General features: G+C 66.4%; 57 protein-coding genes and 1 pseudogene (1 of these 58 only partly in view). 40 read left to right on the top strand and 18 right to left on the bottom strand.

The features are described from left to right. Nucleotides 1-461 carry the final stretch of a hypothetical protein gene (locus ACSQ9E_RS14015; protein ID WP_436218154.1) on the top strand. Its footprint begins 1222 nt before the window's first position, so 461 of the gene's 1683 nt are visible here — the last part of the coding sequence; its start codon lies beyond the left edge, outside the window; it ends in the stop codon at nucleotides 459-461. Nucleotides 462-771: 310 nt separating this feature from the next. Here ACSQ9E_RS14015 and ACSQ9E_RS14010 read toward each other — a convergent pair whose 3' ends face one another. The 3 genes from ACSQ9E_RS14010 to ACSQ9E_RS14000 all read right to left on the bottom strand — a co-directional run bounded on the left by ACSQ9E_RS14010 (nucleotide 772) and on the right by ACSQ9E_RS14000 (nucleotide 4504). Then, nucleotides 772-1299 carry a hypothetical protein gene (locus ACSQ9E_RS14010; protein ID WP_157412638.1) on the bottom strand — a complete coding sequence of 176 codons (528 nt, stop codon included), beginning with the start codon at nucleotides 1297-1299 and terminating at the stop codon, nucleotides 772-774. A 1355-nt stretch (nucleotides 1300-2654) separates the two neighbouring features. Then, the gene (locus ACSQ9E_RS14005) at nucleotides 2655-3023 is read right to left on the bottom strand and encodes a DUF1428 domain-containing protein (protein ID WP_057204488.1); all 369 of its coding nucleotides are present in this window, start codon (nucleotides 3021-3023) and stop codon (nucleotides 2655-2657) included. Nucleotides 3024-3280: 257 nt separating this feature from the next. Continuing rightward, a complete protein-coding gene (locus tag ACSQ9E_RS14000; RefSeq protein ID WP_436218153.1) occupies nucleotides 3281-4504 on the bottom strand; it encodes a hypothetical protein in 1224 nt (407 codons plus the stop codon). Between the two features lie 100 nt (nucleotides 4505-4604). Here ACSQ9E_RS14000 and ACSQ9E_RS13995 point away from each other — a divergent pair, with 100 nt between their 5' ends. Then, the gene (locus tag ACSQ9E_RS13995) at nucleotides 4605-5201 is read left to right on the top strand and encodes a hypothetical protein (RefSeq protein ID WP_436218152.1); all 597 of its coding nucleotides are present in this window, start codon (nucleotides 4605-4607) and stop codon (nucleotides 5199-5201) included. A gap of 137 nt (nucleotides 5202-5338) precedes the next feature. On the opposite strand, the gene ACSQ9E_RS13990 is transcribed toward ACSQ9E_RS13995, so the two are convergent. Further along, nucleotides 5339-5797, bottom strand: coding sequence for an Rrf2 family transcriptional regulator (locus tag ACSQ9E_RS13990; protein ID WP_436218151.1), 459 nt, complete (start codon nucleotides 5795-5797; stop codon nucleotides 5339-5341). A 225-nt stretch (nucleotides 5798-6022) separates the two neighbouring features. On the opposite strand from ACSQ9E_RS13990, the gene ACSQ9E_RS13985 reads away from it, so the two are divergent. The 10 genes from ACSQ9E_RS13985 to ACSQ9E_RS13940 all read left to right on the top strand — a co-directional run bounded on the left by ACSQ9E_RS13985 (nucleotide 6023) and on the right by ACSQ9E_RS13940 (nucleotide 14972). Then, nucleotides 6023-6925 (top strand): NAD(P)/FAD-dependent oxidoreductase, encoded by a 903-nt coding sequence (locus ACSQ9E_RS13985; protein WP_436218150.1) that lies wholly within the window; start codon nucleotides 6023-6025, stop codon nucleotides 6923-6925. Nucleotides 6926-7060: 135 nt separating this feature from the next. Next, a complete protein-coding gene (locus tag ACSQ9E_RS13980; RefSeq protein WP_057265383.1) occupies nucleotides 7061-7516 on the top strand; it encodes a fasciclin domain-containing protein in 456 nt (151 codons plus the stop codon). 119 nt (nucleotides 7517-7635) lie between these two features. Then, nucleotides 7636-8574, top strand: a complete 939-nt coding sequence (locus tag ACSQ9E_RS13975; protein ID WP_057265382.1) for a fasciclin domain-containing protein — start codon at nucleotides 7636-7638, stop codon at nucleotides 8572-8574. An 85-nt stretch (nucleotides 8575-8659) separates the two neighbouring features. Further along, nucleotides 8660-9241, top strand: a complete 582-nt coding sequence (locus tag ACSQ9E_RS13970; protein ID WP_436218149.1) for a lipocalin family protein — start codon at nucleotides 8660-8662, stop codon at nucleotides 9239-9241. Next, nucleotides 9238-10263, top strand: a complete 1026-nt coding sequence (locus ACSQ9E_RS13965) for an NAD(P)/FAD-dependent oxidoreductase (RefSeq protein WP_436218148.1) — start codon at nucleotides 9238-9240, stop codon at nucleotides 10261-10263. Before ACSQ9E_RS13970 ends, ACSQ9E_RS13965 begins: the two co-directional genes overlap by 4 nt. A gap of 26 nt (nucleotides 10264-10289) precedes the next feature. Further along, nucleotides 10290-10463 (top strand): DUF2256 domain-containing protein, encoded by a 174-nt coding sequence (locus tag ACSQ9E_RS13960; protein WP_436218147.1) that lies wholly within the window; start codon nucleotides 10290-10292, stop codon nucleotides 10461-10463. Further along, nucleotides 10460-11812 (top strand): DASH family cryptochrome, encoded by a 1353-nt coding sequence (locus tag ACSQ9E_RS13955; protein WP_436218146.1) that lies wholly within the window; start codon nucleotides 10460-10462, stop codon nucleotides 11810-11812. The genes ACSQ9E_RS13960 and ACSQ9E_RS13955 overlap by 4 nt, the downstream gene beginning before the upstream one ends. Further along, on the top strand, nucleotides 11809-13368 hold the full coding sequence (locus tag ACSQ9E_RS13950; protein WP_436218145.1) for a cryptochrome/photolyase family protein: 1560 nt from the start codon (nucleotides 11809-11811) through the stop codon (nucleotides 13366-13368). The genes ACSQ9E_RS13955 and ACSQ9E_RS13950 overlap by 4 nt, the downstream gene beginning before the upstream one ends. 676 nt (nucleotides 13369-14044) lie before the next feature. Then, nucleotides 14045-14527, top strand: a complete 483-nt coding sequence (locus ACSQ9E_RS13945; RefSeq protein WP_436218144.1) for a GreA/GreB family elongation factor — start codon at nucleotides 14045-14047, stop codon at nucleotides 14525-14527. A gap of 61 nt (nucleotides 14528-14588) precedes the next feature. After that, nucleotides 14589-14972, top strand: a complete 384-nt coding sequence (locus ACSQ9E_RS13940) for a RidA family protein (protein WP_436218143.1) — start codon at nucleotides 14589-14591, stop codon at nucleotides 14970-14972. Between the two features lie 85 nt (nucleotides 14973-15057). On the opposite strand, the gene ACSQ9E_RS13935 is transcribed toward ACSQ9E_RS13940, so the two are convergent. Then, nucleotides 15058-15183 (bottom strand): hypothetical protein, encoded by a 126-nt coding sequence (locus ACSQ9E_RS13935; RefSeq protein ID WP_436218142.1) that lies wholly within the window; start codon nucleotides 15181-15183, stop codon nucleotides 15058-15060. A 106-nt stretch (nucleotides 15184-15289) separates the two neighbouring features. Continuing rightward, entirely contained in the window at nucleotides 15290-15928 is a 639-nt protein-coding gene (locus ACSQ9E_RS13930) for a TetR/AcrR family transcriptional regulator (RefSeq protein WP_436218141.1), read from the bottom strand. 77 nt (nucleotides 15929-16005) lie between these two features. On the opposite strand from ACSQ9E_RS13930, the gene ACSQ9E_RS13925 reads away from it, so the two are divergent. Beyond that, nucleotides 16006-17118 (top strand): aldo/keto reductase, encoded by a 1113-nt coding sequence (locus ACSQ9E_RS13925; RefSeq protein WP_436218140.1) that lies wholly within the window; start codon nucleotides 16006-16008, stop codon nucleotides 17116-17118. 19 nt (nucleotides 17119-17137) lie between these two features. Here ACSQ9E_RS13925 and ACSQ9E_RS13920 read toward each other — a convergent pair whose 3' ends face one another. Continuing rightward, nucleotides 17138-18028, bottom strand: a complete 891-nt coding sequence (locus ACSQ9E_RS13920; protein ID WP_436220222.1) for a LysR family transcriptional regulator — start codon at nucleotides 18026-18028, stop codon at nucleotides 17138-17140. Nucleotides 18029-18149: 121 nt separating this feature from the next. Here ACSQ9E_RS13920 and ACSQ9E_RS13915 point away from each other — a divergent pair, with 121 nt between their 5' ends. The 8 genes from ACSQ9E_RS13915 to ACSQ9E_RS13880 all read left to right on the top strand — a co-directional run bounded on the left by ACSQ9E_RS13915 (nucleotide 18150) and on the right by ACSQ9E_RS13880 (nucleotide 25613). After that, nucleotides 18150-19595: an MFS transporter gene (locus tag ACSQ9E_RS13915; RefSeq protein WP_436218139.1), complete on the top strand. Its 1446-nt coding sequence runs from the start codon at nucleotides 18150-18152 to the stop codon at nucleotides 19593-19595. Between the two features lie 64 nt (nucleotides 19596-19659). Further along, on the top strand, nucleotides 19660-19995 hold the full coding sequence (locus ACSQ9E_RS13910) for a hypothetical protein (RefSeq protein WP_436218138.1): 336 nt from the start codon (nucleotides 19660-19662) through the stop codon (nucleotides 19993-19995). 52 nt (nucleotides 19996-20047) lie between these two features. Further along, the gene (locus tag ACSQ9E_RS13905; RefSeq protein WP_436218137.1) at nucleotides 20048-20404 is read left to right on the top strand and encodes a copper-binding protein; all 357 of its coding nucleotides are present in this window, start codon (nucleotides 20048-20050) and stop codon (nucleotides 20402-20404) included. Next, on the top strand, nucleotides 20404-20874 hold the full coding sequence (locus ACSQ9E_RS13900; RefSeq protein ID WP_436218136.1) for a hypothetical protein: 471 nt from the start codon (nucleotides 20404-20406) through the stop codon (nucleotides 20872-20874). Before ACSQ9E_RS13905 ends, ACSQ9E_RS13900 begins: the two co-directional genes overlap by 1 nt. 443 nt (nucleotides 20875-21317) lie before the next feature. Then, nucleotides 21318-22373 (top strand): diguanylate cyclase domain-containing protein, encoded by a 1056-nt coding sequence (locus ACSQ9E_RS13895; RefSeq protein WP_436218135.1) that lies wholly within the window; start codon nucleotides 21318-21320, stop codon nucleotides 22371-22373. Between the two features lie 189 nt (nucleotides 22374-22562). Continuing rightward, nucleotides 22563-23126: a hypothetical protein gene (locus ACSQ9E_RS13890; protein WP_436218134.1), complete on the top strand. Its 564-nt coding sequence runs from the start codon at nucleotides 22563-22565 to the stop codon at nucleotides 23124-23126. A 109-nt stretch (nucleotides 23127-23235) separates the two neighbouring features. Then, nucleotides 23236-24924: an ATP-binding protein gene (locus tag ACSQ9E_RS13885; RefSeq protein ID WP_436218133.1), complete on the top strand. Its 1689-nt coding sequence runs from the start codon at nucleotides 23236-23238 to the stop codon at nucleotides 24922-24924. Beyond that, a complete protein-coding gene (locus ACSQ9E_RS13880) occupies nucleotides 24921-25613 on the top strand; it encodes a response regulator transcription factor (RefSeq protein WP_436178182.1) in 693 nt (230 codons plus the stop codon). The genes ACSQ9E_RS13885 and ACSQ9E_RS13880 overlap by 4 nt, the downstream gene beginning before the upstream one ends. Here ACSQ9E_RS13880 and ACSQ9E_RS13875 read toward each other — a convergent pair. Continuing rightward, a complete protein-coding gene (locus tag ACSQ9E_RS13875; protein ID WP_436218132.1) occupies nucleotides 25564-26061 on the bottom strand; it encodes a hypothetical protein in 498 nt (165 codons plus the stop codon). The two genes, ACSQ9E_RS13880 and ACSQ9E_RS13875, sit on opposite strands and share 50 nt — an antisense overlap. A 151-nt stretch (nucleotides 26062-26212) precedes the next feature. Between ACSQ9E_RS13875 and ACSQ9E_RS13870 the strand changes: the two genes are divergently transcribed. After that, a complete protein-coding gene (locus tag ACSQ9E_RS13870; RefSeq protein WP_436218131.1) occupies nucleotides 26213-26971 on the top strand; it encodes a CPBP family intramembrane glutamic endopeptidase in 759 nt (252 codons plus the stop codon). Nucleotides 26972-26976: 5 nt separating this feature from the next. On the opposite strand, the gene ACSQ9E_RS13865 is transcribed toward ACSQ9E_RS13870, so the two are convergent. Continuing rightward, a complete protein-coding gene (locus ACSQ9E_RS13865; RefSeq protein ID WP_057265342.1) occupies nucleotides 26977-27432 on the bottom strand; it encodes a hypothetical protein in 456 nt (151 codons plus the stop codon). 130 nt (nucleotides 27433-27562) lie between these two features. On the opposite strand from ACSQ9E_RS13865, the gene ACSQ9E_RS13860 reads away from it, so the two are divergent. Both ACSQ9E_RS13860 and gor read left to right on the top strand, forming a co-directional pair. After that, nucleotides 27563-28324, top strand: coding sequence for a CPBP family glutamic-type intramembrane protease (locus tag ACSQ9E_RS13860; RefSeq protein WP_436218130.1), 762 nt, complete (start codon nucleotides 27563-27565; stop codon nucleotides 28322-28324). A gap of 157 nt (nucleotides 28325-28481) precedes the next feature. Next, nucleotides 28482-29876, top strand: coding sequence for a glutathione-disulfide reductase (gene gor, locus ACSQ9E_RS13855; RefSeq protein WP_436218129.1), 1395 nt, complete (start codon nucleotides 28482-28484; stop codon nucleotides 29874-29876). A 58-nt stretch (nucleotides 29877-29934) separates the two neighbouring features. On the opposite strand, the gene ACSQ9E_RS13850 is transcribed toward gor, so the two are convergent. Then, on the bottom strand, nucleotides 29935-30759 hold the full coding sequence (locus ACSQ9E_RS13850) for an EAL domain-containing protein (RefSeq protein ID WP_436218128.1): 825 nt from the start codon (nucleotides 30757-30759) through the stop codon (nucleotides 29935-29937). A 253-nt stretch (nucleotides 30760-31012) separates the two neighbouring features. Between ACSQ9E_RS13850 and ACSQ9E_RS13845 the strand changes: the two genes are divergently transcribed. The 3 genes and pseudogenes from ACSQ9E_RS13845 (at nucleotide 31013) to ACSQ9E_RS13835 (ending at nucleotide 33917) form a co-directional block, all read left to right on the top strand. Next, nucleotides 31013-31630 carry a hypothetical protein gene (locus ACSQ9E_RS13845; protein ID WP_436218127.1) on the top strand — a complete coding sequence of 206 codons (618 nt, stop codon included), beginning with the start codon at nucleotides 31013-31015 and terminating at the stop codon, nucleotides 31628-31630. 93 nt (nucleotides 31631-31723) lie between these two features. After that, nucleotides 31724-32538: pseudogene (locus ACSQ9E_RS13840) on the top strand (LysR family transcriptional regulator). 86 nt (nucleotides 32539-32624) lie between these two features. After that, nucleotides 32625-33917, top strand: coding sequence for an IS4 family transposase (locus ACSQ9E_RS13835; RefSeq protein WP_436220221.1), 1293 nt, complete (start codon nucleotides 32625-32627; stop codon nucleotides 33915-33917). A gap of 179 nt (nucleotides 33918-34096) precedes the next feature. Here ACSQ9E_RS13835 and ACSQ9E_RS13830 read toward each other — a convergent pair whose 3' ends face one another. Continuing rightward, on the bottom strand, nucleotides 34097-35245 hold the full coding sequence (locus ACSQ9E_RS13830; protein ID WP_436218126.1) for a hypothetical protein: 1149 nt from the start codon (nucleotides 35243-35245) through the stop codon (nucleotides 34097-34099). Nucleotides 35246-35366: 121 nt separating this feature from the next. Beyond that, a complete protein-coding gene (locus ACSQ9E_RS13825) occupies nucleotides 35367-36302 on the bottom strand; it encodes a DUF6910 family protein (protein ID WP_436218125.1) in 936 nt (311 codons plus the stop codon). A gap of 129 nt (nucleotides 36303-36431) precedes the next feature. On the opposite strand from ACSQ9E_RS13825, the gene ACSQ9E_RS13820 reads away from it, so the two are divergent. From ACSQ9E_RS13820 to ACSQ9E_RS13800, 5 genes are all read left to right on the top strand, one after another. After that, nucleotides 36432-36635 (top strand): hypothetical protein, encoded by a 204-nt coding sequence (locus ACSQ9E_RS13820; protein WP_436178192.1) that lies wholly within the window; start codon nucleotides 36432-36434, stop codon nucleotides 36633-36635. Between the two features lie 14 nt (nucleotides 36636-36649). After that, a complete protein-coding gene (locus tag ACSQ9E_RS13815; RefSeq protein ID WP_057265328.1) occupies nucleotides 36650-36880 on the top strand; it encodes a hypothetical protein in 231 nt (76 codons plus the stop codon). A 28-nt stretch (nucleotides 36881-36908) separates the two neighbouring features. After that, complete coding sequence (locus ACSQ9E_RS13810; RefSeq protein ID WP_436218124.1) at nucleotides 36909-37688, top strand: hypothetical protein; 780 nt, start codon at nucleotides 36909-36911, stop codon at nucleotides 37686-37688. Between the two features lie 139 nt (nucleotides 37689-37827). After that, nucleotides 37828-40077 carry an ATP-binding protein gene (locus ACSQ9E_RS13805; protein WP_436218123.1) on the top strand — a complete coding sequence of 750 codons (2250 nt, stop codon included), beginning with the start codon at nucleotides 37828-37830 and terminating at the stop codon, nucleotides 40075-40077. Beyond that, a complete protein-coding gene (locus tag ACSQ9E_RS13800) occupies nucleotides 40074-42314 on the top strand; it encodes an EAL domain-containing response regulator (protein ID WP_436218122.1) in 2241 nt (746 codons plus the stop codon). Before ACSQ9E_RS13805 ends, ACSQ9E_RS13800 begins: the two co-directional genes overlap by 4 nt. Nucleotides 42315-42352: 38 nt before the next feature. Here ACSQ9E_RS13800 and ACSQ9E_RS13795 read toward each other — a convergent pair whose 3' ends face one another. Next, nucleotides 42353-42478: a hypothetical protein gene (locus ACSQ9E_RS13795; RefSeq protein ID WP_322593894.1), complete on the bottom strand. Its 126-nt coding sequence runs from the start codon at nucleotides 42476-42478 to the stop codon at nucleotides 42353-42355. A gap of 134 nt (nucleotides 42479-42612) precedes the next feature. Here ACSQ9E_RS13795 and ACSQ9E_RS13790 point away from each other — a divergent pair, with 134 nt between their 5' ends. Continuing rightward, complete coding sequence (locus ACSQ9E_RS13790; protein ID WP_436218121.1) at nucleotides 42613-44037, top strand: PLP-dependent aminotransferase family protein; 1425 nt, start codon at nucleotides 42613-42615, stop codon at nucleotides 44035-44037. Nucleotides 44038-44055: 18 nt separating this feature from the next. Here the strand turns inward: ACSQ9E_RS13790 and ACSQ9E_RS13785 are convergent, their stop codons facing one another. Beyond that, complete coding sequence (locus ACSQ9E_RS13785; RefSeq protein WP_436218120.1) at nucleotides 44056-44973, bottom strand: LysR substrate-binding domain-containing protein; 918 nt, start codon at nucleotides 44971-44973, stop codon at nucleotides 44056-44058. 156 nt (nucleotides 44974-45129) lie between these two features. Between ACSQ9E_RS13785 and ACSQ9E_RS13780 the strand changes: the two genes are divergently transcribed. The 6 genes from ACSQ9E_RS13780 (at nucleotide 45130) to ACSQ9E_RS13755 (ending at nucleotide 50662) form a co-directional block, all read left to right on the top strand. Next, nucleotides 45130-46260, top strand: coding sequence for an alkene reductase (locus ACSQ9E_RS13780; RefSeq protein ID WP_436218119.1), 1131 nt, complete (start codon nucleotides 45130-45132; stop codon nucleotides 46258-46260). A 54-nt stretch (nucleotides 46261-46314) separates the two neighbouring features. After that, the gene (locus ACSQ9E_RS13775) at nucleotides 46315-47343 is read left to right on the top strand and encodes a zinc-binding alcohol dehydrogenase family protein (RefSeq protein ID WP_436218118.1); all 1029 of its coding nucleotides are present in this window, start codon (nucleotides 46315-46317) and stop codon (nucleotides 47341-47343) included. 35 nt (nucleotides 47344-47378) lie between these two features. Then, complete coding sequence (locus tag ACSQ9E_RS13770; RefSeq protein ID WP_436218117.1) at nucleotides 47379-47657, top strand: putative quinol monooxygenase; 279 nt, start codon at nucleotides 47379-47381, stop codon at nucleotides 47655-47657. Nucleotides 47658-48074: 417 nt separating this feature from the next. Further along, a complete protein-coding gene (locus ACSQ9E_RS13765) occupies nucleotides 48075-48644 on the top strand; it encodes a cytochrome b (protein ID WP_057269356.1) in 570 nt (189 codons plus the stop codon). A 184-nt stretch (nucleotides 48645-48828) separates the two neighbouring features. Continuing rightward, nucleotides 48829-49788 carry a cation diffusion facilitator family transporter gene (locus tag ACSQ9E_RS13760; RefSeq protein ID WP_436178202.1) on the top strand — a complete coding sequence of 320 codons (960 nt, stop codon included), beginning with the start codon at nucleotides 48829-48831 and terminating at the stop codon, nucleotides 49786-49788. Nucleotides 49789-49981: 193 nt separating this feature from the next. Continuing rightward, entirely contained in the window at nucleotides 49982-50662 is a 681-nt protein-coding gene (locus ACSQ9E_RS13755) for a DUF1801 domain-containing protein (RefSeq protein WP_436218116.1), read from the top strand. Nucleotides 50663-50795: 133 nt separating this feature from the next. On the opposite strand, the gene ACSQ9E_RS13750 is transcribed toward ACSQ9E_RS13755, so the two are convergent. Genes ACSQ9E_RS13750 through ACSQ9E_RS13735 form a run of 4 tightly spaced genes read right to left on the bottom strand, consistent with a single transcriptional unit; the run spans nucleotide 50796 to nucleotide 52692 of the window. Next, nucleotides 50796-51446: a DUF599 domain-containing protein gene (locus ACSQ9E_RS13750; protein WP_057204545.1), complete on the bottom strand. Its 651-nt coding sequence runs from the start codon at nucleotides 51444-51446 to the stop codon at nucleotides 50796-50798. 15 nt (nucleotides 51447-51461) lie between these two features. After that, the gene (locus tag ACSQ9E_RS13745; protein ID WP_057204547.1) at nucleotides 51462-51908 is read right to left on the bottom strand and encodes a DUF6691 family protein; all 447 of its coding nucleotides are present in this window, start codon (nucleotides 51906-51908) and stop codon (nucleotides 51462-51464) included. 18 nt (nucleotides 51909-51926) lie between these two features. Then, entirely contained in the window at nucleotides 51927-52358 is a 432-nt protein-coding gene (locus tag ACSQ9E_RS13740) for a YeeE/YedE family protein (RefSeq protein ID WP_436218115.1), read from the bottom strand. Beyond that, nucleotides 52348-52692, bottom strand: a complete 345-nt coding sequence (locus tag ACSQ9E_RS13735) for an ArsR/SmtB family transcription factor (RefSeq protein WP_057269360.1) — start codon at nucleotides 52690-52692, stop codon at nucleotides 52348-52350. The genes ACSQ9E_RS13740 and ACSQ9E_RS13735 overlap by 11 nt, the downstream gene beginning before the upstream one ends. Before the next feature lie 124 nt (nucleotides 52693-52816). On the opposite strand from ACSQ9E_RS13735, the gene ACSQ9E_RS13730 reads away from it, so the two are divergent. Next, nucleotides 52817-53695, top strand: a complete 879-nt coding sequence (locus ACSQ9E_RS13730) for an MBL fold metallo-hydrolase (RefSeq protein WP_436218114.1) — start codon at nucleotides 52817-52819, stop codon at nucleotides 53693-53695. Nucleotides 53696-53752: the final 57 nt, after the last annotated feature.

Genomic DNA, 53752 nt, shown 5'->3' with positions numbered 1-53752 from the left:
GCGATGCCAACCTGGTCGCCAACTTCATTGGCGGGCTGCTTGCCCGAGGCCTGGACGCAAACATGACGGTGCGCCTGTGCGTGGAAAAGCTGTCGAGCAAAGGCAGAGGCGCGGCGGGTAGCTACAAGAGCCTGCATTGGCGCGGCCCTCTTCTCGGTGCCGTCGCGTTGCTCCTGTGCGGTCGAGGCACGGAGATGCGTTCGATCTGCCTGCCACTTGTCGAGCTGCTGTTGAGCCACGGAGCCAACCCGGATACCGAAGGCGAGTTGCTCGACGCCATGATGAACGAGACAAACTGGGTAGTCCATCTGCGTGGCGACTGGACCATCGAAGCGTGGCGAGACCATGCCGCAACAGGCACGGTGCTTGAACGCCTCCGGCAACGGCAGGCGCAGGATCCGGACGAGGTCGATGCGGTCTTGATTGCCAGCATGGAGCGGACCGTCGCCTCCGCACGATGAGTTTGACTTGACCATGTCCAATTGCATTGGGTTGAATCTGGTCGAAAGTCCGCTTTGGGCCGAGGCTGTGTGAAAACGCGCTTTACGCCCTTGACTTGCCAGCCGAATCAAAAATCGACCGCTCAGATCGGCCTACAACGCACGATGTCGATGCGAGCAATGGTTGAAGTACCCCCCGAAATTCGTCTATCGACGTTTTCACACAACCTCGGCCCACAGCGGAAGTTCAAGATTCCGCAAAGCAGTCGTTCAATGGTGAAGCTGAGCCGCGAGCGACGGCCTGCCGACCTGAGTCGGCTCGAGCGACTGGTTAGCGATGCTCAAGTAGATACAGGCCACATCTCTCGGCCCATTCACGAACGGGTTCAATGCACGCGGGATTGTTGAAATAGAAGTGATGCGTGTCATCCCAGCTTTCCAAAAATGCGCAGTCCAGCTCGGGTAGGACGACTTGAAAATGACGGTGCCTAAGAGTTTGGCCACCATTCGGCGTGCAGTAATTTGATAGCGCCTCTGGGGAGATGAACTCGCGAAATGTGGTGCGGTCATGCGCGCGCCTGCGAAAAGTAAAGGACAGGACAGGTGTTTCGGCAACAAGCAAAGCACAGAACGCAGCGTGACATGCGTTCCGAATTTGCTGCTCCTCTCGTGGGACATTTTCCAAAAGTCTATTGGCTTCGTCGCGCGTAAGCCAATGATCGAAGACGGTGATCGCCACCCCTCTCGGGATGCCAAAGCGGTTCTCTTCGTTCCAGACTACTGTTTTGAGCCAGGGGTACTGACTCCGCAACTCGGTTTGGCGAATGCTTGATAGATTACGAAGGCGGCGCGCTTGCATGGCTAAATTCTTATGGGGCTCACGCCGCTATCTATCGCCGCGCTTGCGCCCAGCGCCGGCTTGCGTTTCGGCTGTAAACCGTTGAAATTGCTGAGCTTTCTGCCATGCTCTTCAAGCTCTAACCTCATTAAAAATCCTGTGAAAAGAGGCAGTCGTTACATGTTCGCTTATGGCAGAGGCTGTGTAAAAACGCGCCATACGCCCTGGTGCTGCTGGTCTTCTCAGAAATCGACCGCTCAGAACGGCCTACAAGGCACGATCTCGATGCGAGCAATGGTTTAAATACCCCCGCAAAAGTCAGCCATCGACGTTTTCACACAGCCTCGGCCGTATGCCGCCGCAGCAGCGGCACAGCTTTCCCGTGTGAACCTTAGCCGCATCCTACAGATGGCCTCGACGACTTATGTCCACGCCCAAGGTCATCGGGGGATACTGATGCCTTACAGTGAGTGCCAGGCCAGTTACGAAGACAAGTTGGATAGCTGAATCAGGGCCTTCGCCCAAGGCGTCCCAAACGCGAACTTCTGCAATCACTGCGGGTAAATACTTCCGAACCGCGTCGATTTGCTCGGACGCCCTCCAGTTTTCCGGCCAGCCCGCTGGCATCCTTGTCGAACTCGACACTTCCTGCAGTTTGATGCCCAGGGCTGGGTAGGCACCTGGTATTGAAACCTCGCATGGTGAAACTTGGACCGTCGGGGATTCGGCGATAGTCAATCTGACAAGGTCAGTTGCAATAGCCGCTGTTGTTTGGTCTACCCAAGCAGGATGTGTCTTCCTTGGCGGACATATCCAGACAGCCTCGAGCAGCTGATTGATCATCGAAGAAGGGTGCATTTTGTCTAAGTGCCGGACTCCAACGTCCACTCTTGGCCGAGGCTGTGTAAAAACGCGCCATATGCCCTGGTGCTGCTGGTCTTCTCAGAAATCGACCGCTCAGAACGGCCTACAACGCTCGATCTCGATGCGAGCAATGGTTGAAGTACCCCCGCAAAAGTCAGCCATCGACGTTTTCACACAGCCTCGGCCGATAGCGGAAGTCTAGCTGGTGGCTCCAGCGCCCTGTATCACCCAAGAAGGCGACTGGACAAAGCTGCACAGGCCCGATTTGGAAATGACCACGAGCGCCGAACTGAGTGTCCAGCTCCCGCCGTTCCAGCTGTCCAGCTCAGTTCGTCCCCACTGTCCAGCAGCGACCGAAATACGCACTTGCAACTTTATCAGCGACACCTGAAGCCCTCGAGCACATGCGCAGCGTGGCAGGCTGGCAGTGTTCGAGCTGCGACCGGACCCTGCCACTGCCAGCCCGCGAGTTGCACCGGGGAGCGTGCGCGCTGCGCGACGTTGGCGACTGCTCAAGCCTTCACTTCGACCACCTGTTCGAAGCCGCCGAAGATCATGCGTTTGCCGTCGAAGGGCATGGGCGGGTTGCCGGGGGCGGACGGGTCCATGCGCGGGTCTTCCATCATCTTCTTCATGCCTGCCTCGCGTGTGGCCTTGTCCGGCCATTCGACCCACGAAAAGGCCACGGTTTCCTCGGCCGTGGCCTGGACCGCGCGGCGGAAATCGGTGACTTTGCCGTCGGGGACGTCATCGCCCCAGCCCTCGATCACCCGGATGGCGCCCAGCTCGATGAAGATCGGGTCGAGCTTGCGCGCGTGCTCGATGAATTTTTGCTTGTTGGCGGTGGGTACTGCGATCACGAAACCGTCGATGTAAGACATGTCTTGACTCCTGTTGGGTTGACCATGCGGCGCGCCCGCCCGTGGGCACCCCGTCATCACACGACGAACGACAGTACGCCCAATCGACATGGGGCGCCTGGAAAGACACGTTTTTTTACCAGTGACTGGAGCGATGCCACTGCAGGACGCCTGTTGCGTCGGCCGCCGCGTTGCGTTCTCGGCAAGGTGCCCATGTCCCCGCGAGCAACCCCATCGCCACCCAGAGCACGGCCCCACGGGGGTGACAGCCGGTTGGCCTACGCTGCGGTCAGTTGGCTGATTCTTGCCATCGCCTTGTGGATCCCCGGGGCGCGGTCCGGAACGTCTTCTCTGTCCACACCAGGGGTGATGGCATCGCTCCCATCCTTGACGGAGGTCATCCGGTGCAGAAAGAGCAGGCTCTCCTTCAAATCGGCGGATTCCGTCACGTCGGACATCAATCCTTTGAAATCCGTGATCACCTCGCGGTAGGCACTGCCGTCCTTTTGCAGGCTGCCGACCTGCCGGTACCACGATGCTTGGCGCAGGTGCTCGAAGAAGGACAGCACTTCGGGCTGGAATACACCCTCCTGCCCATTGACCAGGATATCCCGACCCGGCGCAAACGTCTCGCGGTAGGGGAGCAGGGCTGCGAGCTCATCCGCCTCAATGGCGAAAGGCAGTTCGGCCAGCTTCTTGCGAGGCCCTTTGAGCCAGCGCAGCTTGACCTCCTGCGCATGGTCTGCAAGGGTCTGGGGGATTTTGCCGACCTCTTTTCCATACATCTGGATGTCCTGGACGATCAGGTAGCGCTCCCCTTGCAGCGCCGTCCGCGCCTCTTCGCATGCCCGCATGATCCAGTAGGCCTGGTCTGCGTCCTTGGCACCGAAGCGCTTGGAGCTCTGGGCAATGAACCCGATGTTCTGCGCCATGTTCCAAGCCGCCACTGCCCAGTAGCGGTGGTCTGTCAGCTTCTCCTGCGAGGGGGATTCGTCATGGATGTACTCGTTCCAGGCACCGCTCGGAGCGGTTCCGATGGCGGCGGCAGTCGATGATTTTGCTGGCGCGCCCAGCCACCCATATCCATGGGCCTTGCCCCCTTCGAAAACACAGAGCGCGTAGTCCTTGCTGCTCTCCTCGGACTCGAAGCGGACAAAGCTTCCATCGCGCACAAAGGGCGCCAGCGCCTCCAAGCGTTGGGATACCCGCTCGGTGATCTTGTCGACGTCGATCTCGTCGATCTCCAGCACGGTTTTCTGGCCCTTGCCATGCCAGCCTATCGCCGCCAGTGCGGCATCGAATGGCATGTCCTCATCAATCCAGCCCTTGTCCAGCAGGAGCTTGGAAACCTCCTTCGCATGCTTCTTGGCAATCTTGATGTTGATGTCAGTCTGGCGAAACGCGATACCCATTCTCAATTCCTTGCAGAGACTTTTTAAGTGCATGCGCATCCTAAGCGCCTGCAAGGTCTTGGCACTGGACACTTTGTCCAGTGCCAGCATGTCCGCAGGCGCTAGACTTTCGCCTGCAGTTGCAGTGCTCAACCGGTTTGAACCCTTGCTGAATGGTTCAAGCCTCAACAATATCAACAGGGAGGAAAAAATGATTGAAGTCAACGGTGGGGTGGTGGGTGTGTCGGATCGCGCGGTGTTTTTCAGCACGCAAAAGGATCTTGAGCCACGTGCTCTTGCAATGCTCGGCAAGAAGGAAAAAGCCAAACTGGGCGAGCACGGCAGGTTGATCGAGAAGGACAAGGTGGCCTCTGTGCATGCCACCAAGGATGCACGGTTCACCACCGTGATCACCGCGAAGGGCCTGGGCGACGACATCGGCGTGCATGCCCTGTCGGAGGCGGCCCAAAAACGCATCGTGGCCAGCGTTCAGGCGCTGATGGGCCAGGCCGGCAAAGTCGATCAGCTGCGGCCAGGGCTTTTGCAACGTTCGGGCAAATCCATCTTCCTTGCCATTGCCACGCTGGTGCTCACCGGGTTGTTCCACTTTGTCGTGTCGTCGATGGGCAATGCATCGGTCGAGGCCTCAGGCAAGCATGCCGGCAAGGAAAAGCTGCTGTACTCCATCGCCAGCACATTGGGCCCCAAGGGCACGCTGTTGGTCGGCGGCGTGATTGCAGCGCTGTTTCTCTTCAGTGCCTACAAGAACAGCAAGAAAAGCTGGGTGACAGAGCGCTATTCTTTCTGAGGATTGCCTTGCTGCTGGGGAGAGCCTGCCCCAGCCATGAGCGGCCGTTCAAGCGCCGCTTGGCGTATTGCACGCAAACCTCCCAAAGTACGGGCTTGCCCTGGCGGAGTCGTATCTCCGGTTCCAATGGACGCGGGTCAATGCCCTGCGGGCCCATGAACCGCCCACCCCTTGGCCACGCACTCCGCATCGAACTGCCTGGCCAGGTCGGCCAGCGCAATCGAGCCCAGCCGCGCGATCAGCAGCGCCTCGGCCTGGCGCAGGGCATCGTCCAGCGCGGCGTTGACCACGCGCTCCACCGCGCATTCGGGGTTGTCGCTGCCGTTGCCGATGGCAAACAGGTGCGGCCCGGCCACGGCGTTGTGGATGTCTAGCAGCGTCACCTGCGCCAGGTCGCAGGCAATGGTCCAGCCGCCGCCATGGCCCTTTTCTGAGCGCACATAGCCCGCATCGCGCAGGCCCGCCATCGTGCGGCGCACCACCACGGGGTTGGTCTGCAGCATGGCGGCGATCTGCTCGGAGGTGAAGGGCGCATCGTGCCTTGCCATGTGCAGCAGCACGTGGAGCATTCGCGAAAGCCGGCTGTCACTGCGCATGAGGTTTTGGTCCTTGGGTGGAGCGCCTCAAAACACTCTTCTGGCGTCGTTGCTGCGTCTTGTCGTACTGCTCGTACTGCCTGCGACACAGCGCCTAGCCAGAACCGCTTCGCTGAGTGTTGTGAGCCGCTGGGGTGTGATTCTTGAATCATTGTAAGTTGCATGAAATTGGGTGGCGCGTTATCATGAAACTTCAAAAGTATCGTGAATCAAAAGGAACCCCACATGCACTACGACGCCATCGTGATCGGCGGCAGCTACGCCGGCCTGGCCGCCGCAACCCAACTGGCGCGGGCGCGCCGGCGTGTGTTGGTGGTGGACGCCGGCCAGCGCCGCAACCGCTTTGCCGAGCACTCGCACGGCTTTCTCACGCAAGATGGCACGCCTGCAGCCGACATCGCAGCCCAGGGGCGCGCTCAGCTCATGGCCTACCCGACGGTCGATTGGCGCGAGGGCAAGGTCACGGCCGCCGAGCGGGCAGGGCAGGGCTTTCGCATCGAGGTGGATGGGGCGGCATCAACGCCCGAGCCCATCGACGCCCGCCGCCTGGTGCTGGCCACCGGCGTCATCGACCACCTGCCCGAGGTGCCCGGGCTGGCCGAGCGCTGGGGCCGCCACGTCTTTCACTGCCCGTACTGCCATGGCTACGAGCTGAACCAGGGCCGCATCGGCGCCCTGGGCGTGTCGCCGTTTTCCATGCATGTCGCGTTGATGCTGCCCGACTGGGGCCAGGCCACCTTCTTCCTGAACGGTGCCTTCGAGCCCGATGCGGACCAGTTGGCGCAGCTGCAGGCGCGCGGCGTGGTGCTGGAGCGGGGCCTCATCGACCGCATCGAACGCGCCATGGACATCGTGATGCGTGACGGCCGCGTGATTGCGCAAGACGGCCTGTTCACCCTGACCCGCGTGGAGGTGGCCAGCCCCATTGCCCAGGCCCTGGGCTGCGAGTTTGAAGACGGGCCCCTGGGCCGCACCATCAAGACCGACGCCATGAAGGCCACCACCGTGCCCGGCGTGTATGCCTGCGGCGACGCGGCGCGCCAGGGCGGCTCGCTGCCGCTGGTGGTGGGCGACGGCACGCTGGCGGGCGCGGCCACGCACCAATCGCTGATCTTTGGCGGGCATTGAAAGCGCGTCATGTGACCGGATGAAACCAATTGGTTTTAATAAAACTAATTGGTAGAAATTAAAACCAAACGGTCATACAATCGGCCCGCGCCCATCTTGGCGTGTGAGTGCATCCCCATATTGAGGAATGAAATCATGAAGAAGACCCTGGTTGCCCTGGCCCTTACCGCAGGCGCCACCTTTAGCGCAATGGCGCAAGACATCGTTGACACCGCCGTGAAGGCCGGTAACTTCAAGACCCTGGTGGCAGCCGTGCAGGCCGCCGGCCTGGTGGACACGCTCAAGGGCCCCGGCCCGTTCACCGTGTTCGCGCCCACCGATGAAGCGTTTGCCAAGATCCCCAAGGCCACGCTCGACGGCCTGCTCAAGGACAAGGCGGCGCTCACCAAGGTGCTCACCTACCACGTGGTGCCCGGCAAGGTCATGGCCAAGGACGTCAAGGCCGGCAAGGTCAAGACCGTGCAAGGCCAGGAGATCACCGTGTCCACCAACATGGGCGTGATGGTCGACCAGTCCAAGGTCATCGCCACCGACGTCGCCGCCAGCAACGGCGTGATCCATGCCATCGACACGGTGCTGATGCCCAAGTAAGCGGCCCACGGTTTGCGCGCCTGCCCGTGCAAAGCTGCCGGGTGGCGCAGATTCAAGGGGGCCTGTCCGGCAGGCCCCCTCTCTTTTCATCCACTGTCTGACAGCGAGGAGAGATTCCCATGAACACTGCATTCAACCGCCGCACCGTCCTTCTGGCCGCCGCCCTGGGGGCCAGCACCACCGTGCTCCAGGCCTGTGGGGGCAGCGACGACGAACCCCAGCGCAACATAGTCGAACTGGCGCAGAACACCCCGGAGCTGAGCATCCTTGTCGAGGCCGTGGTGGCCGCCGGGCTGGCGCCCACGCTGAGCACGGGCAGCCTCACCGTGTTTGCCCCCACCAACGCGGCCTTCGCCGCGCTGCTGGCCGAGCTGGGCCTGACCAAAGAGGCGCTGCTGGCCAACAAGCCCCTGCTCACCGCTGTGCTCACCTACCACGTGCTCGGTAGCCGGGTGGTGCGCGCAGACGTACCTCTGGGCAAGGCCATCACCCCGGTCTCCGGCGGCTTCTTCAAGATCGAGTCTGCCAACGGCCTCAAGATCACCGATGGCCGCAACCGCGTCACCACCATCACCAGCACCGACATCCAGGCCAGCAACGGCGTGGTGCACCTGGTGGACCGCGTGCTGCTGCCGGCAGACAAGGACATCGTGGCCACCGCCATGGCAGTGCCCGACTTCAGCATCCTCGTCGAGGCCGTGGCCGCCGCCGGCCTGGTGGCCACGCTGAAAGGCCCCGGCCCGTTCACCGTGTTCGCGCCCACCAATGCCGCCTTTGCGGCGCTGCTGGCCGAGCTGGGCCTGACCAAGGAGGCGCTGCTGGCCGACACCGCCTTGCTGACCCGCGTGCTCACCTACCACGTGGTGCCGGCGCGGGTGCTGAAGGCCGAGGTGCCCGTCAACACCGCCATCGCCACCGTGCAGGGCCAGAGCTTCACGGTCAACCCCAGCCTCGTGATCACCGACCAGAGCCTTCGCACCAGCCGCATCACCGGCACCGATGTGTTTGCCAGCAATGGCGTGGTGCATACGGTGGACCGGGTGCTTTTGCCCAAGTAGGCTGGCCGCACCCTCTGCGCAGTACCCCGGAAACCACGCCGCCGGGCTTCTGGGGGCTGCAACGGATTTTTTGAGTTCATCGCCCATGTCCACCACCGCATCCCCCTGGCTTCGCCGCGCCGCACTGGCCTGGCTTGCCTCCATGGCACTGGCCCTGGCCGCCTGCTCATCCACCGCCCCGCCGCCCGGCATCACCCCCGTCACGCCGTTCGACCTGGCGCGCTACGAGGGCCGCTGGTACGAGGTGGCGCGGCTCGACCATTCCTTCGAGCGCGGCATGACGGACGTGAGCGCCACGTACCAGCGCCAGGCGGATGGCAGCGTGCGCGTGCTCAACCGGGGCTTTGACACCACCAAGGGCAGCCAGGGCGGCGAATGGCGCCAGGCCGTGGGCAAGGCGCTGTTCACGGGCGATGCGCAGACCGCCTCGCTCAAGGTGTCGTTCTTCGGGCCGTTCTACGGCGGCTACCACGTCGCCGCGCTCGACGCCGAGTACGGCTGGGCCCTGGTGGTAGGGCCCGACCGCAGCTACTGCTGGATTTTGTCGCGCAGCAAACAGCTGGCCCCGGGTGTGCGCGAGCAGCTCATCGCCCGCGCCAGCGCGCTGGGCATCGACACCCAGGCGCTGATCTGGGTGACCCAGCAACGCACCGACCCGCAGCCATGAGCGCAGCCGCACACACCCGCCTGCAGATAGCCGTGGTCGGCGCCGGCCTGGCAGGCCTGTCGTGCGCGCAGGATTTGCTGCAGGCCGGCCATGCCGTGCAGGTGCTGGACAAGAGCCGGGGCCCCTCGGGCCGCATGGCCACACGGCGGGCCCAAGACGAGGCCACCGGTGCCTGGCAGTGCGACCATGGCGCCCAGTATTTCACCGCACGCGACCCGGCCTTTCGCGCCGAGGTGGCGCGCTGGCAGGCGGCCGGCGTGGCTACGCCATGGCCTGCACGCCTGGCCAGCTTTGACGGCACGGCCTGGACCACGCCGCACACCCCGCTGGAGCGCTTTGTGGGCACGCCGCGCATGACCGCGCCGGCCGCCTGGCTGGTGCAGCAGGGCCTTGGCGACCACGCGGCTACACAGTGGCAGACCACCGTGCAGCGGCTGCAGCACACCGGCGAGGGCTGGGCCATCACCTCGGCAGAGCAGGGTCTGCATGCGGCGCGGTACGACCGCGTGGTGCTGGCCATGCCCGCGCCGCAGGCTGCGGCGCTGCTCGCACCCGTGGCGCCCGATGGCGCTGCCCTGGCTGCCAGTGCCCGCATGCGCGGCAGCTGGGCGGTGATGCTGCGCTATGCCGCACCCGTGGCCTTGCCCTGGGACGGCGCCTTCATCAACGCCGGCCCGCTGCGCTGGGTGGCCCGCGACAGCAGCAAGCCCGGCCGCACCGGGCCCGAGACCTGGCTGCTGCACGCCAGCCCGGAGTGGAGCGAGGCGCACATCGAGGACAGCGCCGAGTCGGTCACCGCAGCCCTGCTGGCCGCATTTGCCGCCCTGGGCGGGCCGCCGCCCGTGGCCGCCACGTCCCACCGCTGGCGCTATGCCGACACCGAGCCCGCGCTGCAGCAAGGCTGCTGGTGGAGCAGCGCCCTGGGCCTGGGTGTGTGCGGCGACTGGCTGCACGGCGGCAAGGTGGAAGGCGCATGGCTCAGCGGCCGCGCGCTGGCGCACCAGATGCTGCTGCCCGCCTGACCTGCCCGCGCCATTGATCGCCCCCCATGCGCATGCGCAAGAAGCACGACCTGCCGCAGAAAACCTGCCAGCACTGCGGCCTGCCCTTCACCTGGCGCAAGAAGTGGGAGAAGGTGTGGGACGCGGTCAAATACTGCTCTGACCGCTGCCGCAACGAGCGCAAGGCCACCGGAAACATGCGAACCGGGTGCACGCCATGACCGCCCCCCGCACCGTGCTCTTCTGGTTCCGCCGCGACCTGCGCCTGCACGACCACGGCGCGCTGGCCGCCGCCCTGGGCAGCGGCACCACCCACCTGGTGCCCGTGCACTGCCAGCCCCCCGCCGGCGAGACCACGCCCTGGGGCTTTGCCCGCAGGGGCCTGCACCGGCGTGCCTTCGAGGGCGCCGCACTGCGCGACCTGGCGGCCGGCATGGCCCGACTGGGCAACCCCTTGCTGCAGTGCCAGGGCCAGCCCGCCACCGTGCTGCCCGCGCTGGCCCGCGCCGTGGGCGCCACCACCGTGGTGTGTGAAGAGATTGCCGCCCCCCATGAGCAGGCCGAGGTGGCTGCCCTGCGCGCAGTCGGCCTGCAGGTGCAGACCGTGTGGCACAGCAGCCTGCTGCAGCCGTGCGATCTGCCCTGGCCCGTGGGCGACCTGCCTGGCGTGTTCACCACCTTTCGGCAGGCGGTGGAGCAGGCCGGCATCCAGCCACCGCAGCCGCTGCCGGCGCCTGCGGCCCTGCTGCCGCGGCCCGCAGCGTTGACCGATGCGGTGTGGCAAGAGGTCGTGCACATGGCCGGCGCTGTGGGTGCGGCGCAAGGGCAGGGCGGGCCCGGTGACGAGGTAGGTGAGGGCGCCGGCTGCTATGTGCGCTCCTCCTTCCCCTACGGCACCCCCGCCTGCGATGGGGGTGAAACCGCCGCACTGGCCCATGTGCAGCAGTACCTGGCCAGCGGGCAAGCCCACACCTACAAGGCCACCCGCAACGGGCTCACGGGGTTGGGCTACTCCAGCAAGTTCTCGCCCTGGCTGGCCACGGGCGCGCTCTCGGCCCGGCATGCCATGGCCGCGATGCGCCAATTCGAGGCCGCGCACGGCGCCAACGAAGGCACCTACTGGCTCTGGTTCGAGCTGCTGTGGCGCGACTATTTTCGGCTGCTGCACCTGCAGCACGGGCGCACCCTGTACCGTGCGCGCGGCCTCTCGGCACAGCCGCTGGCGCCCCACAACGCAGCCGGGTTCGCGCGCTGGTGCGCTGGCGATACGGGCGAGCCGCTGGTGGACGCTGCCCTGCGCGAGCTGGCCGCCACCGGCTACCTCAGCAACCGCCTGCGCCAGGTGGCAGCCAGCTACCTCATCCACGACCTGCAGGGCGACTGGCGCGCGGGCGCCGCCTGGTTCGAATCGCAACTGGTGGACTACGACCCCTACAGCAACCAGGGCAACTGGCTCTACATCGCCGGACGCGGCACCGACCCGCGTGGCGGGCGCCGCTTCAACCCCGCCAAGCAGACGCAAGACCACGACGCCGACGGCAGCTACCGCCGCCTGTGGGGCACGGCATGACACGCCCTGGCCGCGAGCCCGCGCCGGCCCACACCCTGCGTCTGGTGCTGGGCGACCAGCTCAACCCCGGGCACAGCTGGTTTGCCACACCCGATGCCGGCGTGGTCTATGTGCTGATGGAGGTGCGGCAAGAGACCGACTACGTGCTGCACCATGCGCAAAAGATCCTGGCCATCTTTGCCGCCATGCGCGACCTGGCGCGCCACCTGCGCAGCGCCGGGCACCGCGTGCGCTACGTGGCCATCGACGACGCCAGCAACCGCCAGTCCGTGCCCGGCAACCTGACCGCCCTCATGGCGCACTACGGCGCGCAGCGGCTTGAGTACCAGCACCCCGACGAATGGCGGCTCGACGAACAGTTGCGACACTGGTGCGCAGAGCAGCCCTTTGCCACGCAGGCCGTGGGCAGCGAACATTTTTACACCACCCGCAGCGAGGTGGCCGAGGTGTTTGCAGGCCGCAAACAGTGGCTCATGGAGCACTTCTACCGCCGCATGCGCCACCAGCATGGCGTGCTGATCGACGAGGCCGGCGAGCCCGAGGGCGGCCAGTGGAACTATGACCACGACAACCGCAAGCCCTGGCCCGGCACCCCGCCCGCGCCGCCCGATGCGCGGCCCGTGCACGACCACAGCGCCCTGTGGGCCACCATCGTCGCCGCCGGCGTGCAGAGCTTTGGCAACCCGCAGGCCGCGCAGCTGCGCTGGCCGCTGAACCGGGCCGAGGCCCTGGCCGGGCTCGACCACTTCATCGCCACCACGCTGGCGCACTTTGGCGAGTATGAAGACGCCATGAGCACGCGCAGCCCGCACCTGTTCCACTCACTGCTGTCGTTCGCCCTCAACACCAAGATGCTGCAGCCGCGCGAGGTGGTGCAGCGCGCCCAGGCCGCATGGCAGGCCGGCACTGCGCCGCTGGCGGCGGTGGAGGGCTTCATCCGCCAGATCCTGGGCTGGCGCGAGTACGTGCGCGGCATCTACTGGGCCCACATGCCCGGCTACGACGAGCGCAACGCCCTGGGCCACACCACGCCGCTGCCGCAGTGGTTCTGGAGCGGCGATACCCGCATGCGCTGTCTGCAGCATGCGGTGGGGCAATCGCTCGACGGTGCCTATGCCCACCACATCCAGCGCCTCATGGTCATCGGCAACTTTGCCCTGCTGGCCGGGCTGGACCCTGCGGCCGTGCACCGCTGGTACCTGGGGGTCTACATCGACGCCTTCGAGTGGGTCGAACTGCCCAACACCCTGGGCATGAGCCAGTTCGCCGACGGCGGCCTGCTGGCCACCAAGCCCTATGTCAGCAGCGCCGCCTACATCGACCGCATGGGCGACTACTGCAAAGGCTGCCACTACGACAAGAAGCTGAAGGTGGGCGAGCGCGCCTGCCCCTACAACGCTTTGTACTGGGACTTCTTTGACCGCAACGAAGCCTCTCTGGGCAGCAACTTCCGGCTGGGCATGGTGTACCGCCAGCTGCAGAAAATGCAGGGCCCGCAGTTGGAGGCGCTGCGTGGGCATGCCAGCCATCTGCGCGCAAACCTGGATGCGCTGTAAAGCGCAGCGTGCAGCGAGCCATGCGTGTTTTGATCAGGCGCTGGCCTGCGTACCGACGGAACGCACAGCGCTCTTGAATTGCACCGGCCCTCGGCCTAGACTGAGGTGCCGGGATATCGCGGCCAGGCGCTGTCGAGTGTCCATGCCCCTCCCGCAAGTTTGCAATACTGGACCATTGAGGACCGCATGATGGCTACCGCCCCCAGACGAGAAAAAATCCTTGCCGCACTTCAGACTGCATGCATCTGTATCGCGGTTGAATTGGCCATTGTGCTGCTGCTGGGCACCCTCACGGACTCGTACCTGGGCGCAGTGGCGGTATCGCTCGCCATCCTGGGCCCCGCATCCTTGTGGCTTGCTCCATCGGTGTACGGCCGCGTTCTTCGCTCGAATCCAGGAGTTGAGGCCAGGGCGTAAGCGGAGCTTGGCGTCCAGGAGCGCCGTGCTGGTGGTTGTCCTGGCAGCGCTTGTGCTGGCGATGGGTGCCGCCATCTACAAGAATGGGTCGCACAAGACGACTGCTCTAGAAGCCGCCCAACGCGCGGCCGCTGCCGCCAAGGAGCTGAGCTCCAGTAACAGCAGGCGCGTGCAGATGCAGAGCGAAGCGTCGAACGCGGGTGAAGCCCTTCACAATCAAGACCTGCCATCCGCTTGTTAAAGATGCCTACTTTTCACCATGGATAAATTCTTGCTGCAGCAGCAGGTGCTGCAACGGCTCGCCCAAGACCTGCTGCAAGCCGAACAGGCAATGCGGGCGGCCCATGAAACGGCGACCCACGAAGAAAACATCGCCGAAAACAAATACGACACCTTGGGACTCGAAGCCGCCTACCTGGCCACCGGCCAGGCCCGGCGCGCAGACGCCATCCGCCAGGCGATGGCCAACTGGCGCCAATGGCGCCCGCGCCCCTACGACGCCAGCCAAGGCATACAGCTCGGCGCGCTGGTCTGCCTGGTCGATTCCGACGACAGGCAGCAACAGCTCTTTCTCGGCCCGGATGGGGGCAGCATGAAGCTGCTCAGCGGCGCGCAGCCCGTTCAGGTCATCAGCAGCGAAGCCCCTTTGGGCAGGGCCATGCTGGGCAAATGCGAGGGTGATGAGGTGTCGATACAGTTGGCTCCAACCCGACAGCAGTTCGAGGTGCTGCGGGTCTATTGAGAGCGGCTAACCAACAACGCCAGAAGAATTTCGTTCGCCGCAGCCCACTTGACCAAACCCGATGAATGAAGCCGAACTCAATGCAGGGCTCTGCGCCACGCCGCAATACCGCTACGCGGATCGCCTCGGCGATCGTCTGTTTGTGGCTGGCCAGGTGCCTCTCGATTCCCATGGCCACTTGGTAGGCCCACAGGACCCCGGCGCACAAGCCTTGCAATGCTTGCGCAACCTGGAGCGGCTCCTCGCAGTACACGAATTTCAAATCAAGGACATTCGACAATTGGTCGTGTACGTGATCGGAGACCAAGCAAGTCTCTCTGCGGCATGGTCAGCGGTCGCAGGCTGGTTTGGTGGCCAGGTTCCGCCAGCGACCCTGCTGGGTGTTGCCGGACTGGGCTACGTGGGACAACTCGTAGAGATTGACGCCACCGTGATCAAGGCCTGAGGGCATCGCATCGCATCACATGGCGCTTGGCCCTTCCATCGAAGGGACCAGCATCTGTTGACGGGACAGAACACTGGTCGGACGCTCACTGTTCGCCGGTTTCGCTTTTCTTCTTCTTGTCTTGGTCGTAGTGCCACTTGATGGCGAAAAACATGCCCGTGCCGAACACGAGAACCTTGAACACAATGAAGACTACAGGGACCCAATCCATCTTTTCCTCGCTATCACTGGATACTAATTGCCGTGATCGTAGCAAGCCTGAAGGTATATAGCGCTGGACATTTTGTCTCACCCACCCGGAGCAAAGCGGGCTGAATTTACCGCGCCTCAGCCCCCGCGCGAGCCGGCCACGCCTGCATCGCCGTGGTGGCTACGCGCAGCAGCTTCTCGCGCGGCGCGCCGTCGCGTGCCAGGGTCGATATGCCCTGTATCACCGCCATCACATGCCCGGCCAGGGCATTGGCGTCGGCGCTGGTCGGCAGCTCGCCGCTGGCGATGGCCTTGGCAATGCGCTGCTCCAGCATGGCCTCGATGCCGCGGCGCAGGCCGGCCAGGGTTTCCTTAACCTCGCTGGCTGCGTCCGAGCAGCTGATGGCCGAGCTGGCCAGCAGGCAGCCGGCGGGCGTGTCCGCACCGCTGGAGCCGATGGCCGCCGCCTGCAGCAGGCCCCAGGCCGCGTCGCGCGCCGAGGCCGCGCCGTCGATGATGGTCTGCGAGGTGACCGGGCCGCCGGACACATAGTGCCCCACGGCCGCCAGAAACAGCCCCTTCTTGTCGCCAAACACCGTGTAGATGCTGGACGGCGTGACCCCCAGCGCGGTGGTCAGGTCGTTGAGCGAGGTGGCCTCGTAGCCGTGCTGCCAGAACAGCAGCATGGCCTGGTTCAGCGCCACGTCCCGGTCGAACGACAGGGGGCGGCCTTTTCGGCGGTGGGCAGCGGGTTCCTTGGTTTTCATAGCGAGCACTATGAAATCGATTGCCCGGTTTGGCAAGGGCTGCTATATTTTCCTATCAATCACTAGGAAATCAATCCATGTCCCTCACCGACTACCGCACGCTGGGCCGCTCGGGCCTGGCCGTCAGCCCCCTGGCGCTGGGCACCATGACCTTTGGCGCGCCCCGCTGGGGCTCGGGCGAAGACGCTTCGCGCGCTGTGTTCAATGCCTATGTGGAGGCCGGCGGCAACTTTGTGGACACGGCAGACGTGTACTCCAGCGGCGCCAGCGAGGAGATGCTGGGCGGCTTCATCGCCGAGCGCGGCCTGCGCGAGCGCATCGTCATTGCCACCAAGGCGGGTTTCTCGGCAGGGCAGGGGCCGCATGCCGGGGGCAACGGCGCCAAGCATGTGCATGCCGCACTGCACGCCTCGCTGCGCCGCCTGCAGACCGACCATGTGGACCTGTACTGGGTGCATGTGTGGGACTCTGCCACTCCGGCCGAGGAGCTGCTGGAGACCATGGCCGCCCTGGTGCGCAGCGGCAAGGTGCGCTACTGGGGCGTCTCCAACGCGCCAGCCTGGTACGCCGCCCAGTTGGCCACGCTGGCCGCCGAGCGGGGCCTGCCTCGGCCCATCGGCCTGCAGTATTTCTACTCGCTGGCCAACCGCGACATCGAAGACGAGCATGTGCCCCTGGCCGGCGAGTTCGGCATGGGCATCGTGCCCTGGAGCCCGCTGGCCTTCGGCTTTCTGGCAGGCAAGTACGACCGGTCTACGGTGGAGGCCGGCGCACCCCGCGCAGGCGGCCTGCCGCGCGAAGTGGCCGCAGCCGGCCAAGAGCGCCCGGCCGGCGACAAGCGGCTGGACGGCGCCAACCCGTTCGGCGATTCCCTCTTCACCGAGCGCAACTGGGCCATTGTCGATGTGCTGCGCCGCGTGGCCGCCGAAGCCGGGCAGACCCCCGCGCGCGTGGCTCTGGCCTGGGTCACCGGGCGGCCCGGCATCACCTCTACCCTCATGGGTGTGAGCAGGGTGGAGCAGGTGGCCGACAACATTGCTGCGCTGGATGTGGTGCTGTCCCCAGAGCACCGCGCGGCGCTCGACGAGGTGAGCGCATCGCCGCCGCGCATGCTCTATAACCTGTTCACCCCGGCTGCGCGCCAGCAACTGGTGTCGGGCGGGGACACGGTCGCGCCCTGGCGTGCCTGAGCCGCAGCGCGCCAGCTTGCTACGCTGCGCACACCTCCAGCACCAGCCCCCGCAGCCAGCGGTGCGCCGGGTCGGCATGCAGGCGCGGGTGCCACAGCAGTGACACGGTGATCTCGGGCACCGGCACGGGCAGGGCAAAGCTGTGCAGGCCGGCGCGCAGGCCGGCGGTGTGCCGCTCGGGCACGGTAGCGATCAAATCGGTGGCGCGGGCCAGCGCCAGCGCGGTGGCAAAGCCGCTCACGATGGTGGCGATGTCGCGCACCAGGCCCAGTGGGCCCATCACCTGGTCGATGGGCCCTTGCTCCAGCCCGCGGCGTGACACGGCAATGTGCCGGCCGGCCACGTAGCGCTTCGTCGTCACCTTGCCCTTGTTCAGCGGGTGCCCCGCGCGCACCACGCCCACAAAGCGGTCGCGCAGCAGCGCCTGCACCCGCACCTCGGGGCCCATGGCGGGGCCGAGCACGCCGGTCTCCAGGTCCACCTCACCATCGCGCAGCGGGGTGCTGTCCTTGTCGGGCTTTTGCACAAAGCGCAGGCGCACGCCCGGCGCCTCGGCCGCCACGCGGGTGATCAGCGCGGGGCCGAAGGTCTCGGCAAAGCCATCGCTGGTGCGCAGGGTGAAGGTGCGTGTGAGCTGCGCCAGGTCGGGCGCCTGGGCAGGGCGCAACACGGCCTCGGTGTCGTGCACCAACTGGCCCACGCGCTCACGCAGCTCCAACGCCCTAGGCGTGGGCACCAGGCCGCGCCCGGCGCGCACCAAGAGCGGGTCACCCGTGGTCTCGCGCAGGCGTGCCAGCGCCCGGCTCATGGCCGAGGGGCTCAGGTGCAGGCGCCTGGCGGCGCGCGCCACATTGCCTTCGGTCAGCAGCACATCCAGGGTGACGAGCAGGTTCAGATCGGGGCGGGGCACATGCCCATTGTCGCTGTCTGGCATGGCGTCTGGTGCACTGATTAAATGCAAACGCTGCGTCTTCCGCCATGGCTGGTAAATCCCTAACCTCGGTGCATTCCTCTGCTTTTACCGGCGCACCATGATCCACACGACCCTTCCTGCAACCCCCGCTGCCGCAGCGCCACGCGGTGTGCTGGCCAGCCTGTCGCTGGCGATGCTGCTGTCGTCGCTGGGCACCAGCATCGCCAATGTGGGCCTGCCCACGCTGGCACAGGCTTTTGGCGCCAGCTTTCAGCAGGTGCAGTGGGTGGTGCTGGCCTACCTGCTCGCTATCACAACGGCGGTGGTCAGCGTGGGGCGCCTGGGCGACCTGCTGGGCCGCAAGCGCTTGCTGCTGGCGGGCATTGGTTTGTTCACCGGGGCATCCCTGCTGTGCGGCCTGGCACCGTCGCTCTGGCTGCTGATCGCCGCGCGCGCCGTGCAGGGCCTGGGTGCCGCCGTGATGATGGCGCTGGCCATGGCCCTGGTGGCCGACGCGGTGCCCAAGGCGCGCACGGGCAGCGCCATGGGCCTGCTGGGCACCATGTCGGCCGTGGGCACGGCGCTGGGGCCCACGCTGGGCGGGGCGCTGATCACGGGCTGGGGCTGGCCGGCGCTGTTCTTCATCAACCTGCCGCTGGGCGGGGCCGCGATGTGGCTGGCACGCCGCTACCTGCCTGCGGACCGCGAGCGGGCCGCCACGCAGCGCCCGCGCTTCGACATCGCCGGCACCGTGCTGCTCGCGGCCACACTGGCCGCCTATGCGCTGGCCATGACGCTGGGGCGCGGCCATTGGGGTGTGCTGAACGCAGCGCTGCTGGCAGGCGCCGGTGTGGGCCTTGCCCTGTTCGTTTGGGTGGAGCACCGGGCAGCGGGCCGCGCAGGTGGTGCCGCGCCGCTGGTGCCCCTGGCGCTGTTCTCCAAGGGCCCGGCCCTGGGCGCCGGCTTTGCCATGGGGGCACTGGTCACCACCGTGGTCATGGCCACGCTGGTGGTGGGCCCGTTCTACCTGTCGGGCGCGCTGGGGCTGGGTGCTGCGCAGGTGGGCCTGGCCATGTCGTGCGGGCCGCTGGTGTCGGCCCTGGCCGGCGTGCCGGCCGGCGGCCTGGTGGACCGCCTGGGAACCCAGCGCACTACCGTGGCCGGACTCATCGCCATGGCGGCAGGCTCGGCTGCGCTGGCGCTGCTGCCGGCGGTGTGGCCGGCTTCGGGCGTGCTCGGCTATGTGGCAGCACTGGCCGTCATCACCGCTGGCTACGCGCTGTTCCAGGCCGCCAACAACACGGCAGTGATGGCCGGCGCGGGTATGCAGCGCGGCGTTGTGTCGGGCCTGCTCAACCTCTCGCGCAACCTGGGCCTGGTGACCGGCGCATCGGCCATGGGCGCCGTGTTTGCCTGGGGTGTGGGCGGGCAGGGGACAGCCACAGCGATGCCCGGCGAGGTGCTGCGGGGCATGCAGGCCACCTTCGGCGCGGCGGTAGCGCTGGTGGTGGGGGCGATGTGCATTGCGTTGGTGGCGCGGGCGTCTTCGCGCCACGGGGACTGACAGGCCGGGGGAACCTCCTGCCGGGCAATGAGTCTGTTAGCGTGTCACCCTTTCACCGCATTGCATGAACCTCATCCAGCGCATTTCCGCCGCGATCCTTGCGGCCGTGGCAAGCAGCGGCTGCACCATGGCGGCCGACACCTTGTCGGGCTGCATTGCGGTAGGGCCCGGCCGATTCGACCTGCGCACGGCCCCGGACCAGATCTATTTTGTCGAGGTCAACCGCGAGGTCATGGAGCAGATCAAGGCGCTGCAGGGCGATGCCCCCTTGTGGGTGGCACCCGTTCGTGTCAAGGCTTCTGTACGCAAGCACGACCAGGCCGGCCCCGCCGGCAAGTACGGCGCCATTGCCAAGGTCACCGAGCTGGCGGCATCGGACGATCTGACCCTGTGCCGTTGAGCGGGCATTGCCCGCTTGGTGTTTGCTGGCGGTGTGCGGTATGTTTTTTCGCATGACTGCCGCACCCCTGCCCACGCTCCGCTCCCTGGCCGCCACCGCGGCGCTGCTGCTGTGCTGCCTTGCGGGTGCGGCGTCGGCCCAGGCGGCGGCAACGACCGCTGCCGCCGACCCTGCCACCGTCTACACCCATGGCGAGTTCCGCGCCGTCTCGCAGGAGCCGGGCAGCCGCGACACCTTTGCGCACATCAAGGTGGCGCCGGGCGTCAAGATTCCGTTTTCCACCATCACCTTCCGTGTGCGCGATGCGGCACTGCTCAAGGGCCTGCAGCCCGGCACGCGCGTGGAGTTCCGCTCCGAGCGGGTCGAGGGCGAGAACGTGCTGGTGGCCATCCGACCGCGTCAGCAGTGATGGATGAACGCATTGGGGCTTTGGTCGCGTCCACCATCGACCACCTGGGCAATTCCGAACTTTCCGTGGCTGAGATCGAAGCCGCAGTGCTGGCCCTGTCGGATGGCGACGCCATGCTGGCGCGCCGGCTCATCGACGTGGTGCCCGAAGGCTTTGGCCTGGTGCTGGTATCGCACATCGAGAGCGCTCAGAGCATGCAACTGCCCACCGCATTCTCGGTGCAGAACACAGCGGGCGACTGGGTGGAGTTCCCCTTCCAGTGCGAGCCCATCTTCATCGCCGCCGTGCTGGCTGCGCAGCAGATGTTCCACACCGGCCCGCGCCTGAAGTTCCAGACCGTTACCGACCGCAGTGCCTTGCTCAACACGGTCAACAATGCGCTCAACAATGGCGGCTCGCTGGAGGCATCGACCCTGGCCGGGCCCCGTTTCCTGGGCATTGCTGCTGCTGTGTATGACCGAGTGGAGTAGCCAACGGTGGTGAAAATTCCGCGACGCAATAGAAGCCCTCGCAAGAGCTCCTTTCTGCTGGAACTCACCCAGCGCATCCCGCCCGGCTGGCTGGTTGCGATTGTTTTCTCTGGGGTCATCGGCTCATTTGCGCTGCTCATTGCATTTGCAAGCCTCTTTGTGCCTCCGCAGAGCAGCAGCGAAGCCGCGCAATGCCGTCAGCGCTGCCTGCCTCGGGCCGGCGTGATGCAGGATGACAAGGATTACCCCATGTCCGCCAGAGGCCAGTACCGAAAGGTATGCAGGTGCAGCTGATACCCGCACGGGCTTCCCGGGCGGTATCGGGGGTTCAGGGGAAGAGGGTATGTCCGACGTGACTGCGCACGGCACTCGCCAATAATCCGGTATCCTCCACCGCCAGCCAACACGCCATGGACCTTGCGCTTTCCCCTCCGCCGGATGATGTGAGCATCCTCACCGCGCTGGCCGACCCCCGGCGCCTGGCCGCCGTGCAGCGCACGGGCCTGCTCGACAGCCCGCCCGAGGAGAACTTCGACCGCCTCACCCGCCTGGCCTCGCGGCTCACGGGGGCGCCGGTGGTCTTTGTCTCGCTGCTGGACCAGGGGCGCGATTACCACAAGAGCCTGGTCAGCCCCGTTGCAGAGGCCCCCGGCAGCAGCCGCGTGCGCATGGGCCGCACCTTTTGCCACTACGTGGCCGTGACCAAGGTGCCCCTGGTGATCGAAGACGCCACGCTGCTGCCGGTGTTCCGCGACGTGCCCAGCGTCAAGGCCATGGGCGTGCGCGCCTATGCCGGCGTGCCGCTGCTCACGGAAGAGGGCGACACCCTGGGCACCTTCTGCGCCATCGACTTTGCCCCCCGGCACTGGACCGAGCAGGACATCGACGTGCTCACCGAGTTCGCCCACTCCGCCCTGCGCGAGATCCGCCTGCGCATGGCCCTGCAGCATGCCGATGCCGTCAACCAGCAGTTGGTGGAGCAGATCCAGCGCGTGGACGAGCTGAACATGAAGCTCGAAGAGCTGGCCACCACCGACCCCCTGACCGGCCTGCGCAACCGCCGCGCTTTCGACAGCCACATGGCGCAGGAGCTGGCCGTCGTGCAGCGCCGCGGCACGCCCCTGAGCCTGCTCATGCTCGACGTGGACCACTTCAAGCGCGTCAACGACACCCTGGGCCACGACGGCGGCGACCGCGTGCTGCAGGCCATTGCCGGCCACATGAAGGCCTGCGCCCGCACGGTGGACGTGGTGGCCCGCGTGGGCGGCGAAGAGTTCGCCGTCATCCTGCCCAGCACCGGCGAGGCCGGCGCCCACGAAGTCGGCGAGCGCATGCGCCAGGCCGTGGAAAACGGCCTATGGGACGAAATGCCCGTGACCATCAGCGTGGGCGTTGCCACGCTGGTGGATGGCGAGGATGCCGAACGCATTTACGGGCGTGCCGATGCCGCGCTGTACGCGGCCAAGCAGGCGGGGCGCAATAGGGTGCAGCAGGCGTAAGGCCAGTCGTCACCGGGGAGGCGGACGGCGGCCCCATGCCGCCCTGGCCGTTCATCCCGCGTTCATCTTCTGCTCACGGCCTTGTCATCTGGCATTCAGGCCGCGTCCATACCGCTTTGGTGAACTGTAGGTCTCCCAGGCAGCCATCCGGCAGCTGGGGGGAACCAACCATTTCAACCAGAGAAAACCATGAAAACATCCATCTGCATCGCCGTCGCCAGCCTCCTGGTGGGCGCAGCCGTTCTGCCTGCCGCCGCCAAGGGCCCGGTCGTCAACCATGCCATCTCCGAAAGCGAGGTGCTCGCGGCCCAGCAGGCCTGGTGCAAGGCGCTGGTCGACATCAGCACCACCAACACCGCCAGCGGCCCGGTGGCGGCCAAGGCGCTGGCCGAGAAGGTGATCGACGCCGCCTACGGCTACCAGATGGGCGCCATGCTGTTCAAGCCGACCCTGACCACCACGCCCCAGACCTTCCGCACCACCCGCGAGGGCGCGCTGGCCTACTTCGTGGGTGGCAACCCGGCCTACCCCAAGGACACGGGCTTCGCCCTCAAGGGCTGGACGAAGTGCGAGATTGCCAATGCCGCCGTGTTCATCGCCGGTGACTCGGCCAACACCATGGGCAACGTGATGTTCACCGACAAGGCCGGCAAGGTGACCACGGTGGACAAGACCTGGGCCTTCGTCAAGGACGATGCGGGCAAGCTGCGCATCGTAGTGCACCACTCGTCGCTGCCGTTCACCGGCAACTGATGAGTGGCGGGGCCGGGTACCCCCGCCCCGCGCCCGGCCTGACAGGCGCACCGCCGGTGCGCCTGCCAAGCTTCATAATCCGAGCCTCCCGACCAGGCCTTTCGCCCCCATGTACCGCGCACGACTCTCCCTGGCCTTGGCCGCCCTGGTGGCCCTGGTCTGCATCCAGGCCGCCTTTGTGTACTGGGGCGCCAACCGCGTCAACGACTACGCCCAGCACAGCCGGCTGGCCAGCGACATCCAGGCCGAGCTGCTGGACCTGTCGGCCAACAAGCAGCGCCTGCGCGTGTGGGCCATGCAGCGCCTGATGAACACCGATGCCCAGCCCGAGCAGCGCGAGCGCCTGGTGGCCAGCATGGTTGCCAGCGCCGCCAACCTCGACGACCTGGTGCGGCGCGACCTGGCGCTGTGGACCGAGCTGGTGCGCCGCGAGGGCGTCAGCATGCCCGCCGAGGTGCCCCAGCTCGTGGGCGTGACCGAGTTGCTGCGCGACAACATCCAGGCGGTGGAGGCACGGCTGGCGCAACTGGTGCCGCTGGAGCAGGGGGCCGACTTTCCGGCCCTGTGGGGCGAGCTCACCGAGGTGTTCGACATGGCGCGCGGGCGCGACCTGCGCGAGCTGATCAACGGCGCCATTGCACACCAGCGCGCGGCCGTGCCGGTGGCGCGCGCCGCCACCGAGCGCGGACTCGATGTGCTGCGTGCGCAGGCCATCGGCATGGCCCTCATCACGCTGGTGGTGGCCGTGGTGCTGGCGCTGCACCTCAAGGGGCGCCTGCAGCGCCCGCTGGACCGGCTGCTCGAAGGCACGCAGGCCCTGCAGGCCGGGGCACTGGACCACCGCGTGGCCACCGGCTCCAACGACGAATTCGACCGCGTGGCCCAGCACTTCAACGCCATGGCGGCCGAGCTGCAGCAGCACCGCGCCCGCGCCGATGCCGCGCGCCGCGGGCTTGAAGACGCCGTGCAGGCCCGCACCCAGGAGCTGAGCGCCGCGCACGACACCCTGCAGCGCCTGGACCAGCGCCGCCGCCAGCTGTTTGCCGACCTGGGCCACGAGCTGCGCACCCCCGCCACCTCCATCCGCGGCGAGGCCGAGATCGCGCTGCGCGGCGGCAACAAGCCTGCCGACGAATACCGCCAGACCCTGGCGCGCATCGTGGGTGGGGTGGACCAGCTCACCCGCGTCATCCACGACCTGCTGCTCATCGCCAAGGCCGAGGCCGACCAGTTGGTGATGCACCCGGCCCCGGTGGACCTGCGCGCCCTGCTGGGCGACGCCGCAGAGCAGGGCGCCGCCCTGGGCGCTGCGCAGGGCGTGCAGGTGCAACTGCTGGACGACAGCGGTGCACTGCCCATCGGCCTGGTCACCGTGCTGGCCGACGCCGACCGCCTGCGCCAGGCGCTGGTGATCGTGCTCGACAACGCGGTGCGCTATTCGGCGCGCGGCACTACCGTGCGCATCGGCCTGCAGGGCATGGCCGGGGCGAGTGGGGTGAGTGGGGCGGTTGAGGTTGCGGTAGTGGTGCGCGACGAGGGCATCGGCATCGACGCGGACGATTTGCCCCGCGTGTTCGAGCGCTTTGTGCGCGGGCGCCGGGCGCGCGCCCACCGTGCCGACGGCACGGGCATCGGCCTGTCCATCGCCCAGGCCATCGTGCAGGCGCACCAGGGCCGCGTCGATATTGCCAGCGTGCCGCAGCAGGGCACGGTGGTGCGCATCGTGCTGCCGCTGGTGGCGGCCCCACCACCCGGCACCGTGCAAGCCGCAGGCATGCAGCCGAGGGCGCTGGCATGAACAACCAGATCCTGGTGGTGGAAGACGATGCGCGTGTGGCCGACTTCCTGGTGCGCGGCCTCAAGGCCGAGGGCTACCGCGTGGAGCTGGCCCGCACCGGGCCCGAAGGCCTGGCCCTGGCGCGCGGCGCCGAGCCCGGCGTGCTGCTGCTGCTGGACCTGATGCTGCCCGGCCTGAGCGGGCTGGAGCTGTGCCAGACCCTGCGCGCGGAAGGCCGCCACATGCCCATGCTGATGCTCAGCGCGCTGAGCAACACCGAAGACAAGGTCAACGGCCTGCGCCTGGGCGCAGACGACTACCTGACCAAGCCCTTTGCCTTTGAGGAACTGCTGGCCCGCATCGAGGCCCTGCTGCGCCGGGGCCGCGAGCAACGCCCGCGCGCCAGCACCCTGCAGGTGGCCGACCTGGTGCTGGACCTGGAGCGCATGCAGGCCAGCCGCGCCGGCCAGCCCATCGCGCTCACGGCCCGCGAGCTGGCCTTTCTGGAGCTGCTGATGAGCGCGCCTGGCCGCGTGTACAGCCGCGAACGCATCCTCTCCAACGTCTGGGGCACCAACGAGGACCCCCTGACCAATGTGGTCGACGTGTACGTGCGCCGCCTGCGCAGCAAGATCGACGAGGGCCACGCGCTGGCCCTGATCAAGACCGTGCGCGGCTTTGGCTACCGGCTGGACGCCACGGCCGATTAGGGCCCTGCGGCTTCCGGCTCAGGTGGACAACGAGCCAGACCGTCAGCCAGGGCGATGCGGCCAACGCCACCAAGTCGGCCCGGGCCAACAGCCTCATCGGGCTGCGCACGGAGACCGTCCCCAGAAAATACAGCAGCCCCAGCGCGCAGACCCCGATGGCCGCCGCGCATGCTGCGGCGGGTCGTTGTGCGGGTGCCACCAGCGCGCAGAGAAACACCGCCATCAGGCCCGGCATCGATGCCCCGCCAATGTCCAGCACCAGGCGGGCGGCCAGCAGCAGGCCGCATTTCACGCTGGCAGGGTCACCGCCATAGCCTGCCAGCGGCGGCGGGCAAGCCGCCACGGTGGTGTGTGCGAAGACCCACCACATCCAGCAGCCGACCAGGATCGCGCCGACGAACACAAAGGGCAGGGCGCACCAGCGAAGCCCGGTTTTCAAATAGTGCATAGCTTCTTGTAGAGAACCAACGGTGCGCCAGTGTTGCCCCGTTTTGTGAGGCCTGTATGAAGTGCTGGTCCGCGCTATGCTCTCCAAGGCACATGCCACTGGCGGCCACTGCAAGACCGCCCTGGCTCGCCGACCACCCCACCTGGCTTGCATGACACCTGACCACACCACTGCGCCCCCCGGCGCCGACTTCCCCTTCTATAACGGCCAGCCCGTGGCGCTGGGTGCGCGCCAGTGGTGCTTCATCCTGCTGGCCTTGGCGGCGGCCTATGGTGCGCTGTACATCCCCGCCATGGTGGCGTGGCGCGTGTCCGGCGGCTGGGCTGCCGTGGTCCCGGCCATCGTGTTCCCGCTGTTGCCGCTGCTGGCGCTCAGGGCGGTGGCGGGGCCGCAGTGGCAGGTGCTGTTCAGGCGCATGGGCTGGCGCGACCTGGGGCTGGCCGTGGGCCTGGTGTTCCTCAGCATCGGCGTGACGGTGGCCGTCGCCCTCATCGTCGCGCACTTCTTTGGCGCCGTGCCCAATCCCGTGATCAAGGCGCTGGCCGGCATGGGCACGAAAGAAAGGCTGGTCTTCATGGCCAGCACCATCCCGCACCTCATTGGCGAAGAGATCCTCACCGTGCTGCCGTTCCTGGCGCTGCTCACCTGGCTGGCCGGCCCGCTGCGCTGGCCACGGCGCCGGGCCATCGTGGGTGCGTGGCTTTTGTCCTCCGTGCTGTTCGGTGCCCTGCACCTGCCGACCTATGGCTGGAACGTGGCGCAGAGCCTGATCATCATCAGCACCTCGCGCGCGGTGCTGTGGCTCGCGTACCTGCGCACCAGGAACCTGTCGGTCGCTGCCCTGGCGCACATCCTCAATGACTGGTTGCTGCTGGGCTTTGTGGTGCTGCTCGGGGCCGTGATCGGGTAGCAGGGTCAGCACCGCGCCCTGCGCGATGGCCGCACCGCACGCGCCACGAGCAAGGCCGCTAGCCAGGGCGAGGCGGCGCTGGTCAGGCCCACGGCGATGACCAGACCGGCAGGCCGCAGGCTGTGCGTGCTGACCAGCATGTACAGCACCGCCAGGGCGCTGGTACCGATGGCGGCGATGCGTGCGGTAGCCGCCTTGTTCGCGGGCGCCACAGCGGCGCACAGCAGCACGGGCAGGGCGCCCGTGAGGGCCGCGCCAACGATGTCCTTGGCCAGGTAGACCACCAGGGGCCAACTGCATTTCTTGTCGCCGCTGGCGCCGCCGTACCAGACCAGGTCGGGCGGGCAGCGGGCCAGTGAGAAGTCGCCGAGCTTCAGCCACAGCCAGATGCCCAGGCCGATGGCTCCGGCGAAGACGAAGGGTTGGGCTAACCGGCGCAGCGGGTGGGGTACGAAGTTCATTGGAGGCGGGTACAACGGGCGCACGGGCATGTGCCTGCCAAGTGTTGCCCACGGCTGTGAGGCCAGTGTGAAGTGTCAGCCCACCGAAATGCCTTCTAATGTGCTTTACCGCCCCCCTGCACATATCCTCATGACCCTTGCGCAGACCCCCGCAGCCACGCCTGGCGGCGCCGACTTCCCCTTCTACAACGGCCGGCCGCTCGCCCTGGGTGCGGGCCGCTGGTGCGTGCTACTGCTGGGCGCGGCGCTGGGCTTTGCCGCGCTGTACCTGCCCATGCCTGCAGCCTGGGGGGCTTGGGGCGCGGTGGTGCCGGCCATCCTGTTCCCGCTGGTGCCCTTGCTGGCGCTGCGGGCGGTGGCCGGGCCGCACTGGCAGGTGCTGTTCAGGCGGGTGGGCTGGCGCGACCTGGGCCTGGCCCTGGGCGTGGCGCTGCTCAATATCGCGGTGACCGTGTTGGTGGCCCTGCTGGTCAACCGTCTGTTCGGCGAGGAGGCTTCCAACCCCGCGTTCGGTGCGCTCGGGCGCATGGACACAGGCGAGCGCATGGCCTTTTTTGCGCGCACCATCCCCCAACTCATCGGCGAAGAAATCATCACCGTGCTGCCCTTCCTCGCCGTGCTCGCCTGGTTGTCGGGCCCGCTGGGCCTAAGCCGAGGCCAGGCCATCGTGGGGGCCTGGCTGGTGTCGGCGCTGATCTTCGGCGCCCTGCACCTGCCCACCTATGGCTGGAACGTGGCGCAGTGCTTGCTGGTGATTGGCTCGGCGCGGCTGGTGCTGTCGCTGGCCTACCTGCGCACCAAGAACCTCGCCGTGTCCGCCATGGCGCACATCGCCAATGACTGGCTGCTTTTTGCAGGGGGCCTGGTGCTGGGCACTGCCGTCGGGGCCTGAGCCGCCACCCTGGTACGCGGCACGCGGCCGAACTTGGCCCTGCAGCGCTCTCTTGTTCAGCGTTGCCTTACCATCCCCGTGCGCATGCAGATTGCCTGCCAGCGCCATGCATGTGCGTGCACGGGGCCGCAGTACACAGTGACAAGGAAAAGATGCCATGGGCACGTATGACTATGATTTGTTTGTGATCGGTGGCGGCTCCGGCGGCGTGCGCGCCGGCCGTGTGGCCGCCTCGCTGGGCAAGCGGGTGGCCGTGGCCGAGGAGTACCGCTTTGGCGGCACCTGCGTCATCCGCGGCTGTGTGCCCAAGAAGCTGTTCGTCTACGCCTCGCAGTTCCACGAGCATTTCGAGGATGCTGCGGGCTACGGCTGGCAGGTGGGCACCCCCACCTTCGACTGGAAGGCGCTCATCGCCGCCAAGGACAAGGAGATCGCCCGTCTCGAAGGCCTGTACCGCCGTGGCCTGGACACCAACGGCGCCGAGATCATCGACAGCCGCGCCGAGCTGGTCGACGCGCACACGGTGCGCATCGTGGCGACCGGCAAGACCGTTACCGCCGAACGCATCGTCATCGCCACTGGTGGTGCGCCCAACCCGCATGCCGCGCTGCCAGGGCACGAGCTGTGCATCAGCTCCAACGAGGCCTTTGACCTGGCCGAGCTGCCGCGCTCCATCCTGATCGCCGGCGGCGGCTACATCGCCGTCGAGTTCGCCAACATCTTCCACGGCCTGGGCGTGGAGGTGACGCTGATCTACCGCGGCAAGGAAATCCTCTCGCGCTTTGACCACGACATGCGCCAGGGCCTGCACAAGGCCATGGTGGACAAGGGCATCCGCATCCTGCTCACCGATGTCATCGAGAACGTGACCAAGGTGGAGGGTGACGGTGGCGGCCTCATCGCCACCACGAAGAACGGCGAGACCATCGCCGTCGACAACATCATGCTGGCGCTGGGCCGCGACCCCAACACCCGCGGCCTGGGGCTGGAGGCGGCCGGCGTTGCCCTGGACGAGCGCGGCGCCATCATCGTCGACGCGTACTCGCGCACCAACGTGCCCAGCATCTGGGCGCTGGGCGACGTGACCAACCGCGTGCAGCTCACCCCGGTGGCGATCCACGAAGCCATGTGCTTCATCGACACCGAATACCGCGGCAAGCCCACCGTACCCGACCACGACCTGATCGCCACCGCGGTGTTCTCGCAGCCCGAGATCGGCACCGTGGGCCTGTCGGAAGAAGATGCCGCCCAACGCTATGCCGAGATCGAGGTCTACCGCGCCGAGTTCCGCCCGATGAAGGCCACGCTGTCCGGCCGCGCCGAGAAGATGATCATGAAGCTCGTCGTCGATGCCGCCAGCCGCAAGGTGCTGGGCGCCCACATCCTCGGCCACGACGCGGGCGAGATGGTGCAACTCTTGGGCATATCGCTCAAGGCCGGCGTCACCAAAGACGATTTCGACCGCACCATGGCCGTGCACCCCACTGCGTCGGAAGAGCTGGTGACCATGTACCAGCCGAGCTACCGCATCAAGAACGGCCAGCGCGCCTGAGAACCCGCGGCGGGTGGAGTGGGCGCAACACGGCCAGCCTGTAGGCAGGCGCCCGTCGTCAGCCCGGCGCGGCGCCGAACCCCGCCGCATCGACCTGTGCCATCGCCCGGAACGCTGGCCGCGCAAACAGGTAGCCCTGCATCAGCCGTATGCCGGTGTCGCGCAGAAAATCCCGCTCCGCCGGGGTTTCGATGCCCTCGGCTACCACGTCGATACCCATGTCTTCGCACAGCCGCACCAGGTTGCGCACGATGACCTGGCGTGCCCGGTTGGTGTCCACGTTGCGGATGATGTCCATGTCGATCTTGATCAGGTCCGGCTGAAAATCCGCCAGCAGGTTCATGCCCGCGTACCCGGCGCCAAAGTCGTCGATGGCTGTCCTGAACCCCAGGCGCCGGTACTCGCGCAGAATCTCGGCAAACCAGGGGCCGTCCTTGATGCGCTCGCCCTCGGTCACCTCGAAGATGATGTTCTGCACCGGAAAGCCATGCACCCGAGCCGCCTCCAAGGTGGTGCGTATGCACAGCTCGGGCTTGTAGATGGCGTTGGGCAAGAAGTTGATGGACACCGGAACCTGCATGCCCAGCTCGCTCGCCCCCTTGATGGCCTTGACCCGGCAGGCCTGATCGAACCGGTAGCGGTTGGCCTCGGTCACCTGCGACAGCACGCTGAACGCGCCTTCGCCTGCGGGCCCGCGCACCAGCGCCTCGTGCGCAAACACCGTGCGCGTGTGTACGTCCACAATGGGCTGGTACGCATACTCGAACTGAAAGCCAAGGCGCTCGCCCCGCGCGCAGTCTTCGCAATCCTGCCGTGTGCCCGCCAGGGGCATGAAGCCGATGAGAAATGCTGGGTTGGCACGGGGTAGATGCTGAGTATGCATAGCAACATTGTGTCAGCAACTTGGCGGCCGCCGCCTGTCAGGGCTTGCCGATAGTGCGTGTCAGCCTTGCTGGATGCTGGGTAGTCTTTCCACGCAACGCGGTAGCCGCGCCCACCCACACCTGTTCCGGGGAAGATGCCTGCGTGAGGTGCGCCGGTGCACATGCCATTGAAGCGTCGCCGCAGTCACATTTCACCGCTATGCTCGCACGCCTCGGCATGTTTCGAACGGCTTACTTTTCAAGGAATGATCGATGCTCTCAAGGATTCTGGCACTGGCTGCAATGGCGGTATTTCTATCTGGGTGCGCAACCACCGCGCAGATATCAGGCGCCGACCGGGCGGCCATCAAGTCCGTGGTAGTAAGCAGAGAGGTGGCGGTACCGGAAAAGATGACGTACATGGGGCCCGGCGGCGCAACGCACATGGTGTTTGGCGTCGTGGGCGCCTTGGCAACGCAGTCCAGCAGGGATGCCACGCGCGACGCGTTCCAGAAAGAGGTCTCCTCTGGGGCCACCATCGATCAGATCGCTTACGAAGAGACGCTCGCCCAGTTGCGCCAGTCGGGCAAGTTCCCGCTGAGGGACACCCGGGACGCAGGGAGCGCGACGTTGCACATATTGGTGGAAGGTTATGGCTTCAGCATCCCCAACGGATTCAGCTCCAACCTGGTGCCCACATTGCGCATGCGTTTAGAGCTGAAGGACAGCGGGGGGCGCGTGCTCTGGACGGCAAGAGACTATCTGTCGGTTCTGGGCGGCCCGGTGGAGCCAGTGGCCGCAGATGTGATCAGAACCAACGCTGCTGCCAGAGAAGCCTCTTGGCGAGCGGGTGCCAAGGCATTGGCGGCCAAGCTGGTGGCAACCTACTGACCCACTGCTGGCCAACGTTCGGGGGGCCGCGGACGTGGGCACTGTCAGATAGTGCCAGGTGTGCATCGTGGCGATCGACTGCTGAAATTGGCGATGCTGGGCAGTTTTACCCGCGCGGCCGAGGTCATGCAGACCACCCAGGCCGCAGTGAGCCTGAAACTCAAGCGCCTGGAAGACCGCCTCGGCTGTCGCCTTATCGAACGCACCCCGCGCCATGTCGAGCTGTCGGCACGCGGCGCGGCCTTTCTGGCACCCGCACGCGAACTGCTCGCCGTACACCAGCGCACCCTGGCCACCTTTGCCGAGCAACGCGACCGCGAGCGCATTGCCATCGGCATCAGCGACCACGTGGCCGGGCCCGACCTGCCCGCCCTCATCGCCCGCATGAACGCACACGACCCGGGCCTGGTGATCGAGATCCGCATCGGCTCCTCTGGCGGCCTGCTGCAGGCCTATGACCGGCGCGAACTCGATGTGGCCATCGTGCGCTTTCACGCCGACCGCAGCGATGGGCAGGTGCTGGCCGAAGAGCCCTTTGGCTGGTTTGCTGCGCCCACCTGGCAGCATTGCGCGGGCGAGCCACTGCCCATCGTCACGCTGGCTGAGCCTTGCGGCGTGCGGGTGATGGCCAGCCAGTTGCTCGACGAGGCTGGTGTGCCCTGGCGCGAGGCGTTTGTGGGGGGCGGGGTGGCGGCTGTGTCTGCGGCTGTGATTGCGGGGCTGGGCATAGCCGCCCTCGCGCCGCGCATGGTGCCGCTGGGGGCGGTGCAGGTAGGCGCGCGGCTGGGCTGTCGGCGTTGCCGCAGCTGCCGGTGGTGTTGCATTCGCGGGTGCGGGGTGGACGGGGGAGAAAGGCTGTGAGGGTGTTGGGGCAATCCACCGAACTTAAGCTAAAATACCCACTGTAACCCAATGATTTGATTGGGTTTTCTTGCAAATCTTCACTTGACAATGAACACCCCCATGGCAAGAAGACTCAGGGTTAACACTTGGCATTGATGGCACTGCACTTGCGCACCTGCTCAGCGAGCTGAGCCAGCACATCCACAGCGATGCCTTTGCCCAAGCCGCACGGCTGGCGCAGCACCCCAATGCCTTCACGCGCAGCCGCAAACTGCCCTTGCCGCATCTCATCGGGGCCTTGCTGTGTCAGCGCGGCTCTTCCCAGCAAGTCATGCTGGACGGCTTCTTTGGCAGCCTGGGCTCTGACGGTGATGCGCTTGGGACTGGGATTGGGCCTGGGATTGGGCTCGGGTATGTGCGCGGCGTCTCTGATCGCGCCTTTGCCAAGGCCCGCAGCCACCTCGATTGGAATGCCCTGCATGGGCTCAATGCGCGCTTGCTTGCGGGCGCGCAGGCCTGGGTGCCACGCTGGCGAGGGCGGCGCGTGGTGGCTGGTGACGCCAGTGTGTTGATGCCTGCCTTGCGCGCCTGCCATCGGCTGCGGGTGGCCAGCGCGGACCAGCGCCTGTTTGCCTTGTACCTGCCTGGCGCTGAGCTGTGCCTGCACGCCCGGGTGCATGGTGCGCAGGTGCCTGAGCGGCAGATGTTGTTCGAGGCTTTGGAGCAGTTGGAGCCTTTGGATGTGCTGGTGCTGGACCGGAGCTATCCCGCCAGTTGGCTGGTGGCCCATCTGCAGGAGCGGGGTATAGGCTTTTGCATGCGCTGCGACAAGGCCAATGGCTGGAGCGCCATGCAGGCGTTCTTGCAAAGCCACCAGGCTGAGGCCGTGGTGCAACTGAGAGCGCCCAGTGCACAGGATGCCAAGGACTACGAGTGCTCAGGTGCACCACCCTGGGTGCGGCTGGTGCGCTGTGTATCCAGCACCGGGCAGGTGCGGGTGATGGCAACCAACCTGCCCGCGCAGGACTTCCCGGCATCGGTGTTTGGGCACTTGTACCACCAGCGCTGGCGCATTGAAGAGGCGTTCAAGAGGCTCAAGCAGCGCCTCAAGCTCGAATGCATCTCTGGGCTGACGCAGCAGGCATTGCTGGTGGATGTGGCGGCCAAGGTACTGGCGGACAACCTGGCAGCACTGGTGTGCATGGCAGCGCAGACCGCCCAGCAGTTGCAGCCCGATGAGCGGGTGTGCAACCGCGCATACGCAGCGCACGTGATGCAGCGTTGGCTGGCGCGTGCGCTGCTGGCCATTCAGGACATACAGGGCTTGATTGCAGATGCGATTGCGTTGCTGGGCAAGAATCTGGTGCGCAGGGTGGCGGGCCGATCTCAGCCCAGACCCAGGCGCCATGTGAAGCCGCATCCGAACATGACTTACAAGGGGTAGATTGGCTTAAGTTCGGTGGATTGGGTGTTGGGGGCGGCGTTCAAGGGGGCATTTGCATGACCAAAACGCTGATACTTCTCCCCTCGGACGATGAACTGTAGTTGTCAAATATTTAGCAATTCATGCTCTAAAAATATTATATAACTAATGTTTTAATCGATTTTTCATTAGATGGCGCTTCAGCCTAAGTGCTCTGATTTTATATCATTTGGTATTTCTGTTTTGAAGTTTTTTATGTCAATTTCTTGTTGCCAAAATGAATTCTGGCTCGTGAGAATTTGCCATGGAAAGAAGTAGGCGTCCATTATGTTGTGATTTTCTACGACCAGTACGCGTAGATCGAATGAGCAATCATGATCTGTATACCTTTCGCAAAGGTTTTTCGTGATAGTCTTCGGATCAATGGAAGATAAATTTGATTCATGGGTGTAAAGGCGCACTTGAGTATGAAAAGGATATTTTTGCCCAAGTGAAGGAAGCTTGTGAATGATGGAGAGTTCATCTAGGTGGTGACGGAGTAACTTTTCGCGAAAATCGTCAATCAGCCAAGTGCCTTTGACATACTTCAGGATGCTCACAATTGTTAAACCAAGCTTTCTCAGGCTATCGGCGCAAATGCTGAGGGGTGGTCCAACTGCACCCTTCTTTGAACTGGATACCTCAATTCCACCGCCTGTCGACGTGAAATGTTTATCATGAATTACTGTTCCGCGAAGTGGTTCAAGTTCGGCATATAAACCGATGAGTCTTTCTTGCAGCCATGGACGACATTCTATAACTGGCGGGAATTTGGGAGAGTTCTTTAGATTTTTCAGTTTTTCTTGAAATCGAAAAGATGATGGAAGTCCATTCTCATTTAGGATCCATTCTATAAGCATATCCAGTATCTTGAATGTGCAAATAAAAATTAAAGGTGCTCCGGCTGCCAAGAATCCAGGTCGCCAGTCGCCGAGAATAACATTGCCGCGACCAAAGGTGTAGTATATGGGCTTTGGTTGGTTTATAGGGTAAATTACTGCATCAGGCCACGATGGAAATAAATCTTGCTCCGCGATAGAATGTATCGCCTCAAGAAACCATTCTTCATAGTCAACACGTTCTGCAAGTCTATCGAGAGCATCAGTCGCGAATTTCGGTTGCAAAGTCATTTTATGATTGGGCTGTTCGTTGATTTTTATAATGTAGTCGCTTTTGCGAAATTCCGTCATTGGTACGATGCCGGGGCTGCATGAACAGGTGATCGCTACTCGATCTCCGGCCCGCGCAAGGATGGACGGGATGCCTTGTACCCAACCCATATCACCCCGGTTGTGAACGAGGATGTGCATGGCGAACACTGGACCAAAATTCGTGGCTCGCGGTGCCGCCGCCCATCGGGTCGGACGCTGAGTGACACCAGCCAAGCATTGAGGTGTGCATTGTTGGCTGGGGCAGCGAGGCCGCCCCAGTTCAAGCGAGCGCGATCAACAGCAACCGCGACGCACGCTCCGGATCGTCCGCATCCGTGACCATCAGCAGCCGGTCACCCGCCAGCGCAATACCTTCGACCTTGGGCGCCCCCTGCAGCGGCGCCATGCGTTCCAGCACCCCATCCGCACCCACCCAGCCGATGGCCGATGCCACGCATTCGCCGTCCGCATAGCTGTCGTCGGTGTTCTCGGCCACGGCGCTGAACAGCCAGCCCTCGCCATTGGGCAAGGCCGCGCCATCGGTAAAGCCCAGTGGCACACCGTCCACCGAGCCCAGGTCGAACTGGGTGGTGCGCAGCGCCACCGGTGGCTCCGTGCGCGTGCCAGCGAGCCAAGCCAGCAATGGGGCCAGTGGGTAGCTGATGCAGGCATTGCGCGCATCGCCCTTGTTGCCGCGCTGTAGCAGGTGCAGACAGTCATTTCCGATGAATGCGCCTTCGATATTCAAGTCCGCAAACTCCGAGCGCAGGGGCGCGTAGAGCACAGACAGGTCCACCACCTGCGCAGCGCCATCGGGGCGCCCGGTGGCATCGAGCGCGATGACAACGCCCCGCTGCCGATTGGGCTTGGACCCGGACCCGAGGGCCAGCAGCGCCCCGCTCGGGTGTGCGGGCGACGCGGGCAGCAGGGCCAGCGCTTCCAGATCGGGCTTGCGCTTTTTGCGAGCCTTCGGCTCGGCTGGCAGGTCGCCTGGCAGGATGCGGTGCAACTGCACCAGCGGTGCCTGTGGCAAGTGCTGCAGCACGGCTGCGCCGGCAGGCAGCAGGCCCAGGTGGTGCTCATCGTCCGCCACCAGGTAGAGCAATGCGCCGGACCGCACCAGCCCGCTGGCCGCGCTCAGGTGGGCCTGGCCGCGCGGGTGGGTTGCGGGGTCGAGCAGCAGGTCCTGCAGAGGCGTTGGTGTGATGAGGTGCATGGCGATGTGAGCATAGATGAAAGCAAGGGCGCAGACGAAAAGGGAAGGGGGCGCCAAAGTCACTTCCATGCCTTCTGCCTCCTGGAAGTGGGCTAGGATTCAGCGTCTGAAATCAAAGGAGGAGGGTGCATGAAATTCCCAACTATGGCGTTCCTGGCTGCGGCGGCCGTGCTGGCCCTGCCGGCATGCAGTTCAACCGACGTTGTCCGCGCGCCGGTGGAGGCGACCATTGGCCAGCAGTTGATCGACCTCAAGAGCGCGTTCAACAACGGCGCATTGAGCAGCCGCGAGTACGACAGCCAGCGCCGCCGGCTGATCGACAGCGTGAAGTGATTGAGAACAGCGCCATGAACAAGCACAACAACCATCGGATTGCCACCATCACCATCGTCTGCGCATGCCTGGCATCGCTGGCCGGCTGCGTCAGCAGCAGCACTTCGCGCGTGACCGTGCAGGAGGGAGTCAAGTTCTCCAAGGGCCGCGAGCTCGATGACCTGGTGAAGGCCTACGACGCCCAGGCCGTGACGCGCAGCGAGTACGAAGAGCTGCGCCAGGTCATCATGAAGCGGCCCAATTGATCGAGGTGGCGAAGGGCAGGGCGATGCCATGACACCCCCGGCAACGCCGGGCCGGGCGCTGCGTGACCTGGCGCGGCACTCGCGCAGCAGCGGTGTGCCCGGGTTCCTGCCCGAGCTGTGGCTGCTCGGGCCCATCGAGTACCAGTTGCACAAGACTCTGCGCAAGCTTGGGCTGCGCACGGGCAGGGACATCGCCAAGGTCAATATCTACGGGGTGGAACATCCCGCCGCCTGGACCGGCGAGGTGTTCGATGGCTGCACCGAGGTGGAGGTCGCGGCCGACTGGAATGCCATTGCCCTGTTGCCTGCCCCCGAGCGCGCGCTGGCGGCCCATGCCGCGTTTTTGGCTGGCTTGCAGATAGTGCTGGATGCCTGCGGCGTGGACCGCAGTGCCTACCTGCCGGCCTTGCAGGCTTTGGCAGCCGATGGTTTTTACCATGCAGTGAAACTGGCCACGGTGAAGCACGACAGCGGCGCATTGGCGCTGTGGCTGGAGTGGGATGGGTCGCTCGACCTGGCTCGGCTGGTGGTGCGCGGCAAGGCGGGCGCGCGCAAGGCTGCCACCGAGCAGTTGCTGGGCTACGCTTGGCCTGACTTCGATGGCATCCGCCCGCAGGACGTTGCGGTGGACGACAGCGGGGGCATCACCATCGAGGTGTTTGCGGGCTTCATGCAGCCGGACCGGCTGTTGAGGGGCCGCTCTTACATCGACATCCCTGGTGCAGTAAGGACGCAGGTTCCGGGGCGGGAGCGGATCGTGCTTACGTTCAACTTGCCGCATGCGCGGCCGGCGCAGCCTATGGCCTGATCTGGTGGCGGCAACCTACGTGCTGCGCCTTGCATCCGACTGGCTTGCTGGGGCATCGCCAATCTCTGCTGCGCAAAAGTAACAATTCGTTATACGATATCCCCATACTGCCCTTCTACAACGCTTCCATTCCTCGCCCATGGGCACCGCCAGCGGGCCCCCCCGCACCTCTGAGGATTCCGCGCCCACCTTGCGCCTAAGGGTGCTGCTGCGCTTTGAATCGGCGCAGGTCGAGCATGCGTTTGGCGAGCACTACCTGTCGTTCTACCACCGCTATGCCCAGGGCGCGCTGGTGCTGGGCCTGCTGCTGGTGCTGGGCGACTTCCTGGTCGACTGGCTGGCCTACCCCACGGTGGCGGGCAACGCGCTCAGGCTGCAGGTGGCCGTGCCCATTTTGCTGCTGGGCCTGGCGTACACCTTTTTGCCGCAGACGCGCCGGCATTGGCAGCCGGTGCTGGCCGGCTTCATCGTGGCGCTGTCGCTGTGCCTGTTCTGGATATTGCTGCGCATCGATGCGGCCGGGGGCGAGGGGCTGACCTCGTGGGTTGGCATCCTGAACTTCACCTTTCTGGAGTTCTATTGCTTCATCGTGCTGGGCCTGCAGTTCCGCTGGGCGCTGATGGCGGGCCTGTCCATCCTCGCGGTCTTCTGTGCCACGCTGTGGTGGCACCCCGGCCAGTCGGCGGCCGAGGCGGCCTACTGGTCCTACCACGTGCTCACGCTGTTTTTGCTGGCGGTGGGGGTGGGCTGGTGGCGCGAGTTCATCGTGCGCAAGGACTATGCGGCCCAGTGGGCACTGGAGCGTGCGCGCCTGGCCGCCGAGCAACTGGCCCTGGTCAAGAGCGAGTTTCTGGCCACCATCAGCCACGAGATCCGCACGCCGCTCAATGGCGTGCTGGGCATGAACGAGCTGCTGCTCGGCAGCGGCCTGAGCAGCGAGCAGCGCGGGTGGGCCGGCGCTGTGCAGGCCTCGGGCCGGCACCTGCTGGCGCTGATCGACGACGTGCTGGATGTCTCCAAGATCGAGGCCGGGCAACTGCGGCTGGAGCGGGTCGACTTCGACCTGCGGCGCGAGATCGATGGCGCGCAGGCCATGTTCGTGCAGCCCGCGCTGGCCAAGGGCCTGGACCTGCAGGCGCAGGTGAAGTGGCAGATGCCCGAGTGCCAATTGGTGGGCGACCCGCTGCGCCTGCGCCAGATTGTGGCCAACCTCATCGGCAATGCGATCAAGTTCACGGAACAGGGCCGGGTGGCTGTGCAGGTGTGGGTGGCGCCAGCGCCGGTGGCCGGGCGCGCCCAGGTGGACATCGTGGTGCAGGACTCGGGCATCGGCATACCGGCCGAGGCGCAGCAGCGCATCTTCGAGCGCTTTGCCCAGGCCGACGGATCGACCACGCGCCGTTTTGGCGGCACGGGCCTGGGGCTGGCGATCTGCCGCGACCTGGCCCGGGCCATGGGCGGCGACATCGCGGTGCACAGCCAGCCGGGCGCCGGATCGCGTTTCACGGTGCAGCTGGAGCTGCCCATGGCCGGCCCGGTGCCGGCCCGTACCGAGCATCGTGAGGAAGGTGCTGCCGGGGCGGCTGTGGACGCCGTGCCCCGGCTGCAGGGCACGGTGCTGCTGGTGGAGGACCACCCGGTCAACCGCGCCGTGGCGGCGGGCATGCTGCGCAAGCTGGGCCTGGCCTGGCGCGAGGCGCACGACGGCGCGCAGGCCATCGAGCAGGTGCGCGCGCACGACTTCGATGCCGTGCTCATGGACTGCCAGATGCCCGTGGTGGATGGCTATGCCGCCACCCGGGCGATACGCGGCCTGCCCGATGGCCGCGGGGCCAGCCTGCCCATCATCGCGCTCACGGCCAATGCCGGTGCCGACGATGCCGCCCGCTGCCGCGCCAGCGGGATGGACGGCTTCATCGCCAAGCCCTATGGCATCGATACCCTGGCCGCGGCCCTTGCGCCCTGGCTGCAGGCCCGGAGTGACCCGCCCGTGGATGTGCCCCAGGATCCCGGGGTGCCGGCCGATGACCACGCGGCGGCCATCGACGCGCACGCGGTCGAGACCCTGCTGTACCTGGACGAGCAGGGCGGCACCGGGCTGCTGCGCGAGGTGGTGGCAGGCTTCCTTGGTACTGCTTCCAAAGGCCTGGCCGACATGGAGCAGGCACTGGCCGATGGCCGACTGGCCGATGCCGCGCGCATGGCCCACGGACTCAAGTCCTCGGCCGCCCATGCCGGCGCGCTGGAGATGGCCGAGGGCCTGCGCAGTGTCGAACGCCGTGCGCTTGCAGGCGATGCGCCAGCGGTGCGCCAGGGGCTGGCGCACCTGCACGACGCCCACCGCCGCACCGTGGCCGGCCTGCAGGCCGTGCTGGAGGCGCACCCATGAGCAAGGAGGCCCTGGCCCTGATCGATGGGCAAGCGCCTGAGATGGCCCCGGTGGCTGCCATCCGCGTGCTGATCGCCGACGACGACCCTGGCATGCGCGCCATGCTGCGGGCCGCCGTGCGCAAGCTCGGCTTCGAGCCCGTGCTGGCCGAGGACGGGGCCTCGGCGCTGCTGGCGTTCCGCCAATCGGCCTGCTCGCTGGTGCTGCTGGATGTGGAGATGCCGGGCCTCAACGGCTACGAGCTGTGCGGCATCCTGCGCCAGGAGGCCGGCCCGTTCGTGCCCATCGTGCTGGTCACGGGCAATGACGATGTGGCGTCCGTCGAGAACGCCTACGCCGCTGGCGCGACGGATTTCATCTCCAAGCCCGTGAACTGGCCCATCCTGGGCCACCGGCTGCGGCACCTGCTCAGGAACTTCGGCATCCAGCGTGACCTGCAGCGCGCGCAGGCGCGCAATGCGGCCATCCTCGATGCGCTGCCCGACCTGCTGTTCGAACTCGATGCCCAGGGCCGCTTCGTCCAGTGCAATGCGCCCGCCACCGAAGAACTGGCCACGCAGCACCGCGCACTGGTGGGCCGCACGGTCGGCGAGGCCCTCTCGCCCAAGCTGCGTGAACTGGCCCTGGCCGCCGCCGCCGAGGCGCGCACCCTGGGGCATGCCAGCCCGCGCACCTACCGCCTGCACCTGCCTGGCGGAGAGCGCTGGTTCGAGCTGTCGGTGGCGCGCAAACCGGCAGACGACGGGCAGGAGGGGCAGGAGGGGCCCACCTTCATCGCCCTGTCGCGCGACGTCACCGCGCGCAAGGAGGCCGAGCGCCGCATTTCCGACCTGGCCGACTCCCTGCGCCAGGCCAATGCGGATCTGCGCCGGGCCAACGACCAGCTGCAGCGCCAGGCCTTCGAAGACCCGCTCACCGGCCTGCCCAACCGCGCCATGTGCCACGAGCACCTGGACCAGGCGGTGCAGCGCATTGCCGCGCAGGGCGAGATTGCGGGCGTGCCCCGCGAGCTGGGCGTGATGTTCATCGACCTCGATGGCTTCAAGCCCATCAACGACAGCTTCGGCCACGCCGCGGGCGACGGCGTGCTCAAGGAGGTGGCGCGGCGCCTGCAGTCGGTGGTGCGGGGTGCCGAGCTGCTGGCCCGGCTCGGCGGTGACGAGTTCGTGGCGCTGATCGAATCGCCCACGGCAGGCGAGGATGCCATGCGCGTGGGCGGCCGCATCATCGAGGTGCTGCGGCGCCCGTATTCGGTGGGCCGCCACCGGGTCTCCCTGTCGTGCTCCATCGGCGTGGTGCTGCACCCCGCGCAGGAGCCCTCGGGCGACCGCCTGCTGGCCTGCGCCGATGCGGCGATGTACGAGGCCAAGCGCGCCGGCGGCAGTTGCTGCGTGCTGTACGAAAAATCCATGTCCGAGGATGGGGCCGAAGAAGTCCTGATGCGGCAGGCGCTGCGCGAATCGCTGGAGCGCGGAGAGCTGGCGCTGCATTACCAACCCGAGGTGGACTGCGTGTCGGGGCGGGTGCGCGGCATGGAAGCCCTGCTGCGCTGGAAGCACCGCAAATTCGGGCAGGTGAGCCCTGAGCTGTTCATTCCGCTGGCGGAGCGCTATGGCCTCATCGGCGCCATCGGCAACTGGGTGATCGACACGGCCTGTGCCCAGCTCGCGCAGTGGCGCGGGCAGGGCCTGCATTGCCGCATGTCCATCAACCTGTCGCCTTTCCAGTTGCGCCAGCCCGATCTGGTGGAACGCATCGGCCAGGCCCTGGCGGCGCACCGCGTGCGCCCTTCGCAGCTGGTGTGCGAGATCACCGAATCGACCATGATGGAGCACTCCGTGCAGGAGCGCGCTACGCTCGAACGCATCGCGGCCCTGGGGGTGCGGCTGTCCATCGACGACTTCGGCACCGGCTACTCGTCACTGGCGCACCTGCGCCACATTCCCGCCCAGCAGCTCAAGATCGACCGCAGCTTCGTCACCGACCTGGCCAGCAGCGAGCAGGCGCGCCACGTGGTGCAGGCCATCATCCAGCTTGCGCACGGGCTGCGCATGGAGGTGGTGGCCGAGGGGGTTGAAACGCAGGCCCAGATGCAGGTGTTGCGCGAGCAGGGTTGCGATCTGCTGCAGGGCTTTCACATCGCGGCCCCCATGCCCGCAAGGGACGTGCTGCGCTGGATGTCCGCACGCGACCTCTCGGCCAGCGTCTTCGGCCCGCTGGCCGGCCCGCCCGGCTGAGGGGCCGCAGGTCCTGGAACGCGCGTCCGCAGGTCGCGTTATTTCTCCCTGTCTTTGTCCTTTTCCTTCTTGCCCTGGTCGTAATGCCACTTGATGGCGAAGAACATGCCCGTTCCGAACACGAGCACCTTGAAGGTGATGAAGACGACGGGGACCCAATCCATTTTGTGTTTCCTCGCTTGTATGGACAATGGCAGGGAAATATCCACGCAATATTTGGATTTTTCCATGCATGTTGTTATTGTATGGATTTGTGCCCAGCTTGTCTGCGTAGAAAAATTCAAAGGAGCCATACAAGATGGAGGCAGCCCGCAAGCTCAAGAACCCCAACCGGGCATGGATCCGCCCCTTGATAGAGCAAGGCGGAGCCCGCTACCAGCAGATCGTGCGGCAGATCGCCACGGCGGTGGACGACTTGGTGCTGCGCCCGGGCGACCGCCTGCCGCCGCAGCGCGAACTGGCCACGGCACTGGGCGTGGACCTGACGACCGTGACCCGGGCGTACTCTGAGCTGCGGGCGCTGGGCCTGCTGGAGGCGCAGGGCGCGGGGGGCTCCTACATCAAGCGCAAGGCATCGGGCCAGGACACGACGGTCGACCTGGGCATGAACATCCCGCCGCTGCTGGATGGCTCCTTCTTTGCCCAGCTGATGCGTGCCGGGGTCGCCCATGCACAGGAGCGCATGGGCAGCGGCGATCCGCTCATGAGCTACCACGTGGGGGCCGGCGCGCCGGTGGACCGGCAGGCGGCCGCAGTATGGCTGCAGCCCATGCTGGGGGCGGTGGACCCAGGGCGCATCGTCATCTGCCCCGGGGGGCAATCGGCCTTGGGTGCGCTGTTGCTCACCTGCTCGCGCCCTGGCGACTGCGTGCTCACCGAAGGGCTGACCTACCCGGGTCTGCTGGCCGCGGCGCAGACGCTGGATCGGTCGGTCGTTGCGGTGGCAGCCGATGCGCAAGGCATGTCGCCCGATGCGCTGGAGGACGCTTGCGCACGCGGCGGTGCGCGCGTCCTGTACCTCAACCCCACCATCCACAACCCGACCACGCGCACGCTGTCGGCCGAGCGCCGCGCCGCATTGCATGCGGTGGCAAGCCGGCATGGGCTGGCCATCATCGAGGACGACCCGTACTGGCGCATCGCCGGCGATGCCCCGGCCCCGCTGGCTGCACTGGCGGGCCCGTCGGGTGCCAAGCATGGCGCGCCCGTCTACTACATCTCCACCCTGTCCAAGTGCCTGGCGCCCGGCCTGCGCACGGCCTTCATCGCCATGCCGCACGGGGCGGCGATCACGCCGGTGCTGGATGCCCTGCGCTCCATCAGCCTCATGCCGGCCTCGTGGATGACGGCGGTAGCGACCCATGCCATCGAGACCGGTATGGCGCATGACATGGTCAAGCTGGTGCGCCACGAACTGGCGCAGCGGCAACGCCTGGCGGGCCGCTTGCTGCCCCAGGGCGTGCAGTGCCACCCGCATGGCCTGCACCTGTGGCTGGAGCTGCCGCCGCTGGCCGATCCGTACCGGCTGATCCAGATCGCGCAGCAGCGTGGCGTGGGCGTTGCCGATGCCGATGCCTTCCGTGCGGACGAGTCCGTGCACAAGGCCCTGCGCATCTCGCTCGGCGGGGCCATGAGCCAGGAGCAACTGCGCGTGGCCCTCGAAAAGCTCTCGGCCATCCTGCAGGAGGAGCATCGCCCGGCCAGGGCCACGGGCATCGTGTAGCCATGCCTGTTTTGGTCCTCAGCGGCCCAGGGATGCCTCCAGCACCGCCGTGCGCGCCGCCACGAAGTCCCTGAGCGCCCGCACCAGCGGCGTGAGCTGGCGGCGGCTGGGCACCACCAGGAACAGCGGCGTGGGCTCCGTGGTCCACCCCGGGCACAGCGCCTGCAGCCGGCCCGCGGCCAGATCCGCCGCCACATCGAGCCCCGCCTTGTAGGCGATGCCCTTGCCCAGCAGGGCCCAACGGCGCACGGCGTCGCCGTCGTTCGACACGTTGACGCTGCGCACGCGCACGGTCACCTCGGGGCCGCCATCACCGGGCGTGAAGCGCCAGCGGTCATGCACCTCGTCGCCCAGCATGAAGCACAGGCAGTCGTGCCCCGTGAGTTCATGCGGGGTGGCCGGTGCGCCATGCCGCTCGATGTAGGCGGGCGATGCGCACAGCACGCGGCGCACGCCGGGCGCCAGGGGCAGGGCGACCAGGCCCGAGTCGGGCGGCTTGCCATAGCGAAAGGCGGCGTCCACCGGGTCGCTGTAGACATTGGCTACGCGGTCCGACAGCTGCAGGCGGATATCCACCTGCGGGTGCTGCTCCTGGAACGCGTGCAGCCAGGGCAGCAGCTCATTGCGCCCCAGGTCCGACGGGGCCGACAGCTGCAGCACCCCGCGCAGCGCCTGCTCGCCGGCCGCCAGTTGCTGGCCGGCCTGCTGCAGCGCGGCCAGCGCCGGGCGGCACTGCTCCAGGAACTGCTCGCCCTGCTGCGTGAGCCGCAGGCTGCGTGTGGAGCGCACGAACAGCTGCACGCCCAGCTCGGCCTCCAGGCGCTTGAGGGCTGCGCTGGTGGCGGCGGGCGTGAGGTCGAGCGCGCGGGCGGTGGCGGAGAGGCTGCCGTTGTCCACGGTGCGCACGAAGATGTCGAGGTCTTGCAGGGCTTTCATGGGTAAAGGGGCAGGGCGATGGCCTGATCTTCAATATTTTATTGAAAGTGGCTTCAATGGGGTAGGGGTTTTTCAATCATGCGCAAAGGCGGACCATTGCGGCATGTCAACGGCACTGTCGCCGTCCCGCCCTCACCGTCACCGGAGCCCCCGCTTATGACCGCCACCGCGTCCCCCTTGTTCCGCCCCCTGCAACTGGGCCCCCTGGCGCTGCCCAGCCGCATCGTGATGGCGCCCATGACGCGCGCCCGCAGCAGCCAGCCGGGCGACGTGCCCAATGCGCTGATGGCGCAGTACTACGCCCAGCGCGCCAGCGCCGGCCTGATCGTGAGCGAAGCCGCGCAGATCTCGCCGCAAGGCCAGGGCTACAGCTTCACCCCTGGCATCTACAGCGACGCGCAGGTGGACGGCTGGCGCCGCGTGACCGATGCGGTGCACGCCGAGGGCGGGCGCATGGTGCTGCAGCTGTGGCACGTGGGCCGCATGTCGCACGCCAGCTTCCATGCCGACGGACTGCCGGTGGCACCCTCGGCCATTGCGCCCCAGGCCCAGGTGTGGGTGGCGGGCGCCGATGGCGTGGGCCGCATGGTCGACAGCCCCGTGCCGCGTGCGCTGAGCGAGCAGGGCATCGCGGGCGTGGTCGGCGACTTCCGCCGCGCGGCCGCCAATGCCATGCGCGCCGGTTTCGACGGCGTGGAAATCCATGGCGCCAATGGCTACCTGATCGACCAGTTCCTGCGCACCACCTCGAACCAGCGCACCGACGCCTACACCGGCGCCACGCTGGAAGGGCGCACGCGATTTGCGCTGGAGGTGGCCGCCGCCGTGGCCAGCGAGGCCGGCGCCGAGCGCACCGGCATGCGGCTGGCCCCCTTCATCACCCAGCGCGGCATGGACTGCCCAGAGATCATTCCCACCATACTGCACCTGGCGCGCCAGCTTGACGCCACGGGCCTGGCCTACCTGCACCTGGTGGAGGCCGACTGGGCCGATGCGCCGCAGATCCCCGACGCCTTCCGCACCGCGCTGCGCCAGGCCTACCAGGGCCGGGTGATCGTGGCCGGCGGCTACGACGCTGCACGTGCCAGCCAGGTGCTGAGCGATGGCTTTGCCGACCTGGTGGCGTTTGGCCGGCCCTTCATTGCCAACCCCGACCTGCCTCGGCGCTTGCGCGATGGCCTGCCGCTGGCCGCGTTCGATGCCAAGGCGCTGTTCGGCGGCGATGCATCGGGCTACAGCGACTACGCGGCGTACGAGGCAACTGCCGTCGACCTGGAAATCGCCTGACCCGTTCAACTGTCTTCTTTTTTGCTTACGCTATCCCCTGAAAGGACCCGTCCCATGAAAGCCGTTGGTTACCAGCAATCCCAGTCCATCAGCCACCCCGATGCGCTGCTCGACATCACCCTGCCCGAACCCGTGGCCACCGGCCACGACCTGCTGGTGGAGGTCAAGGCCGTCTCCGTGAACCCCGTGGACACCAAGGTGCGCGGCAGCAGCTCGCGCAGCGCCCCGGTCGAAGGGCAGGACTACAAGGTACTGGGCTGGGACGCCAGCGGCATCGTGAAGGCCGTGGGCCCCGACGTCACCCTGTTCCAGCCCGGCGACCGCGTGTGGTACGCCGGCTCCATCGCCCGCCCCGGCACGAATGCCGAGCTGCACCTGGTGGACGAGCGCATCGTGGGCCATGCGCCCAAGACGCTCGACTTTGCCCAGGCCGCCGCATTGCCCCTCACGGCCATCACCGCGTGGGAAATGCTGTTCGACCGTCTGGGCATCGCCCCTGGCAAGAAGCCCGAGGGCAAGACGCTGCTGATCATCGGCGCATCGGGCGGGGTCGGTTCCATCATGACGCAGCTGGCCTCGCGGCTCACCAGCCTCACGGTGATCGGCACCGCATCGCGCCCCGAAACCCAGGCCTGGGTGAAGGAGCTGGGCGCCCACCACGTCATCGACCATAGCAAGCCGCTGGCCGAGGAACTCAAGGCCATCGGCTTCCCGACGGTGGATTACATCGTCAGCCTGACCCAGACCGACGAGCACCTGGCGCAGATCATCGAAGCCATTGCGCCGCAAGGCAAGTTCGGCCTGATCGACGACCCCCAGGCACTCGACGTGATGCCCTTCAAGCGCAAGTCCGTCTCCATCCACTGGGAGCTCATGTTCACCCGCTCGCTGTTCGGCACCGCCGACATGGTCGGCCAGTACCACCTGCTCAACGAAGTGGCCGCCCTGGTCGATGCGGGCCTGGTGCGCACCACGCTGGCCGAGCGCTTTGGCAGCATCAACGCCGAGAACCTGAAGAAGGCGCATGCGCTGCTCGAATCGGGCAAGGCGCGCGGCAAGGTGGTGCTGGAAGGGTGGGCGTGATGATGGCGCAGCCACAGCCGACCCCACCCTTGGTCATGTTGGCCGTTCTGCAGGCCCGGCCTGGGCAGCATGACCAGCTGCGCGCCGCTCTGAAGGCGCTGGTGCCCCTCACGCGCGAGGAGCCCGGGTGTATCGACTACACCCTGTTCGAGCAGGCCGATGCACCCGGCACCTTCTACATGCGCGAGTCGTTCACCGACCAGGCGGCACTAGATGAACATATCGCCACGCCGTACTTCCAAGCGTTTGCAAAGCGCTTCGATGAGCTGCTTGATCGGCCGCTGCACCTGATCTATCTGAACGAGGTGGTGTGATACGGGCCGGGGCCAGTGCTGGCGCCCCGTTGCACGCGGGCCTGAGCGCCTCAGGGCCGTGTGCCAACCTGTCTTTATAAGACGCCCTTAAGGCGCAGGCCGCAGCATGCAGTGATCTGTCTCCCGTAGCCACTGCCCGCTTGCATCACACGTTCACACCATCTCTGTCCAGGCCAGCCCATTGCGCGCTGGCCTGGGCGGGTGCGCGGCCCCTGGCTGGCCAGCGCATGCATACCCCCGACCCGATAGGCGATGTTGTCTTGGATCAAGCCCGTGCGGGTTGGTCTCTGTTGTACTGGCCCACAGGCCGCGGGACGTGCGCCGCCGTACGGACGCAGGCCCTCGCGTTGGCAGATGCTTCATTCAACGACAAGGCCCCCGCATGAACACCGATCCAACCTCTGTCCCTGGTATGCCATGAACTGGCGCAACACCAAACACCACTACGGTGCGCTGTCGATGGCGCTGCACTGGGCGATGCTGCTGCTCATCGCGGCGGTGTATGCCAGCATCGAGCTGCGCGGATTCTTCCCCAAAGGCAGCGGCTTGCGCCAGGACATGAAGACCTGGCACTTCATGCTGGGCCTGTCGGTGCTGTTGCTGGCGATGCTCAGGCTGGCGGTGGCCCTCACCAGCACCGTGCCCCGCATCCAGCCCGAGCCGGCCCGGTGGCAGCACCGGCTGGCCCGGCTGGCGCATTTCGCGCTGTACGGCTTGATGTTCGGCATGCCCTTGCTGGGCTGGCTGGCGTTGAGTGCGCAAGGCAAAAGCATCCCGTTCTTCGGCATGCAGCTGCCGCAGCTGGTGGCTGAAAACAGGTCGCTTGCCGACTGGGCGGAGGATATCCATGAGGCATTCGGCTCCGTCGGCTACGCGCTGATAGGGGTGCATGCCGCAGCGGCGCTCTTCCATCACTACCTGATCCGCGACAACACCTTGCGGCGCATGCTCCCCTGGGGCCGAACGGACGGGACGCGGCTGCCGTGAACGCCCCTGCCGCAGCGCGATCGCCATGGTGCAGGCCAGCCAGTTCCCCTCAGGAAGGACCCATGAACATCCCCCTCGCTACCAACGCACCCCTACTCGCCCGGAATGCCGTCAGGTGCGCAGGCTCACCGTTTCTTGCGAGTACGCTCGCCGGCCGCCGCCGGGCTCAGTCAACGGTGGTGACATGATTCAGGGCGGCAATTTCCCTGACGAGTCCGAGGACACGCAGCACACTGCGGCCGAGCGGGCGGCAGCGGGCTCGCGCAGCACCTGGGTCAGCGTGGGTGTCAACATCTGCCTGACGGTGGCGCAGGTGTCCATCGGCATCCTGTCCCAATCGCAGGGCCTGGTGGCAGATGGCATCCATTCGCTGTCGGATCTGGTGTCCGACTTCGTCGTGCTGCTGGCCGGCCACCACGCCAGGAAAGACGCCGACGAAGACCACCCCTACGGCCACCAGCGCTTCGAGACAGCAGCGTCGTTGGTACTGGGTGGGCTGCTGCTGGCGGTGGGCGTTGGCATGCTGTGGTCCGCATTTCGCAAGTTGGAGTCGCCCGAGACCGTGGCGCAGGTCCACATCGTCGCACTGTGGGCTGCGGGCGGTGCGCTGGTGGCCAAGGAGCTGCTGTTTCGCTACATGCTGGCGGTGGCCAAGCGGGTCAAGTCGAGCATGCTGGTGGCCAATGCATGGCATGCACGCTCGGACGCCGCCTCTTCGCTGGTGGTGGGCCTGGGCATCATCGGCAACCTGGCCGGCTACCCTATCCTGGACCCCATTGCAGCCCTTATCGTCGGCTTCATGGTGTCGCGTATGGGGTGGAGTTTTGGCTGGGACGCCTTGCATGACCTGATGGACCGATCTGCAGACGAGACCGAGGTTGCCGCCATTCGCCAGACACTGGCGCAGACGCCTGGCGTGCAGGGCGTGCACGACCTGCGGACACGCAAGATGGGCGACCTGATCGTGGTCGACGCCCACCTGGAGGTCGATGCCGCCATCAGCGTCGAAGCGGGCCACGACATCGCCGTACAGGCCCGCCTGCGTGTACTGCAGCGCCACCGCGTGCTCAACCTGATGACGCACGTGGACCCCTGGCGCCGGCCTGACATGGACCATGCCGGCCCCGCTGCGCCGATGGGCTGAATCCGGGCGAGCCCACCCGCACCGTCACCGCGCGCCCACTGCCGCTACCTGCCATCACCCATCACCGTTTGCTGCGCCAGGCAGACGGGGGCTGGCGCAACTTCACCGAGGGCTGTTACCCTTCGCACTCTTTTTATAGGCAGGCAATCACCCATTGGGGTGGCTGACCTGCCATTCACAGGGAGTGAACACCATGGCCAACAGCAAGCCAGAGACGAAGCCGCCTGCGCGCAAAGCAGCAGCGGCGAAGTCCCTACCTCCAAAAGCAAAAGCGCCCACCAAGGCGCCCGCGACAGCCCCCACCCCCACGAAGAAGACCGCAGCCCTGGCCAAGCCCGCACCTGCGGCAACCAGGAGCGTGGCAGCTCCGGCCAGGAAGCCCGCTGCCGTGGCCAAGAAAGCCGCAGCGCCCGCCAAAAGAACTGCGCCCGCCAAGAAGCCGCCCTCCGCCACACCGGCCAAGCCAGCCGCCAAACCCGGGCTTCTGTCGGGCGACAACCCGCAGATCGCCAAGGCCGACGGCGATGCGCCCGTGCAGGCCTATATCGCCGCAATCCCCGATGACTGGCGGCGCACCCTGTGCGCCCGGCTCGACGCGCTGGTCGAGTCCAACGTGCCCCAGGTGACCAAGGCCGTGCGCTGGAACTCGCCGTTCTACGGCATCGCGGGGCAGGGCTGGTTCCTGGGCTACCACGTGTTCGCCAAGTTCATCAAGGTGAGCTTCTTCAAGGGCGCATCGCTGAACCCCGCCCCGGCCGGCGGCACGGGCGAGGATGCGCGCTGGGTCAACCTCCATGAGGGTGGGCTGGACGAGGCGCAGATGGTGACGTGGATACGGCAGGCGGCGGCGCTGCCGGGGTGGGGCAAGAACTGAGAGCGGTGCAGCCTGGGGGGCGCAGCGGCGCGAAAGAGCGCCCGCGTCGGTTTGATGTGGCGCCCATGGCATGGGTGGCCGGTGGAGCCCGCCCCAGGGCCAGCGCGCGTCTTGCCCTCGTAGTACCCGCCTCTCACTCCCCCGCAGAAAACCGGTCGAAGTGCAGCAACGCCGCCGCCACCAGCAGCGCCCCCGCCACGCCCGCCAGCGGGTGCAGCAAAAAGGCCACTACCGGCACCAGCAGCATCAGCTGCCGCAGGCCCCAGCTGTAGAGCAGGCCGGCCTTGCGCACATAGGCGCTGCCGGCGGCGGCCCAGCGCTGGCGCTGGGGTGCGCCCACGGGCATGCCGCCGATGAAGCCCGCATGGTTGTAATAGCGCACGGCCATCACCGATGCGACGAGCGACGCGAACAACAAGCACAGCAGTACCAATTCCATGGCCAGCCGGGGCGTGACATGGGGCCAGTCCGCAGTGGCGGCGGCGGCCTCGCCCAGCGTGGCATGCAGCGTAGGCGCGGTGAGCGACAGCGCACCCATGAGGCCCAGCACGGCGGTGGACGCCGTCATGGTGGCCGACATCAGCGAGTTGCGCAGCGTCTGCACGGCCAGGATTTCGGAGCCCGGCTGCGCCGAAATGGCGGCAAACCAGTCTTCGCGCAACGAGGCGTGGGCCGTGCGTGCCAGCCGCCCGGGGGCCAGCCGCTGCGCAATGGCCAGCCAGCCTTCGTATGCGGCAATGATGCCCAGGGTGGCGATGGCGGCAAGCCAGGGGCTGGTGGTCATGGCGGTCAAGCCCGCTCAGGCCGCCTGGGGTGCGCTGCGCGCCCGCCTGCGCCCCTCCAGCCATTCAAAGGCGCCCATGCCTGCCAGCATGGCCAGCACGAATACAACGGCCTTGGGCTCGCCTGCCCCCAGCGACACGATGGCCGGCCCGGGGCAAAAGCCCGCGATGCCCCAGCCGGCACCGAACAGCAGGCTGCCCAGCACCAGGCGCCGGTCGATGTGGCGTGCAGTGGGCAGTTGCATGGCGCCGCCCAGCACGCTGGTGGTGCGTTTGCGGGCCACGGCGAAGGCGAACACGCCCACCAGGATGGCGCTACCCATCACAAAGGCGAGCGAGGGGTCCCACAGGCCGGCCAGGTCAAGAAAGCCGAGCACCTTGCTGGGGTCGGTCATGCCCGAGATGATGAGGCCCAGGCCAAAGACCAGGCCGATGCCGAATTCGGAAATGCGTTGGAGCTTCATGGATCGATCCTTCTGTGATCAGGCCAGCACGTGGCGGATGAGGTAGACGGTGGCAAAGCCCGCGCCCATGAAGGCCAGCGTGGCCACCAGCGAGCGCGGCGACAGGCGCGAGAGCCCGCACACCCCGTGGCCGCTGGTGCAGCCCGAGCCATAGCGCGTGCCCACGCCCACCAGCAGGCCTGCAAGCACCACCATGCCCCAGCCGGCGTCGATGCGCACCTCGCTGGCGCCCACCGCCAGGCGGTAGAGCAGGGCGGCGGCCAGCATGCCCAGCACGAAGGCGACGCGCCACGCAACATCCTGGCTGCGTGGGTGCAGCAGTCCGCCCAGGATGCCGCTGATGCCCAGGATGCGGCCATGCAACAGCACGAAGGCGGCAGCCGCCAGGCCCAGGATGAGGCCGCCTGCGAGCGCGGCCCAGGGGGTGAAGTGGTTCCAGTCAATCTGCATGGGGTGCCTCCGTGGGTGCACAGAATTGTTCGAACAGGGTCTGCATGACGGCCAGCGCCTGGGGGCTGGCGATCTGGTAGTAGATGTGCTTGCCGTCGCGGCGGGTGGTGACCAGCCCTTCGTCGCGCAGCACACCCAGTTGCTGCGACAGGGTGGGCTGGGTGATGCCCACCAACGCCTCCAGCTCGCCCACGCGCTTTTCTCCCTCGGTGAGCTGGCACAGCAGCAGCAGCCGGTCGGGGTTGGACAGCGCCTTCATCAGCCGGCAAGCGCTGTCGGCCGAGCGGCGCAGGCTTTCCAGGTCCATGGGGGTAGTAGTGGCTTCGGCCTGCATGGGTGCTCCATAGGTTGCGGGTTGCGGTGAGGTGGATCAATGTCGTGGTCGGTAGTTTATTGACAAACAAAATATCTGTCAATAAACTATAAACATCTTAATTGATGGCGCAAGGACACACACCATGCAACCGCACGACCAGCCCCAACCCCAGGTTCAAGCCTTCTTCGACCCCGCCACCTGGACGGTGACCTATGTGGTCTTCGACCACCCGGGTGGGCATTGCGCCATTGTCGACCCGGTGCTCGACTACGATCCCAAGGCCGGCCGCACGCGCACCGCGTCGGCCGGCAAGGTGGTCGACTTCGTGCGCGCGCAGCAGCTCAGCGTGCAGTGGATTCTGGAAACCCATGCCCATGCGGACCACCTCACGGCCGCGCACCACCTGCGCGACGTGCTGGGCGGGCAGATCGCCATTGGCGCCGCCATCACCCAGGTGCAGAAGGTGTTCAAGGGCATCTTCCACCTGGAGCCGGGCTTTCATGCCGACGGTGCGCAGTTCGACCACCTGTTAGCCGATGGCGAGTCGTTTCGCATCGGCAGCCTGCAGGCGCAGGCCCTGGCGGTACCGGGCCACACCCCGGCCTGCATGGCCTACCAGGTGGGCGATGCCGTGTTCGTGGGCGACACCCTGTTCATGCCCGACGTGGGCACGGCGCGCTGCGACTTTCCGGGCGGCAATGCGCACACGCTGTACCAGTCCATCCGCCGGCTGCTGGCCCTGCCGCCCGACACGCGCCTGTTCATGTGCCACGACTACCCGCCCGCCGGCCGCGCGCCCGCCTGGCAGACCACGGTGGCCACGCAGCGCGCGCACAACATCCACGTGCACGACGGCGTGGGCGAGGATGAATTTGCCGCCATGCGCACCCGGCGCGACGCCACGCTGGAGATGCCGGTGCTGATCCTGCCTTCGGTGCAGGTCAACATCCGCGCCGGCGACCTGCCGCCCAAGGACGACAACGGCGTGGCCTACCTGCGCATACCGCTCAATGCGCTGTGACCGTCTGTGAGTGCTTTGCTTGAGGGCGGCCGTGGCCTCGCGTCCTTTGCCGGATCG

The organism is Acidovorax sp. LjRoot118 (assembly GCF_964253575.1).
GTDB lineage: Bacteria > Pseudomonadota > Gammaproteobacteria > Burkholderiales > Burkholderiaceae_C > Acidovorax.
Note: the sequence above shows the minus strand (reverse complement) of the source record. Positions and strands in the feature narration are given on the sequence as shown.

What these genes read in the sequence shown, in the direction of transcription:
- ACSQ9E_RS14010 (WP_157412638.1), bottom strand. Translation starts at nt 1,299, where the DNA reads ATGCAAGCGCGCCGCCTTCGTAATCTATCAAGCATTCGCCAAACCGAG.
- ACSQ9E_RS14005 (WP_057204488.1), bottom strand. Translation starts at nt 3,023, where the DNA reads ATGTCTTACATCGACGGTTTCGTGATCGCAGTACCCACCGCCAACAAG.
- ACSQ9E_RS14000 (WP_436218153.1), bottom strand. Translation starts at nt 4,504, where the DNA reads ATGCTGGCACTGGACAAAGTGTCCAGTGCCAAGACCTTGCAGGCGCTT.
- ACSQ9E_RS13995 (WP_436218152.1), top strand. Translation starts at nt 4,605, where the DNA reads ATGATTGAAGTCAACGGTGGGGTGGTGGGTGTGTCGGATCGCGCGGTG.
- ACSQ9E_RS13990 (WP_436218151.1), bottom strand. Translation starts at nt 5,797, where the DNA reads ATGCGCAGTGACAGCCGGCTTTCGCGAATGCTCCACGTGCTGCTGCAC.
- ACSQ9E_RS13985 (WP_436218150.1), top strand. Translation starts at nt 6,023, where the DNA reads ATGCACTACGACGCCATCGTGATCGGCGGCAGCTACGCCGGCCTGGCC.
- ACSQ9E_RS13980 (WP_057265383.1), top strand. Translation starts at nt 7,061, where the DNA reads ATGAAGAAGACCCTGGTTGCCCTGGCCCTTACCGCAGGCGCCACCTTT.
- ACSQ9E_RS13975 (WP_057265382.1), top strand. Translation starts at nt 7,636, where the DNA reads ATGAACACTGCATTCAACCGCCGCACCGTCCTTCTGGCCGCCGCCCTG.
- ACSQ9E_RS13970 (WP_436218149.1), top strand. Translation starts at nt 8,660, where the DNA reads ATGTCCACCACCGCATCCCCCTGGCTTCGCCGCGCCGCACTGGCCTGG.
- ACSQ9E_RS13965 (WP_436218148.1), top strand. Translation starts at nt 9,238, where the DNA reads ATGAGCGCAGCCGCACACACCCGCCTGCAGATAGCCGTGGTCGGCGCC.
- ACSQ9E_RS13960 (WP_436218147.1), top strand. Translation starts at nt 10,290, where the DNA reads ATGCGCATGCGCAAGAAGCACGACCTGCCGCAGAAAACCTGCCAGCAC.
- ACSQ9E_RS13955 (WP_436218146.1), top strand. Translation starts at nt 10,460, where the DNA reads ATGACCGCCCCCCGCACCGTGCTCTTCTGGTTCCGCCGCGACCTGCGC.
- ACSQ9E_RS13950 (WP_436218145.1), top strand. Translation starts at nt 11,809, where the DNA reads ATGACACGCCCTGGCCGCGAGCCCGCGCCGGCCCACACCCTGCGTCTG.
- ACSQ9E_RS13945 (WP_436218144.1), top strand. Translation starts at nt 14,045, where the DNA reads ATGGATAAATTCTTGCTGCAGCAGCAGGTGCTGCAACGGCTCGCCCAA.
- ACSQ9E_RS13940 (WP_436218143.1), top strand. Translation starts at nt 14,589, where the DNA reads ATGAATGAAGCCGAACTCAATGCAGGGCTCTGCGCCACGCCGCAATAC.
- ACSQ9E_RS13935 (WP_436218142.1), bottom strand. Translation starts at nt 15,183, where the DNA reads ATGGATTGGGTCCCTGTAGTCTTCATTGTGTTCAAGGTTCTCGTGTTC.
- ACSQ9E_RS13930 (WP_436218141.1), bottom strand. Translation starts at nt 15,928, where the DNA reads ATGAAAACCAAGGAACCCGCTGCCCACCGCCGAAAAGGCCGCCCCCTG.
- ACSQ9E_RS13925 (WP_436218140.1), top strand. Translation starts at nt 16,006, where the DNA reads ATGTCCCTCACCGACTACCGCACGCTGGGCCGCTCGGGCCTGGCCGTC.
- ACSQ9E_RS13915 (WP_436218139.1), top strand. Translation starts at nt 18,150, where the DNA reads ATGATCCACACGACCCTTCCTGCAACCCCCGCTGCCGCAGCGCCACGC.
- ACSQ9E_RS13910 (WP_436218138.1), top strand. Translation starts at nt 19,660, where the DNA reads ATGAACCTCATCCAGCGCATTTCCGCCGCGATCCTTGCGGCCGTGGCA.
- ACSQ9E_RS13905 (WP_436218137.1), top strand. Translation starts at nt 20,048, where the DNA reads ATGACTGCCGCACCCCTGCCCACGCTCCGCTCCCTGGCCGCCACCGCG.
- ACSQ9E_RS13900 (WP_436218136.1), top strand. Translation starts at nt 20,404, where the DNA reads ATGGATGAACGCATTGGGGCTTTGGTCGCGTCCACCATCGACCACCTG.
- ACSQ9E_RS13890 (WP_436218134.1), top strand. Translation starts at nt 22,563, where the DNA reads ATGAAAACATCCATCTGCATCGCCGTCGCCAGCCTCCTGGTGGGCGCA.
- ACSQ9E_RS13885 (WP_436218133.1), top strand. Translation starts at nt 23,236, where the DNA reads ATGTACCGCGCACGACTCTCCCTGGCCTTGGCCGCCCTGGTGGCCCTG.
- ACSQ9E_RS13880 (WP_436178182.1), top strand. Translation starts at nt 24,921, where the DNA reads ATGAACAACCAGATCCTGGTGGTGGAAGACGATGCGCGTGTGGCCGAC.
- ACSQ9E_RS13875 (WP_436218132.1), bottom strand. Translation starts at nt 26,061, where the DNA reads ATGCACTATTTGAAAACCGGGCTTCGCTGGTGCGCCCTGCCCTTTGTG.
- ACSQ9E_RS13870 (WP_436218131.1), top strand. Translation starts at nt 26,213, where the DNA reads ATGACACCTGACCACACCACTGCGCCCCCCGGCGCCGACTTCCCCTTC.
- ACSQ9E_RS13865 (WP_057265342.1), bottom strand. Translation starts at nt 27,432, where the DNA reads ATGAACTTCGTACCCCACCCGCTGCGCCGGTTAGCCCAACCCTTCGTC.
- ACSQ9E_RS13860 (WP_436218130.1), top strand. Translation starts at nt 27,563, where the DNA reads ATGACCCTTGCGCAGACCCCCGCAGCCACGCCTGGCGGCGCCGACTTC.
- gor (WP_436218129.1), top strand. Translation starts at nt 28,482, where the DNA reads ATGGGCACGTATGACTATGATTTGTTTGTGATCGGTGGCGGCTCCGGC.
- ACSQ9E_RS13850 (WP_436218128.1), bottom strand. Translation starts at nt 30,759, where the DNA reads ATGCATACTCAGCATCTACCCCGTGCCAACCCAGCATTTCTCATCGGC.
- ACSQ9E_RS13845 (WP_436218127.1), top strand. Translation starts at nt 31,013, where the DNA reads ATGCTCTCAAGGATTCTGGCACTGGCTGCAATGGCGGTATTTCTATCT.
- ACSQ9E_RS13830 (WP_436218126.1), bottom strand. Translation starts at nt 35,245, where the DNA reads ATGCACATCCTCGTTCACAACCGGGGTGATATGGGTTGGGTACAAGGC.
- ACSQ9E_RS13825 (WP_436218125.1), bottom strand. Translation starts at nt 36,302, where the DNA reads ATGCACCTCATCACACCAACGCCTCTGCAGGACCTGCTGCTCGACCCC.
- ACSQ9E_RS13820 (WP_436178192.1), top strand. Translation starts at nt 36,432, where the DNA reads ATGAAATTCCCAACTATGGCGTTCCTGGCTGCGGCGGCCGTGCTGGCC.
- ACSQ9E_RS13815 (WP_057265328.1), top strand. Translation starts at nt 36,650, where the DNA reads ATGAACAAGCACAACAACCATCGGATTGCCACCATCACCATCGTCTGC.
- ACSQ9E_RS13810 (WP_436218124.1), top strand. Translation starts at nt 36,909, where the DNA reads ATGACACCCCCGGCAACGCCGGGCCGGGCGCTGCGTGACCTGGCGCGG.
- ACSQ9E_RS13805 (WP_436218123.1), top strand. Translation starts at nt 37,828, where the DNA reads ATGGGCACCGCCAGCGGGCCCCCCCGCACCTCTGAGGATTCCGCGCCC.
- ACSQ9E_RS13800 (WP_436218122.1), top strand. Translation starts at nt 40,074, where the DNA reads ATGAGCAAGGAGGCCCTGGCCCTGATCGATGGGCAAGCGCCTGAGATG.
- ACSQ9E_RS13795 (WP_322593894.1), bottom strand. Translation starts at nt 42,478, where the DNA reads ATGGATTGGGTCCCCGTCGTCTTCATCACCTTCAAGGTGCTCGTGTTC.
- ACSQ9E_RS13790 (WP_436218121.1), top strand. Translation starts at nt 42,613, where the DNA reads ATGGAGGCAGCCCGCAAGCTCAAGAACCCCAACCGGGCATGGATCCGC.
- ACSQ9E_RS13785 (WP_436218120.1), bottom strand. Translation starts at nt 44,973, where the DNA reads ATGAAAGCCCTGCAAGACCTCGACATCTTCGTGCGCACCGTGGACAAC.
- ACSQ9E_RS13780 (WP_436218119.1), top strand. Translation starts at nt 45,130, where the DNA reads ATGACCGCCACCGCGTCCCCCTTGTTCCGCCCCCTGCAACTGGGCCCC.
- ACSQ9E_RS13775 (WP_436218118.1), top strand. Translation starts at nt 46,315, where the DNA reads ATGAAAGCCGTTGGTTACCAGCAATCCCAGTCCATCAGCCACCCCGAT.
- ACSQ9E_RS13770 (WP_436218117.1), top strand. Translation starts at nt 47,379, where the DNA reads ATGTTGGCCGTTCTGCAGGCCCGGCCTGGGCAGCATGACCAGCTGCGC.
- ACSQ9E_RS13765 (WP_057269356.1), top strand. Translation starts at nt 48,075, where the DNA reads ATGAACTGGCGCAACACCAAACACCACTACGGTGCGCTGTCGATGGCG.
- ACSQ9E_RS13760 (WP_436178202.1), top strand. Translation starts at nt 48,829, where the DNA reads ATGATTCAGGGCGGCAATTTCCCTGACGAGTCCGAGGACACGCAGCAC.
- ACSQ9E_RS13755 (WP_436218116.1), top strand. Translation starts at nt 49,982, where the DNA reads ATGGCCAACAGCAAGCCAGAGACGAAGCCGCCTGCGCGCAAAGCAGCA.
- ACSQ9E_RS13750 (WP_057204545.1), bottom strand. Translation starts at nt 51,446, where the DNA reads ATGACCACCAGCCCCTGGCTTGCCGCCATCGCCACCCTGGGCATCATT.
- ACSQ9E_RS13745 (WP_057204547.1), bottom strand. Translation starts at nt 51,908, where the DNA reads ATGAAGCTCCAACGCATTTCCGAATTCGGCATCGGCCTGGTCTTTGGC.
- ACSQ9E_RS13740 (WP_436218115.1), bottom strand. Translation starts at nt 52,358, where the DNA reads ATGCAGATTGACTGGAACCACTTCACCCCCTGGGCCGCGCTCGCAGGC.
- ACSQ9E_RS13735 (WP_057269360.1), bottom strand. Translation starts at nt 52,692, where the DNA reads ATGCAGGCCGAAGCCACTACTACCCCCATGGACCTGGAAAGCCTGCGC.
- ACSQ9E_RS13730 (WP_436218114.1), top strand. Translation starts at nt 52,817, where the DNA reads ATGCAACCGCACGACCAGCCCCAACCCCAGGTTCAAGCCTTCTTCGAC.